Source organism: Micromonospora sp. NPDC005163 (genome assembly GCF_053599835.1).
Genome location: NZ_JBSFYP010000040.1, coordinates 1 through 56,501, shown reverse-complemented (window position 1 = coordinate 56,501; position 56,501 = coordinate 1). Strand labels below are relative to the sequence as shown.

Sequence of the window (56,501 nt, the reverse complement as noted above, 5' to 3'; positions counted from 1 at the left end):
CGAGAGCTGGGCAGCCGCAACATCACCGCGAACGTGGTGGCGCCCGGCTTCATCGACACGGACATGACCGCCGGCCTGTCCGACGACCGCAAGGCGGAGATCCGCAAGTCCATCCCGGCTGGCCGGATGGCCCACCCGGACGAGGTCGCCGCGGTGGTCACCTGGCTGGCCGGCGACCCCGCCGGGTACGTCTCCGGTGCCGTGATCCCGGTCGACGGTGGCCTGGGCATGGGCCACTGACCAGCGCTTTCTGACTACGTACGGAGGAACCCTGCATGTCCGGACTGCTCGCCGGTAAGCGGCTGCTGGTCACCGGTGTCATCACCGACGCCTCGATCGCCTTCTCGGTGGCGAAGCTCGCCCAGGAGAACGGCGCGCAGGTCGTGCTGACCGGCTTCGGACGGCTCTCCCTGGTCGAGCGGATCGCCAAGCGACTGCCCGAGCCGGCGCCGGTGATCGAGGTGGACGTGACCAACACGGAGCACCTGGCCAGCCTCGCCGACCGCGTCCGCGAGCACGTCGACGGGCTCGACGGCGTCGTGCACTCCATCGGCTTCGCCCCGCAGAGCTGCCTGGGCGGCGGCTTCCTCGACGCCCCCTGGGAGGACGTGGCGACCGCGCTGCACGTCTCCACCTACTCGTACAAGTCGCTCGCCATGGCGGCGCTGCCGCTGATGTCCGCAGGCGGCGCGGTGGTCGGCCTGACCTTCGACGCGACGAAGGCGTGGCCGGTCTATGACTGGATGGGCGTGGCCAAGGCCGGCCTGGAGTCCGCGTCCCGCTACCTGGCGATGCACCTGGGCAAGCAGGGCATCCGCAGCAACCTGGTCGCCGCCGGGCCGCTGCGCACCATCGCCGCCAAGTCGATCCCCGGCTTCGACCAGTTCGAGGACGCCTGGACCGAGCGGGCTCCGCTCGGCTGGAGCCTCACCGACCAGGAGCCCGCGGCCCGGGCCTGCCTGGCGCTGCTGTCCGACTGGTTCCCGGCCACCACCGGCGAGATCGTGCACGTCGACGGCGGCTACCACGCCATCGGCGCCTGAGGTGCAAGGAAGGGTCCCTTGTTAACGCCTGCGGTAGAGCAGGGGACCCTTCTTAACACCGTGGACCACTCCGGAGCAGGGGGCGTCGCCGGGTCGTCCCGGCCGACCGGCAAGAATGGACCCATGGCGTACGACGCGGTGGTGCTGGTGTCCTTCGGTGGGCCGGAGCGGCCCGAGGACGTGATGCCGTTCCTGCAGAACGTGACCCGGGGCCGGGGCGTGCCGCCCGAGCGGCTGGCCGAGGTCGCCGAGCACTACCAGCATTTCGGCGGGGTGTCCCCGATCAACCAGCAGTGCCGTGACCTGCTGGCCGCCGTCCGCGCCGACTTCGCCGCACACAATCTCGACCTGCCCGTCTACTGGGGCAACCGCAACTGGGACCCGCTTCTCGCGGACACCGTGACCCAGATGCGCGACGACGGCGTCACCCGGGCGCTGGCCTTCGTCACCAGCGCGTACGGCGGCTACTCGTCCTGCCGGCAGTACCAGGAGGACATCGCCGCCGCCCGGGCCGCGGTCGGCCCGGACGCCCCGGTGATCGAGAAGCTGCGCCAGTTCTGGGACCATCCCGGCTTCGTCGAGCCGCACGTCGACGCGGTCCGTGCCGCCCTGGGGCAGCTCGACCCGGCGAAGCGGGACGGCACCCGGCTGGTCTTCACCGCTCACTCCGTCCCCACCTCGATGGCGGCCAACGCCGGCCCGCACGGCGGCCGGTACGAGGCGCAGCTGCACGAGACCGCCCGGCTGGTGGCCGCGGCCGCCGCTCCCGACCTGCCGTACGACCTGGTGTGGCAGAGCCGCTCCGGGCCGCCGCAGGTGCCGTGGCTGGAGCCGGACATCAACGGCCACCTGGCGACCCTCGCGCAGGGCGGCACCACCGGCGTGGTGGTCAGCCCGATCGGGTTCGTCTCGGACCACCTGGAGGTGGTGTGGGACCTGGACACCGAGGCGCTGGAGACGGCCAAGCAGCTCGGCCTGGACTTCGTCCGGGCCGGTACCCCGGGCACCGACCCGCGCTTCGTGGCCATGGTGCGGGAGCTGGTCACCGAGCGGACCGACCCGGACGGTGCGCAGCTGCGCCGCCGCCTGGGCGAGCTGCCGATGTGGGACACCTGCCCCACCGTGTGTTGCGTGCCGACCCGCCGCCCCTGACCGTCCACCCGCCCACCGACACCCCGGGGATGACCGATGCATGACCGCAAGCCCGTCGAGAGCTGGCTGACCGACATGGACGGCGTGCTCGTGCACGAGGGCCAGCCGGTGCCCGGCGCGCCGGAGTTCATCAACCGGCTGCGCTCGTCCGGCAAGCCGTTCCTGGTGCTGACCAACAACTCGATCTACACCCCGCGCGACCTGACCGCCCGGCTGAGCCGGATGGGGCTGGACGTGCCGGAGGAGTCGATCTGGTCCTCCGCGCTGGCCACCGGCCAGTTCCTCGCCGACCAGCGGCCGGGCGGCACCGCGTACGTGATCGGGGAGGCGGGGCTGACCACGGCGCTGCACGCGGTCGGTTACGTGCTCAGCGACTTCGCCCCGGATTACGTGGTGCTCGGTGAGACCCGCACCTACAGCTTCGAGGCGATCACCAAGGCGGTCCGGTTGATCAACGACGGGGCTCGGTTCATCTGCACCAACCCCGATGTCACCGGTCCGTCGGTGGAGGGCGCGCTGCCCGCCGCCGGCTCGGTCGCCGCCATGATCTCCAAGGCGACCGGGGTGGAGCCGTACTTCGTCGGCAAGCCGAACCCGATGATGATGCGCTCGGCGCTGAACACCATCAACGCGCACTCCGAGAGCACCGCGATGATCGGCGACCGGATGGACACCGACATCCTGTGCGGGCTGGAGGCCGGGCTGGAGACCATCCTGGTGCTCACCGGGATCAGCAGCCGCACCGAGGCGGAGCGTTACCCGTACCGCCCGTCCCGGATCATCAACTCGGTGGCGGACCTGCTCGACGAGGTCTGACCAACCTCGTCAGGGGCGCAGTGGGGCGTTGCAGGCGGCCACCAGCGCCTGTCGGCAGGCCGTGGTGAGCGGGCGGAGCGCGGCGTCGCGCTGCTGCGCCTCGTAGTTGTTGATCGCGCCACCGGGCGCGGCGTGCCCGGCCAGCGCGAGCACCCGGTCGAGCACCGCGGCGCGGGCGAAGAGTCGGCGGGCCCGGGGGTCGAAGCCGGGCGGCAGGTCGGTGGCGCCATCCGGGCGGCGCAGCGCGGCCAGCGCCCCGGCCAGCTCGGGCCGCCACTGGGCGACGTCCAGGCGGGTCAGCGCGGCGGTCGTCTCGGCGAGCGCGGCAGCCAGTTCGGCCTCGGCCTCGGCGGCGCCGGGCAGCGACAGCGACGCGGCGGGCGCGTTGGCCGGCAGCGGGTAGACCCGCCAGAGCACCGTCTCGAAACAGTCCCCCGAGCCGGAGGTGTGCAGCCGGACCTGCGGGATCAACCCGAGCCCACCGGCCACCACCGCCTCGCCCGCGTCCAGCGCCGCGCCAGCGAAGTCGCCGGGGCCGGGCAGCCCCCGGGGGTCGCCCGGCGCGGGCAGCACCAGACGGATCTCGTCCGGGGAGAGCTTGGCCAGGGTGGGCAGCGCGGCGCCCAGCGGGACGTCGGTCCAGGTGCCGGGGGCGTCCGCCACGAGGTGCTCCTCGTCGCCGGCGATGGCGTCGGCGACCTCGTCGTACGGCACCAACCCGGCGCGCCACGCGCGCACCCAGGCGACGAACCGGCTCGACCGGCGCGGCGTGAGTGTGGCCGCGCCCGCTGTGGGGGTGGACATGCCGAAAGGGTACGTGGTCAGCGGTGGCCCTGTCTCGACTGCCGCTCCGGCCGCCCTGCCTGCCCCGAACTGCCCCCTTCGCCCCACTCCCGGCCCACCCACTGCTCAGGTCGATCATGGAGCCGTGGTGGGCGGTCCCTACTGATTCGTGCCGTTTCGCGGGGCACCACAACTCCATGATCGATGCAGCCGAGGGTGGGGGTGCAGGGCTCGGCGGTGTGTCGGGATGGTGGCCGGGGGTGGCGGGGTTAGCGTGATCGACATGGCGGGGCGATACGGCGAGGACGTGTTGGCGGGCGACTGGCGGCGGCGGAAGGTCACCCCCGAGGTGGACGCCGAGCCGGATCTCGTGGTGGAGGACGCCGACTCCGGGTTCTGCGGGGCGGTGGTGGGCTTCGAGGCCGGCGCGGTGGTGCTGGAGGACCGGCACGGCCGGCGGCGCAACTTCCCCCTGCTACCGGCGGCGTTCCTGCTCGACGGCAGCCCGGTCACGCTGCGCCGTCCGGCCCGCGCTTCGGTGCCGGCGGCCCGCCGGCGCACCGCGTCCGGCTCGGTGGCGGTGGACAACGTCCGCGCCCAGGTGGCCAGGGCCAGCCGGATCTGGGTGGAGGGCATCCACGACGCGGCGCTGGTCGAGCGGATCTGGGGCGACGACCTGCGGATCGAGGGCGTGGTCGTGGAACCGCTGGACGGCATCGACGCCCTGGACGCCGAGGTGCGCGACTTCGCCTCCGGCCCGACCCGCCGACTCGGCGTACTCGTCGACCACCTGGTGCCGGGCAGCAAGGAGAGCCGGATCGTGGCCCGGGTGACCTCGCCGTACGTGCTGGTGACCGGGCATCCGTACGTGGACGTCTGGCAGGCGGTCAAGCCCGCGGCGCTGGGCATCGCGGCGTGGCCGGTGGTACCGCCGGGGCGGCCGTGGAAGGAGGGGGTCTGCGCGGCCCTCGGGGTGGCCGAGCCGGCCGACATGTGGCGGCGCATCCTGTCCCGGGTGAACACCTTCGCCGACGTGGAGACCCCCCTGATCAACGCCATGGAACGCCTCATCGACTTCGTCGCCGACCCAGCCTGACCGATCCGCGCCGCATCGCGCCCACCCTGAACACCAGGCGTGGGTCAGGGCTCCTGGTCGGGGGTGCGGGTGTGGACGAAGGTGGCGATGTCCAGGGCGACCGCCCGGCCCTGCTCGTCCCGGCACACGGTGAGGATCTCGCCGTCCTGCCCGCCCGCGCGGCCTCGCCAGCGGTCCGGTCCCTCCGCGACGAAGCGCAGGTCCGGCGCGCCGACCGGGCCCGCCAGCAGCTCGCCGGCGGCGTCCACGGTCACCTCGATCTCGCTGCCCATCCACCACCAGCGGCCGGTCAGCTCGGCGAGCTCGGCGGGCGGTGCGGCTGCGGCTGGCCGCCACGGGGTGACCGGCGTCGGGTCGGCGTCCAGCACCAGCGTGAGCAGCTGCCGGCCGAGTGCCCCGAGGTGCCCGGTGCGCAGGCCGTACGAGTTGGCGAAGCCGACCACGGCGGTGCGGGTGGGCCGGTGGACGGCCAGCGAGGCGATGTAGCCGGGCATCGAACCGCCGTGCCCGACGTACACCCGGTCGCCCTCCCGGAAGAGTTCCAGCCCGAGGCCGTGCCCGTGGTTCCAGGACTCCAGGTCGCTGATCACCACGGGGAAGCACATCTCGGTCAGCGTGTCGGCGGCCAGCACCTTCGGGTCCGGGTCGGCCAGGAACGCCGCCCACCGGCCCAGGTCCTCGATCGTCGACCAGAGCTGCCCGGCCGGGGCCATCGCTCCGGTGTCGGTACGGGGCTCCTCGCGCAGCGTGTCGTGCCACGGGTGGACGACGTAGCCACGGGCGAACGGTTCGGTGGCCGCGTACGTGGTGCGGCGCATCCCCAGAGGGGCGAGGACCCGCTCGCTGAGCAGGTCCGCCCAGGACGTACCGGTGAGCCGTTCGAGCACCCCGCCGAGCAGCCCGTACGCCAGGTTGGAGTAGTGGTATGTGGCGTGCGGCGGGTACGCGATCTTGTCGGCGGTCAGCCCGGCGAGCAGGGTGGTCAGATCGGCGCCCGCGGTCCGCTCCCACCAGTCGCCCTCGGGTTCACGCTGGATGCCGCTGGCGTGCCCGAGCAGCTGGCGCAGGGTGAGCGTGCCGACGCCGGTGCCCGGCAGGTGCCGCTCCAGCGGGTCGTCCACGGCCAGCCGGCCGGCGTCGCGCAACTGCATGATCAGGGTGGCGGTCATCGTCTTGCTGATCGAGCCCAACCGGTACTGCAGGTCGATGTCCGGGCGGGGATGCTCGCCGGCGACGGCCAGGTGCGCCAGCGTGCCGTCGCGGACCACGCCCAGCACCAGCGACGGGGCCCGGCCGTCGGCCTGCGCCTGGGCCACCTGGGCGTCGACCTGTCGGGCGGTCTCGGGCAGCAGGGTCAACGGGAACTCCTCGTTCGTCGGCTCGGCCGGATCGCCATTTCTGGGGTGTTTCGGCGGGCCAGGTGGGTTCCGCCGAGCCTACTGATCATCACGGGTCGGCCGCGCGTGCATTTGCGTGTCACGATCGTGGTGTGGACGCCGTGGTGTGGATCGTGTTGGGTGTGCTGCTGGTTGTCGCCGAGGTCTTCACGACGACGCTTTTTCTGATCATGTTCGGGGTCGGCGCGTTCGCCGCCGCGGGCGCGGCCGCTCTGGGCGCGCCGGTGGCGGTGCAGGCATTGGTGTTCGCGGTGGTGTCGGCGCTGAGTCTGGTGGTGGTCCGCCCGGTCATCCGGCGGCACCAGCGCTCGGCACTGGACAGCGGCGAGCAGGCCTTCGGCGTGGAGGCGATCGAGGGCTCCATGGCGTCGGTGCTGGAGCGGGTGGACGCCGAGCGCGGCCTCGTCAAGATTGACGGGGAGCTGTGGAGCGCCCGGTCGTACGACACGACGCAGACGTACGAGCCTGGTGAACGGGTGCGAGTGATAAAGGTCCGGGGCGCGACCGCCCTGGTCTGGCAGGACGACGTTTCTTCCGCCGGCGAGCTGCCGGAAGCGAGAGGGTGAACGGGATGACGGCCATAGGCGTACTGCTGATCGCAGTGGCGTTGATCGCTGTGGTGACGCTGGCAAAGGCGGTGCGGATCGTGCCGCAGCAGCGCCAGGACGTGGTGGAACGGCTCGGAAAGTACAAGCGCACGCTCAGCCCCGGCCTCAACCTGCTGGTGCCGTTCATCGACGCGGTACGCACCAAGGTCGACATGCGGGAGCAGGTCGTCAGCTTCCCGCCGCAGCCGGTGATCACCTCGGACAACCTGGTGGTCTCGATCGACACGGTCCTCTACTTCAAGGTGGTCGACTCGGTTCGGGCGACGTACGAGATCTCCAGCTTCCTGCAGGCCATCGAGCAGCTCACCGTCACCACGCTGCGTAACGTGATCGGCTCGCTGGACCTGGAGCGCGCGCTGACCAGCCGCGACGAGATCAACCGGCACCTCTCGGGCGTGCTGGACGAGACCACCGGCCGCTGGGGCATCAAGGTGACCCGGGTGGAGATCAAGGCGATCGAGCCGCCGGCCAGCATCCGCGACTCCATGGAGAAGCAGATGCGCGCCGAGCGGGACCGTCGCGCGGCGATCCTCACCGCCGAGGGGCACAAGCAGTCGCAGATCCTCACCGCCGAGGGTGAGAAGCAGTCCGCGGTGCTGCGGGCCGACGGTGACCGGCAGGCGCGGATCCTGCAGGCCGAGGGTCAGGCGAAGGCGATCCGGACGGTCTTCGACGCGATCCACCAGGCGAACCCGAGCCAGAAGGTGCTCGCCTACCAGTACCTGCAGGCCCTGCCGCAGATCGCCCAGGGCAGCGCCAACAAGGTCTGGATCATCCCGGCCGAGCTGACCAAGGCACTGGAGGGGATGGGTGGCGCGCTCGGCGGGCTGAGCCAGATGGTGGGGGACCTACCCGCGCCGGAGGCGGCCGACCACGCGAGCCAGGTCGAGCGCGAGGCCGCGCAGGCCGCGCAGGCCGCGGCGGACGCCGCCCAGCAGATCCACGACGAGGTACGCGTCGCCGAGGCGCAGGCCACCGGTGGCAGCAAGCAGCAGGGGCTGCCCGCGCCGGAGCCGGTCTCGCCGGCCAGTCTGGTCAACGACCCGACCGACCAGCGCGAGCGCGAGTGATCGAGTTGGCCGGCCGTCCGGCCGGATAAATGCGAGAAAGACTCATGGGGCGCTCCGACGCCTGCCACGATCGGTCCTAGGACGGGTGGTGACCAGGCAATCGGGGCGCCCCGGCGCGTCCCGCACCGCTCGTGGACGAGCGAGGTGACGCATGAAGGATCCGGCGAATCGGATGTGGTCCTCGGAGCCGGTGCCCGGCGCGCACGACCCGGCCGGCCCGCTGGGCTCCCGGGCCAGCGGTGGCGGGTTCGGCGTACTGCCCTTCGTCGGCGAGCCGACCCCGGCCGGGCCGGCAACGAACGCCAGTTGGGCCTGGTCGGTGCGCCGGTTCGCGCGGGCGGCGGTGTGGCTGCTGCCCGCGTACGCCATCCTCTACGGCGCGGTGGCGATGGCCAGCGACGGCGGGGTGGGCAACGACCCGTATCCGGCCGACGGCCAGGCGGCGTACCTCATCGGCTGGGTGGCCGCGGTCTGGCTCGGCCTGCTCGCGCTGCTGGCCCTCACCGGGCTGCTGGCCGCGACCCGCAGCCGCCGGGTGGCCACCGCCGGGCTGCTGGTCAGCATCGCCGGCACCGTGCTGATGCTGCCCTTCGCCGGGCTCGCCGAGCAGACACCGGTCTTCGGCGTCACCGCGCGTTCGCTGGTCCTGGTCGGCGCCACCTTCTACAGCGTGGGCTGGGTCCTCACCGGGTGGGCGGTGGCCCGTTCGGGCACGTTCAGCCTCGGCGACGGGGTCATGCTGATCATCGCCGCGCCGTTGCTCGGCCTGGGCGGCGCCCTGATCGGCTCGTTGCAGACGTTCGGCGCGATCTTCGTGCTGATCGCCGGCATCGGCATCGGCTACCGCTCCGGCCGCCTGATGCCCCGCGAAACGGCCCGCGACGCCGCCAGCGCCAGCCTCTCCACCCCCTGACACACCCCGCTTTAACCACCCACCCCACCCGGTGATCAAGAGGTTTGCGTCAAAAAGGGCCTCCTGGTTGACGCAAACCTCTTGATCACCGGTGCCAGGGGAGCGCGCGGGGTGGGGGTGGTGGGAGTTGGCTGGTGGGGGGCCGTGAAGTTGCTGACAATCCGGGGTTGAGGGTGGTCGGTTGGCGGCTTTCGTGGCAATCCTGGGGAGCATGGCCGCCTCTCGCTCGCCGCTGTCGCGGCTGTTCACCGTGCTGCTCGCCGGCTTGCTGGCCGGGCTCGCCCTGGCAGTCGCCGCGTTGCCGGGCAACCTGCTGCTCGGGTTCGCCACCCGCTCCGCGATCGGGACGTACGCCGCGTTGCCCGACGCGCTGCGCACCCCGGCCACCCCGCAGCGCTCCTACCTCTACGCCAATGACGGCAAGACGCTGATCACGACGTTCTACGACGTGAACCGCACCGATGTGCCGCTGTCGGAGATCGCCCCGGTGATGCGGCAGGCGATCGTGGCGGCTGAGGACCGGAGGTTCTACGAGCACGGCGGCGCCGACCTGCGGGGCCTGGCCCGCGCGCTGGTGGCGAACGTCAAGGGTGGCGGCACCGAGCAGGGCGGCTCGACCCTGACCATGCAGTACGTCCGTAACGTGCTCAAGACCGACCCCACCCGCACCGCCGAGGAGCGCGCCGCCGCCACCGATCCCACCATCGGCCGCAAGATCCAGGAGATCCGGTACGCGGGCGCGCTGGAGCGGAGCCTCGGCAAGGACGAGATCCTCAACCGGTACCTGAACATCGCCTACTTCGGCTCCGGCGCGTACGGGATCGCGGCGGCCAGCCAGAAGTACTTCGGCAAGCCGCCGGCGAAGTTGACCCTCGCCGAGTCGGCGCTGCTCGCCGGTCTGGTGCAGTCCCCGGACGCGTACAGCCCGATCGGCGGGGACAAGGACGAGGCGCTGGCCCGCCGGTCGTACGTGCTGGACTCGATGGCCGAAACCGGGGCGATCACCGCAGCGCAGGCCGCGCAGGCCAAGGCCGAGCCGCTGACCCTGCACCCCACCCAGCAGCCCAACGGCTGCACCTCCGTGGCCCAGGGCCACGACGACTGGGGCTACTTCTGCGACTACCTGCGTCGCTGGTGGGTGACCCAGCCGGCGTTCGGGGCCACCGTGCCGGAGCGCGAGCAGGCTCTGCGCGCGGGCGGCTACACCGTGGTCACGTCGCTGGACCCGCAGGTCCAGGCCACCGCGCAGCAGCAGGCCACCAAGGTCTACGGGTACGACAACAAGCGCGCCCTGCCGATCGCGGCCGTGCAGCCGGGCACCGGTCAGGTGCTGGCGATGGCGGTCAACCGGCACTACAGCCTCGCCGACAACCCGAACGGGCAGGCCAACTACCCGAACACCGTCAACCCGCTGATCTCCGGCGGTGCCAGCGTCGACGGGTACCAGGCCGGTTCGACGTTCAAGCTGTTCACCATGCTCGCGGCGCTGGAGTCGGGCCGTACCCTCTCCACCGGCTTCGACGCGCCCGCCAAGCTACCCACCCGGTACGCCGCCGAGGGCCCCGGGAGCTGTGACGGCCATTGGTGCCCGGCCAACGCCAACCCGGACTGGATGGACGGGTACCGGATGATGTGGGACGGCTTCGGCCGCTCGGTGAACACCTACTTCGTCTGGCTGGCCGAGCAGGTCGGCCAGGACAAGGTGGTGGAGATGGCGCAGCGGCTCGGCATCACCTTCCGCGCTGGCCCGGACGCCGACTTCGCCAAGAACGATGCCGCCAACTGGGGTTCGTTCACCCTGGGCGTGGCCGCCACCACCCCGCTGGACCTGGCCAACGCGTACGCCACGGTGGCCGCCGAGGGCACCTACTGCACGCCGGTGCCGGTGGTCTCGGTGACCGCCGCGAACGGCGACAAGGTGCCGGTCGGGCAGCCGTCCTGCAAGCGCGTGCTCGACGCCGACGTGGCCCGTGCCGCGACCGACGCCGCCCGCTGCCCGGTCGGGCAGCAGTCGCCGTACGGGCAGTGCAACGGCGGTACGGCCACCGGCGTGAACGACATCCTCGACGGCCGCCCGGTGGCCGGCAAGACCGGCAGCTCGGAGCAGAACGCCACCGAGACGTTCGTCGGTTTCACCCCGCAGGTCGCGGTCGCCGGCATCGCCGCCAACCCGGACGACACGACCGACTCGGTGGGTTCCGCGGTGCAGGCCAAGGTGATCGACGCGGTCGCCCGGGTCATCGCCACCGCCGTCAAGGGCCAGCCGGAGAAGGCGTTCGTCGCGCCGAGCCGCGAGCTGGCCGGCGAACCCCGCCGCCCGGTCGAGCGGGCTCCCGTCGTCCCCGACCGCAGGTCCGACCAGGACGACCCGCGGTCGTTGCTCCAACGCTGGCTCGACCGTCGCGGCTGACCGCACCCCCGGCGGGGGTCGGTCAGCGGAAGCGCGGGTCGGCCCAGTCGACGAAGCGGGCGAAGAGCGCGTGCGGACGCGGCGTGTCGTAGGGGTTGAGCGTGTACAGGTCACGGGTGGCGTGAGCGAAGACGCCCGTCAGCAGGATGTAGAGCGGTACCCGGTCCGCCTCGTGCCGGGCCCGCAGCAGCAGCCGGGCCACCGCGCACGGCCACGGGTCACCGCACCCGGCGCACACCCAGAGCGGCTTCAACGGCCGGTGCGGCTCCAGCCACGCCGGTAGCTCACCCACCGCCGTCGGCCGGCACCGATCCGGGGGTACGCGGGCCGCCGCGTCGCGTGTGCCAGCGCCGTCGTTCAGGTCTGCTCCGTTCACCATGTCTCCTTCTGCCCAGGGGGAGCGGCGCCGGGGCGTACCGGGGGAATGGCCGCCGACCCGGCGCCGCGTGCTTCACAGTCTGCTGACCAGGCCACTACGCTCGGAAGCTTCCGCAGTGGGGCGGGGAGCATCGGACCGGCACCCGAGAGTGCCCGGGAACCGGCCCGGCCCGCCGTAGAGGAGGTGGAGAGCCGGTGAGCGTGTCCGCGTCGGAGTTCCTGGTTCGCGAGCTGCGCCGGCAGCGCACCCTGGCCGGGCTCACCCAGGACGAGCTGGGCGAGCGGGCGCACTTCTCCGGCAAGCAGGTCAGCGCGGTCGAGTTGGGCACCCGCCCGCCTCGCGAGGACTATCTCGCCGCCGTCGACCGGGCACTGGACACCGGCGGGCTCTTCGTGCGGCTCTGGGCCGATCTGGTGAAGGACGACGCCGCCGCGCCGGTCTGGCTGCGCGAATGGATCGAGTTCGAACGCGAAGCCGTCCTGCTCCGCTGGTACGAGCCGCTGTATGTCCCGGGGCTCCTGCAGACGCAGGACTACGCGAGGGCCACATTGGCCGGCGGGCGGTTCACCGTCGAGGAAATCGATCGGGCCGTCGCCTCGCGCCTCGACCGGCAGGCGATCTTGACGCGGGAGAAGCCAACGCAACTCGTGGCCGTGGTCGACGAGGCGGTGATCCGTCGGCCGGTCGACCGACCTGGGTTGATGGCCGCCCAACTTGCCAGACTCGTGGAGCTGGCGGAACTGGACCACGTGCAGTTGCAGGTCGTGCCAGCCGAGACGGGAATGTATCTGGGCATGGCTGGCCAGTTCATCATCGCCGAGCTGCCGGACGGCGATCGGGTCGCGCACGCCGACAATCAGCTCACCGCGCAGATCGTGGAGCAGGCCGCGGACGTTGCTAGGCTGTCGGGCACCTGGGAGATCGTGCGGAACGAGGCACTCTCCCGGCGACAGTCACTCGACTTGATCAAGGAAGTGGCGAAGACATGGACCTGACGGGTGCCCACTGGCGCAAGTCGAGCCGGTCCGGCGGCAATGGCGGCTCCTGCGTGGAGGTAGCGGACAACCTGCCGGGGGTGGTGCTGGTCCGGGACACGAAGGACCGCTCGGGCGGCACCCTCGCGTTCGCGCCGACCGCCTGGCGGGCCTTCGTCGGCTTCGCCCGCCAACGCTGACCTCGCCGGCCGGCGGTCAGCCCTGCCGGCGACGTGGGCGGTAGCTCGCGATGGTGGCGGGCAGGCCGCGGCGGATGATCCCGGCCCAGTCGGTGTCCCCGCGCAGCACCGCGGCTGCGGTCTTGCGCGCCTGCTCGGCGGTGAAGTGCGGTGGCAGCATCAGCTCGGCCGGGTCGACCAGCGCGTTGATCACCACGGGACGGTCGGCCGCGAGGGCTCGCTCCCAGACGCCGGGCACATCGTCGGGGGAGTCGACCAGCTCGCCGTGCAACCCGAGCACCTGTGCCCACTGGTGGTAGCCGATGTCCGGCAGCTGCTGGCTGTCCGGGAACATCGGCGTCCCCTCACTTGAGCGCTGCTCCCAACTGACGAACGCCAGGTCCCGGTTGTTGAGCACCAGCACCACGAACCGCGGGTCGGCCCAGCTCCGCCAGTACTTGGCCACGGTGATCAGCTCGTTGACCCCGTTCATCTGCATCGCCCCGTCGCCGATGAGCGCGACGAGGGGTCGGTCCGGGTGGGCGAACTTGGCGCTCAGCGCGTACGGCATGGCGCCGCCCATGGACAGCAGCGTGCCGGAGAGGCTGGCCAGCATCCCGGGGCGGACCTGCACGTGTCGGGCGTACCAGGCGGTGGCGGTGCCGCAGTCCACGGCGAGCATGGCGTTGTCAGGTAGCCGCTCGCTGAGCGTGCTGAACAGCAGCTGCGGGTTGACCGGGTCGGCGTCCTGCTCGGCCAGGTCGCGCTGCACCCGGCGCCACGCCGAGGTGGCCTCGGTGATCTCCGTCCGCCATTCGGTCGGCCCGGGACCGGGGCCCAGCTCGCGCAGCAGCGCCCGCAGGGTGGGGGCGGCGTCGCCGGTCAGGTTGACCTCGGTCGGATACCGCAGCCCGAGCTGGGTGCCGTCCAGGTCGATCTGCACCCCGCGGGCCTGCCCGGGTGGCGGATAGAACTCCGAGTACGGCATGTTGCTGCCCACGATCAGCAGGCGGTCGCAGCGACTCATCATCTGCCAGCTCGGCCGGGTGCCGAGAAGCCCGATCGCGCCGGTCACCCACGGCTCCCGGTGGTCGACGGCGGTGAAACCGAGCAGCGCGGTGGCCACCCCGGCGCCGAGCCGCTGGGCGATCTCGCGGACCTCGTCCTTTGCGCCGAGGGCGCCCTGCCCCACCAGCATCGCCACCCGTTCCCCGCCGCGCAGCACCTCGGCCGCCCGGCGCAGGTCCGCCTCGGGCGGCACGGTCGGCGTGCTGCTCGGCACGTTGCTGGTCTGGTAGTAGCCGTGCGCGTGCGGCGGGTCCGGGACGGCCGGCTTGTCCTGGAGGTCCGCGGGAAGCACCAGGGCGGTGACCGTACGCCGGGCCAGCGCCGTGCGGCACGCCCGGTCGACGAGGTGACGGACCTGCGCCGGGTGGTCGAGTTGGGCCAGGAACGCCGCGGCCACGTCCTTGTAGAGGGCGAGCAGGTCGACCTCCTGGTAGTAGCCGCCACCCTCGGCGGTGACCACGGTGTGCCCGACCAGGGCGATCACCGGCTGGTGGTCGAGCTTGGCGTCGTACAGGCCGTTGAGCAGGTGGATGGCTCCCGGACCGCTGGTCACCAACGCGCAGCCCAGCGGCCCGCCGCCGTACTTGACGTGCGCCGACGCGGCGAAGCCGGCGGTCTCCTCGTGCCGCACCTGGACGAACTGGGCCCGCTCGTTGGTGCGTTGCAGGGCGGAGGTGAGGCCGTTGATGCCGTCGCCGGGATAGCCGAAGTAGCGGTGCACTCCCCAGCTGAAGAGGCGGGCGACGATGTGGTCCGCGACGGTCGGCTGCTTGGGCATGGTGCCTGCTTCGCCCGGCGCGGTGTGATCTGGGCTCACCTGGCTGGTCCTTCCCGTCGGGTCCGGTACGTCGCACGCCATTCCCCTTCCTTTACGGACAAAACACCCTCAATGCCGTGGGCTCGACCGGCTTCGGAGTGCCCGGCCGGGCGTCCGGCAGAATCGTCGGGTGCCCGTCCACCAGATCACCGACCCCGACGACGACCGGATCGCCGACTACCGCGCGCTCACCGACGTCGAGCTGCGCACCCGTTGGGAGCCACCGCACGGCCTGTTCATCGCCGAGGGGGAGCTGGTGCTGCGCCGGGCGCTGCGCGCCGGCTACCCCGCCCGGTCGTACCTGATCGACGCCAAGCGCACCGACCAGCTCGCCGACCTGGACACCGGCGACGCGCCGGTCTACGCGGCGACGCAGGACGTGCTGGAGCGGGCCACCGGTTTCCACGTACACCGGGGGGTGCTGGCGTCGTTCCACCGCCGGCCGCTGCCGACAGCGGCCGAGGTGCTCGCCACCGCGCGCCGGGTGGTGATCCTGGAGGACGTCAACAACCACACCAACCTCGGCGCGATCTTCAGGGCGGTGGCCGCCCTCGGGGTGGACGCGGTGCTGCTCTCGCCGAGTTGCGCCGACCCGCTCTACCGGCGCAGCGTCCGGGTCAGCATGGGGGAGGTCTTCGCCGTCCCGTACGCGAAGCTGGATCCGTGGCCGGACGCGCTCGCCGAGGTCCGGGCGGCCGGTTTCACCGTGCTGGCCATGACCCCGGCGCCGGACGCGGTGCCGATCCAGCGCCTCGACGCCACCCAGCGGGCCCGCTCGGCGCTGCTGCTCGGCGCCGAGGGCGCCGGCCTGACCCGGGCCGCCATGGACGCCGCCGACGTCCGGGTGGTCATCCCGATGCGCCGTGGCGTCGACTCACTCAACGTGGCCGCCGCCACCGCCGTGGCCTGCTGGGAGTTGAGCCGCGACGACCCGTGGTGAGGGCGCGGACGCCCTTGTCAGCCGATTGGACGCGGAGCAGATCCGACCGGTGACCCGGCCCGTCGGCGGCGGCATGTCGAGTTCCGGTGTCACGGACGGTAGCGTGGCGGCCGTGTTCCCTACCGTCCGTGAGGTCCTCGCCCTCGACCCGGTCCGCCACGGCGCGCCGCGCGTGGTGGCCGGGGACGCCGGGCTGGACCGGCCGGTCCGTTGGGTGCACGTCGCCGAGGTGCCGGACATCGCCACCCTGCTCGGCGGCGGCGAACTCGTGCTCACCACCGGCATCGGGCTGCCCGGTGACGACGCGGGGCTGCGCGCGTTCATCGGCGACCTGGCCGACGTCGGCGTCTCCGGGCTCGTCGTCGAGCTGGGCCGCCGGTACGTCAGCGGGGTGCCCCGGGTGATGGCCGCCGCCGCCGAACGGCGCGGCCTGCCCCTGGTGGAGCTGCGCCGGGCCACCCCGTTCGTACGGATCACCGAGGCCGTGCACGCGCTGATCGTCGACGCGCAGCTCACCGAGCTGCGCGCCACCGAGGAGATCCACCAGCGGTTCACCGACCTGTCGGTCGAGGGCGCGGACGCCGCCGAGGTGATCCGGCAGGCCGCCGAGCTGTCCGGTTGCCCGGTGGTGTTGGAGAACCTGTCCCGGCAGGTGCTGGGGTACGACCCGGCGGGCGAGAGCGCCGAGCTGCTGCTGGACGGCTGGGAGCAGCACTCCCGGCGGATCCGGCCGGCCGGGCGGACCGCGTACGACCCCGACAGCGGCTGGCTGGTGACGGTCGTCGGCGCCCGGGGGCAGGACTGGGGACGGCTGCTGCTGCGCTGGCCGGCCGGCGGGGAGCTGCCCAGCCGCCGAGGCGCCGACCCGGTGGAGCCCGACGCACGCCCCGGCAGCGGGCCGCCGACCCGGCTCACCATCCTGATCGAGCGGGCCGCGTCCACCCTCGCGCTGGGCCGGCTGATCCGCCGCGACGCCGAGGGGCTGGAACGGCAGATCCACCGCACCCTGCTGACCGCGTTGCTCGACCACTCCCGGCCGGTGGATGAGGTGGCATTGCGGGCGAAGGCGCTCGGCGTGGTGCTCGAACGCCGGCACCTGGTCGGCGTGATGGTCCGCCACCGGGCCGACGACCCGGCCGGCGAGGGTGGCCCGGAAGCCGGCCCCGCCCGGCTGCGGGACCTGTCCGAGGCGGTCGGCCAGGCGTTGCGGGAGGCGAAGCTGACCGCGCTGACCAGCGCCGTCGACGACCACTCGGTGGGCGCGCTGCTGGCCCTGCCGGACCCGGCCGCCGAGGACCGCGCGCTGTCCGCGTTCGCCGCCGCGCTGCGCCGGGTACGCCTCGACGCCGGCACGGTCCGGACCGCGTCCGGCGCGGACGCGTCCCGGATGGTGTCCGCCGCCGACCCGTCCCGGGCTGCCGGCGGTGCTCCCGGCGGGGTGATCGTGGCCGCCGGGTCCGGGGTGGGCAACCTGCGGGAAGCCCGACGGTCACTGGTCGAGGCGCGCCAGATCGCCGAGGCGGCCCGCCGGGACCGGCGTGACCTGCCGATCTTCCGGCTGCCGCACGTCGGGCTGGCCGGCCTGCTGCACCTGCTGCGCGACGAGCCCCGGTTGCAGACGTTCGTGGAGCGCGAGCTCGGGGCACTGCTGGAGTACGACGCCCGGCACCCCCGGGAGCGGCTGCTCGACACCCTGCGCGCGTACCTGGAGCAGGGGCGCAACAAGTCCGCCGGCGCCGCCGCCGCCCACCTGTCCCGGCCGGCCTTCTACGAGCGCCTGGCCCGCATCGCCCGGATTCTCGACGTCGACCTCGACTCCGTCGAAGCCTCCCTCTCCCTACACGTCGCCCTACTGGCCCTGGACGCCGTCCGCACCCCCTGACCCACCCGGCCCCGCCCCGGGCCCGGGGCGGGTCAGGTGAGGGCTGTCAGGGCCTTGGCGTAGGTGGGGGGGATGTGGTTGGGGCCGCCGGGGGTGAAGACGTCCGAGGTGGCCACCGCGGACCAGGCGGTGGCTGGGACGGCGTCGACCAGGGCGCGGATCACCGGAGCGTCGCGCCACTGGTCCTGCTCGGCGAGCAGGCCCAAAGCCACCACCGACTCCTCGACCTCGCCCACGCACTCGAACGGCTTGTGCCCGTCCACGCCCAGCAGTTCCCGGTAGCCGGGGATCTGCTCGGGGTCGGCGAGCAGGTCGCCGCCGAAGATGTGGGTGACCCGCTCCCGCGGCATGAACGGCGCCATGGCCAGGAAGACGAACCGGCACTTCGGGCAGTTGCGGCACCAGCGTTCGCTCGCGTCGCGCAGCTTGAACGCCTGGTTGCAGCTGGTCACCACGTCGTCGTACCGGGTGAATTCGGCGAACAGTCGGGCGATGTGCAGCTCGGACAGCGAGCGCAGCAGCGAGAAGTACGGCTCGGTCAGGCCGGCGTGCTCGGCCAGCGCCGCGCGCAGCAGCCCTTCGGCCTCGACGCCCTTGGACCACTGGTGATTGATCTCGTGACCGTTCCAGACCAGGTTCGGGTCGGACGCCGAGCGCTCGTTGGACATCACCACCGGGCCCAGCCCGTGCAGCACCGCGGTCGCCACGGCGATCAGCGAGTTGATCGCGGTGACCGGGATGTGGCCGTTCAGCGCGCCGGCCGCGTTCAGGTCGAACAGCACCGGGTCGATCCGCCGCCGGGCGGCCAGCGGGGTCAGCCCGGACGCCTCGTTGACCGAGACGATCACGTGGTTCGGGTTGACCGAGAACGGCACCGGGTCCAGTTCGGCTCGGCGCAGCGCCTCCAGGCTGACGATGGAGTCCTTGCCGCCGCCGACCGCGGAGAGGGGACGACGGTCGGAGTCGTCGTACACGCGCGGCGACTCCGGCGAACCGGCTGGCACCTCCGGCCGCAGCTCCAGCACGTGCGGCAGCTGGTTGCGGTACGCGTACTCCGCCAGGCCCCTGGTGTAGACGGCGGTGACGTAGTCGACGGTGGCCGCGCCCAGCGGCGCCGGCAGCACCAGCCGGGGCGGCGCGGCGGCCTTGTAGTAACTGACCCCGGCGACCAGGTGCAGCACCTCCAGCACCCGGCCGAGGGTGGCCACCGTCTCGTCCGACGGCGGCTCCGCCGGCAGCGGAAGGGTGATGACCTCGGTGAACCGCTGCTCGCCGGCCGGGCCGGTCAGGGCGTAGTCGAACAACACCTCGCCGGTGGCGAAGTCGATCGAGTAGGACGGGAAGGTGAAGGCGTCCATCCGCCGGAGCTGCTCGTTGGGCACACGCCATACTAGGCCCTGGTTCGTCCGGCCGTGTCCGGCTGCGCCGGACCGAGCCCTGCCCCACCGCCGCCGCGACCACCGAGGAGAGCCCCGTGCGCCTGTCTGACCTGCGCGGACGTACCGTCGCCGTCTGGGGTACCGGCCGCGAGGGCCGGGCCGCGGTGACCGCGATCGCCGCGCACGGCCCGGCCGACCTGGTCGCCGTTGACGACAGCGCCAACTTCCTCTCGCTGCCGTGGGACGGCCCGCTGGCCGAGGCGGCCCCGCTGGTCACCGGCGAGGCGGGCTTCGAGCGGCTGGCCGCCGCCGACGTGGTGGTCCGCTCGCCGGGCGTGCCGCAGACCCACCCGTGGCTGGTCGAGCTGCGCAGGCGCGGCGTCACCGTGACCCAGGGCACCGCGCTGTGGATGGCCGACCACGCCGCGCGCACCGTCGGGGTCACCGGCAGCAAGGGCAAGAGCACCACCTCCAGCCTGATCAGCCACCTGTTCACGGCGATGGGCCGGCCGAACGTCTTCGGCGGCAACATCGGCGTGCCCACGCTCGACCTGCCGGAGGCCGAGCTGTACGTGCTGGAGCTGTCCAGCTACCAGTGCAGCGACCTCAGCGACTCGCCCCGGGTGGCCGTGGTCACCGCGCTCTTCCCCGAGCACCTGGACGCGCACGGCGGGGAGCGGGAGTACTACCGGGACAAGCTCAACCTGCTCGCCCACGGCCCGGAGACGATCGTGGTGAACGGCGCCGACCCCCGGCTCGCCGCCGAGCTGGGTGATCGCCCGGTGGTCCGTGCCGGTCGCCCCGACACCACCAACGTGGCCACCGGCGCGGACGGCACGCCCTGGTTCCACCTCGGCGACCAGCCGCTCTTCCCGCGCGCCGTGCTGCCCCTGGTCGGCCGGCACAACGAGGGCAACCTGTGCGTGGCGCTCGCCGTGCTCGACGCGCTCGGCGTGGACGTGGTGGCCGAGAAGGACAGGCTCGCCGTCGCGGTCGCCGGGTTCCAGGGGCTGGCCCACCGGCTCACCGAGATCACCGACCCGTCCGGGCTGACGTTCGTGGACGACACCCTGGCCACCAGCCCGTACGCGGCCATGCACGCCATCGACGCGTACGACGGCCGGCCGTTGACCGTGATCGTCGGGGGCACCGACCGGGGTCTGGACTACACGCCGCTGGCCGAGCACCTGGCGGAGCGGGAGTTGACCGTGATCGGCATCCCGGACAGCGGTACCCGGATCGTGGCGGCGCTCGCCAACCTGCCCAAGGTGCGTACCGAGCTGGTCGACGACCTGGTGGACGCGGTGCGGCTGTCCAGGGAGCTGACCCCGGCCGGTGGGGTGGTCCTGCTGTCCCCGGCGGCGCCGAGCTACGGCCAGTTCCGCAACTTCGAGCACCGCTCGGAGGTCTTCGCCCAGGCCGTCGCCGACACCGCCGGGGCGTGACACCGCGCCCGGCCGGGGTCAGAGCGGGTCGGGCCGGTCGTGCAGGGCGCGCATCGAGCGGATCGCCGAGCGGATCTCCTGGAGGTAGCGCCCCGGCGTGAGTGTCTGCTCGGGCAACACGGCCAGGTCGGCCAGCGTCGGGTCCACCCCGACGGTGTCGATGCCGCAGCCGTACGGCACGGCCAGGGTGCGTAGCGCGTCGCAGTGCTGGAACGGCACGTAGATCGGCGCGGTGACCATCAGCACCTCGTCGCCCGGGGCGAGCTGGACGTGCGCCGCCCAGAACCGCTGTGTGTCGGCGGTGTGCGCGCGCCGCCGGTACGGTTCGCTGGACGGCGCGGCGAGCACCCGCACCGGCGGCAGGCCGACCGGTCGGTAGGTCCGCGACGACCAGGAGTGGTGCGGGTGCCCGGCGTCGACACCCTCCTGCTCGGCCGGGGCGGCCACCCCGAACACCCGCCGGACCGCCGTGTCCAGCACATCCACCTCGGTGTCGTCGGCGGGCAGGCCCGCATCGGCCAGCGTCCGGCGTTCCCAGTCGGACAGCGGCCGGAAGCTGCCGAGCACGGCGACCTCGCCGTCCACCCGCAGTCCGGAGCGCAGCAGGTGGGCGGCGTACCCGACCCGGCGTACGCAGGCGTGCGCCAGGCCGCCGAGCACCACCAGGTGGGCGTACGCCGACCGGGCCGGCGCCACCGGCCGGATCAGGCCGAGCGCCGCCGCCGACGCGAGCACCAGCTCGACGGTGCCGGGGTCGAGGTCCGGCTCCCGGGCGTCGGGCCGTTCCCGGCCGCCGCGGAAGTCCCAGTGTCGGGCGGAGAACTCGTCCAGGAACCGGAGCACGTCGGCGAGGTCGCCGTCCGGCCAGCTGCCCCCGAAGTGCTCGACCAGTCGGCGTATCGGGTCTGCGGAGACCCACTCGGCGATGCCGGCGGCCGGTTCGCCCGGCGCCCCGGTCGGCAGCGGTACGGGCAGCTCAGGCACCGCCGGATCGTACCGGGCCGGCGGGGCGGCCTCGTTGTCGTCCCGTCGTACCCTGACGGCAGCCGGCGCCCGGGAGGTACCTCGATGGCCGATTTGCTCCACCGGCCCCGCAACGACCGGGTCGGGCCGGCGGGTGGCTTCGTCCGGCTGCTGGCGCACACCGACCCGGTCGCGCTGGTCGGCATCCTGCTGTCGGTCTCGCTGTCCGTCACGTTGGACCTGACCAACGCGGCGACCGGGGTGGAGTCGCTGCTCGCCGGGCTGATGGGCACCACCATCTCGCTGCTGGTGGACTCGCTGGCCCGCGCCGAGCGCCGCTTCCACCTGCGGACGTTGCTGGAGGGGCCGTCCTGGCTGGTGCACGCGGTGCCCGAGCTGGTCACCGGCACCCGGGAGGCGGTCGAGCGGCATCCGGGCAGCCGGGTCGCCGAGGAGGCCCGGCGCCGCTTCGAACGGTTCCGGGCGCAGACCGAGCAGTTGCGCGCCGGGCAGATCATCCGGCCGGGCGACGACTGCCAGGACCTGCTCGGCGCGACCCGGGAGTGCGTGCGGCGGCTGGACGCGGTGACCAACGTGATGCCGAGGGCCAGCGGCGAGCTGAGCTGGTGGCGTGGCGACGTCGGGCGGCACTACTGGGCGGCCAACACCGAGGCGCTGGCCCGGGGGGTACGGATCACGCGGGTCTTCCTGCACGCCGGCCTGACCGACGAGCTGAGCGAGCTGGTGCGGGCGCAGCAACGGGCCGGGGTGCGGGTGGGGCTGCTGCCGTGGGGCGTGGTGGAGGCCTCGCGGCACGTCAACCTGACCCTGTGGGACGGCACGGCGCGCTGGGAGGGTGTGATGAGCGCGCACGGCGAGATCACCGAGAACCAGTTCTCGGTCAACGCCGCGGACCTGGCCCGGCTGACCGACGTCTTCGAGGTCTGCGTCGAGGCCGCGACCTTCCTGGACTGACCGCGACCGGAGGGCGGCCCGCCGATGACCGTGAGCGCTGTGCTGCTGGTGACGGCGGTGGTGTGGGCGGTCAGCCTGATCCGGTCGGTGCGCCTGCGGGCGTTCGTCTACAGTCTCCCGCTGCCGATGTCGCTGGCCCTGGTGAGCACCGGGCACCGGGTGCAGGGCGCGCAACTGCTCGGGGTGCTCGGCCTCAACCTGTTCTTCGTCGTCGTGGCGGTCACGCATCATCGGCTGTGCTGGCCGATCCTTCTCGCCGACGCCGCCGGGATCGCCGGGTACGTGGCGTTCAGCGCCGGCCTGCTGGCCGTGCCGGTGCCGTTCGCGCTGGCGCTGTGCGCCAGCGTGGCGCTCTGGGCGCTGGCGATGCTGATGCTGCGCCGGCAGCATCCCGCCCCGCCGCCACCAACCGAGCCGCCGCAGGAGACCGAGCTGCAGGTGGAGGCGGGGCGACGCCTGCCGGCGCCGGTGAAGCTGCTGGTGATCCTGGTCGGCGCGACGCTCACCGGGCTGCTCGGCGAGCTGCTGCGCGCGATGGTGGTGACCTTCCCGTACTCCGGGGTGCTGGTGGCCGTCGAGAGCCGTCGCGACCTGGTGGCGTTCACCCGGCACTTCGCCCGCGACAGCCTGGCGCTGGTCGGCTTCCTGGCGGCGTACCACTGGTGGCAGGACACCTCGCCGGCTACCGCCCTGGCGGCCGGCTGGGTGGCCTTCGCGCTGGTGGCCGGGGCGCTGCACGCGGCCTCGCGGGTCGGCGCGGTCGGTCGCCGCGCCGCCGCCGCCGGCTGACGTCTGGCCCGCCGCCCGAGGCTGACGCACTGTCAGGAGCGGGCGCGCGCTGCGCTACACAGTGGCAGTTGCCCACACCGGCCGCCGGTGGGAGCGTGCGGTATCCACGAATGCCGCTGAAGGGTTGCCACGATGACCGACGACCTGCTGGCCCGGCACCGGGCCGTGCTTCCGTCCTGGATGCCGCTGTACTACGCCGAGCCGATCGAGTTGGTCTCCGGCTCGGGTCGCCGGGTCACCGACGCCCAGGGCCGCAGCTACCTGGACTTCTTCGGTGGCGTGCTGACCAACATGATCGGCTACGACATCCCGGAGATCCGGGAGGCGGTCGAGCGGCAGCTCACCTCCGGCATCGTGCACAGCTCGACGCTCTACCTGATCCGCCAGCAGGTGGAGCTGGCCGAGAAGATCGCGCAGCGCTCCGGCATCCCGGACGCCCGGGTGTTCTTCACCAACTCCGGCACCGAGGCGAACGAGGCTGCGTTGCTGGTCGCCACCAACCACCGCCGCTCGCACCAGATCCTGGCCGTGCGCAACAGCTACCACGGCCGGTCGTACGCGGCGATGGGCGTCACCGGCAACCGCAACTGGTCGGCCAGCGGGCTGAACCCTCTCCAGGTGGCCTGGCTGCACTCGGGTGACCGGGTGCGCGGCCTGCTCGCCCGGCTGAGCGCCGAGGAGCAGGTCGACGCGGCGGTGGAGGACCTGCGTGAGGTGCTGGCCACCCAGACCGCCGGCGACGTGGCGGCGTTGATCGCCGAGCCGATCCAGGGCGTGGGTGGCTTCGTGCACCCGCCGGACGGGCTCTTCGCCGGCTGGAAGAAGGTCCTCGACGAGCACGGCATCCTGTTCATCGCCGACGAGGTGCAGACCGGCTGGGGGCGTACCGGGGAGCACTTCTGGGGCTACCAGGCGCACGGGGTCACGCCCGACCTGCTCACCTTCGCCAAGGGCATCGGCAACGGGTTCGCGCTGGCCGGGGTGGTCGGGCGTGCCGAGGTGCTGGAGTCGGTCCCGGCGATCAGCTTCTCCACGTTCGGCGGTAACCCGATCTCCACGGCGGCCGGCAACGCGGTGCTCGACTACCTGATCGCGCACGACCTCCAGGCGAACGCGGCCCGGGTCGGCGCGATCCTCGCCGACGGCCTGCGGTCCGCCGTGGGCGGCCTCGACTGCGTCGCGGAGGTACGCGGCAAGGGGCTGATGCTCGGCGTCGAGTTCGTCCGGCCGGGCACCAGCGAACCCGACCCGGCGCTGACCAACCGGGTCTTCGAGGCGTGCCGGTCCGGTGGCCTGCTCGCCGGCAAGGGCGGCCTGTACGGCAACGTGCTGCGGATGGGTCCACCGTTGACGCTGACCGAGGAGGAGGCCCGCGAGGGCCTGGCGATCCTCGTCGACGCGATCCGGTCGGCGGCGGGGGTGGCGGCGTGAGCAGCCGAATCGGGCACTTCATCGACGGCAAGCGGGTCGGCGGCACGTCCGAGCGGCGGGGCGACGTGTTCGACCCGGCGACGGGTCGGCGTACCGCCGAGGTGGAGCTGGCCTCGGCCGCGGACGTCGACGTCGCGGTGCGGGCCGCCGCCCTCGCCGCCCGGGCCTGGCGGGACGCGTCCCTGGCGAAGCGGTCGGCGGTGCTGTTCGCCTTCCGGGAGCTGGTGCACTCCCGCCGGGACCGGCTCGCCGAGGTGATCACGGCAGAGCACGGCAAGGTGCTCGCCGACGCCGCCGGGGAGGTGCAGCGCGGCCTGGAGGTGATCGAGTACGCCTGCGGCCTGCCCTCGGCGTTGCGCGGCGCGTTCAGCGAGAACGTCTCCACCGAGGTCGACTCGTACACGATCCGCCAGCCGCTCGGGGTGGTCGCGGTGATCTCTCCGTTCAACTTCCCGGTGATGGTGCCGCTGTGGTTCGTGCCGGTCGCGGTGGCCTGCGGCAACGCGGTGGTGCTCAAGCCCAGCGAGAAGGACCCCGGCGCGGCGCTGCTGCTGGCCGAGTGGTTCGCCGAGGCGGGCCTGCCCGACGGGGTGCTGAACGTGGTCAACGGGGACAAGGAGGCGGTCGACGCGCTGCTGGACCACCCGGAGGTGCAGTCGGTGTCGTTCGTCGGCTCCACCCCGATCGCCCGGTACGTCTACCAGCGCGGCACCGCCGCCGGCAAGCGGGTGCAGGCGCTCGGCGGGGCGAAGAACCACATGGTCGTGCTCCCCGACGCCGACCTGGACCTGGCCGCCGACGCGGCGGTCAACGCCGGGTTCGGCTCGGCGGGGGAGCGGTGCATGGCCATCTCGGTGCTGGTGGCGGTGGAGCCGGTGGCCGACGCGCTGGTCGAGCGGATCGCCGCCCGGATGGCCGGGCTGCGTACCGGTGATGGCCGGCGGGGCTGCGACATGGGCCCGTTGGTCACGGCCGAGCACGCGGCGAAGGTGCGCTTCTACGTGGACGCCGGGGTGGCCGCCGGCGCGGTGCCGGTGGTGGACGGTCGGGACGTCACGCCGGACGGCGACCCGAACGGCTTCTGGCTGGGTCCGACGCTGTTCGATCGGGTGACCCCGCAGATGTCGGTCTACACGGACGAGATCTTCGGGCCGGTGCTCGCCGTGGTCCGGGTGGGCTCGTACGACGAGGCGGTGGAGCTGGTCAACGGCAGCCCGTACGGCAACGGCACGGCGATCTTCACCAACGACGGCGGCGCGGCGCGGCGCTACCAGCACGAGGTGGAGGTGGGCATGGTCGGGATCAACGTGCCGATCCCGGTGCCGATGGCGTACCACTCGTTCGGCGGCTGGAAGGCCTCGCTCTTCGGCGACCTGCACGCGCACGGCGAGGACGGGGTGCGCTTCTTCACCCGGGGCAAGGTGGTCACCAGCCGCTGGCTGGACCCACGCCACGGTGGGGTCAACCTCGGGTTCCCCACCCAGACCTGAGCAGCCGCAGCACGCCCGCCCCGGCCAGGTACGCCAGCAGGGCCGGGACGGGTGTGCCGAGCGGCTCCGGTGCCCGCGCGGGGGTCGCGCTGTTGATCAGCAGCGCGGCCACCACAGCGGCGTAGCCGGCCACGGTCAGCGCCGTCCGGGTGGTGGTGCCCCGTCCGGCCCGGCGCCCGGTGCGGTGCCGGGCGCTGCGCGCCTCCACCTGGCCGAAGATGGCGACCAGGACCGCCAGGACCACCGCGAGCAGCAGCAGCCAGGGCCCCCGCCACGCCCACCAGGCGGCCGAACCGACCGCCGGGGTGGGCAGCGTCCCGGTCGCGTCGAGCAGGCCGATCAGCAGGACGGCGGCGGTCAGGTGCCAGAGGAAAACGGTCAGCACCACCAGGTTGACCCCGATCACGAGCTGCCACGGGCCGGTGCGGCGCAGCAGGCGCTCCGCCGGGCCGTGCAGCAGCAGGACCAGGCCGAGCTGGGTGGCGGCGACGGCCAGCAACGCGAGGCTGGGCGGCGCGGCGTTGTCCAGCCGCTCTCCGGGCACGTGCAGCATGGCCACCGGCCAGGGGCCGAGCACGGTGAGCAGCAGCAGCGCGGCCAGCCCGACGGCCAGGAACACCACGCCGGCTCGGCGGGACGTGGGCAGCCGGCGTCGGCGTACCCCCGGACGGTCGGGTGCCGACGGCCCGGCAGCGCGGGTGTCGTGCCAGGCGAAGCCGAGCTGGTGTACGGCCAGCCAGCCGAACAGGTAGTTGCCGTACCCCTGCTGCTCCGGCCCGGTCATTCGGAGCAGGTCGCCGACGCCGACCAGGGCGACCAGCACGAGCGGGACGGCCAGGCCGAAGCGGCGATGCAGCGCGTACATCGGTGGGGTGAGCGCGACCACCGCCAGGTAGGCGACCAGGAACCAGAGCGGGATGGTGGCGAACCAGACCACCTCGCGGATCCGGGTCGGGTCGGCGTCGAGCAGCCGGGCCACCGCCGCCGCGGCGCTGAGCACCAGCACCAGCACGCTGGTGGGGCGCACCAGTCGGGCGCTGCGGTCGAGCAACCAGCCGGCGGCGTCGCCGTCCCGGGCCCGCAGCCGGGTCAGCGAGGCCGCGTTGGCGTAGCCGCCGACCAGGAAGAAGACCGGCATCACCTGGGCCACCCAGGTCAGCGGGTACGCCCAGGGCAGCTCGCCGAGCGCGGAGTGCCCGGTGGGCCGGCCGGCGGCGTCCCGCTCGATCACCGTGACGCCCCAGTGCCCGAGAACGACCATGGTGATGGCGAGCGCCCGGAGCAGGTCGACGTACCGCTCCCGGCCGGGCGGGGTGCGCTCTGCGAGCTGGCGCAGGCGGCGCATCGCCTCAGGCTATGCGACCCGGTGCTGGCCGGTGGTGATAACGGTTCGGCAGCCGGGGGTTGAAGTCCGCGCGTCGCTGCCGTAGAAATTCTTCAACGACTCAGTGTCATATGAAGACAAGCAACACATCCCCCTGCGCCTCGACGCGACGGACGCCACCCCCCATCACCGGCGCCCGCCCGACCCGACCCGAGGAGACATCATGAACAGGCGTGACATCCTGCGGCGCAGCGCCGCCGCCGGGCTGCTGGCCACCCCCGCCGCCGGCCTGCTGACCGGCTGCGCCACCGGCGGCGGCGACGACAAGAGCGACGCCACCGCCTACAAGGGCACCAAGTCCGAGCAGAACCCGCTCGGCGTCAAGGAGGACGCCCCGCTCGAGGTGGTGATCTTCGGCGGCGGGTTCGGCGAGGAGTACGCGAAGGCCCACGAGGCCATGTACACCGAGAAGTACCCGAAGGCGCAGATCAAGCACTCCTCCACCCAGGAGATCAGCAAGACCCTCCAGCCGCGCTTCGTCGACGGCACCCCGCCGGACGTGGTCAACAACTCCGGCACGGGTCAGATCGACTTCAACGGCCTGGTGAGCCAGAACGCCCTCGCCGACCTGGGCGAGCTGCTCGCCGCCCCGAGCCTCGACATCCCCGGCAAGACGATCAAGGACACGCTGCTGCCCGGCGCGGTCGAGATCGGTTCGTACGACGGCAAGTTCCTGGTGATGAACTACACCTACACCGCGTACGGCATCTGGTACTCCAACAAGCTGTTCACTGAACGCAAGTGGGAGTACGCCAAGACCTGGGACGAGCACATCGCGCTCTGCAAGCAGATCAAGGCCGCCGGCATCGCCCCCTGGACGTACGCCGGCATACACCCGCGCTACATGAGCTGGCCGCTGATCTCCACCGCGATCAAGTTCGGCGGCCCGTCGGTGGCCACCGCCCTCGACAACCTGGAGCCGAACGCCTGGAAGTCCGACGCGATGAAGGCCGCGGCCGACGCCTGGCACCAGATCGTCAAGGACAAGTACATCCTGGAGGGCTCGCCCGGCCTGGACCACAAGCAGTCGCAGACCGCCTGGTGCCAGGGCAAGGCCGCGTTCATCTCCTGCGGTTCCTGGCTGGAGAGCGAGCAGAAGGCCGTCACCCCGGCCGGGTTCAACATGACCATCGCGCCGACGCCGAGCCTGGGCAGCGGCGACAAGCTGCCGTTCGAGGCGATCCGGGGCACCGCCGGCGAGCCGTTCATGGTGCCGGCCAAGGCCCGCAACGTCGCCGGTGGCCTGGAGTACTTCCGGACCATGCTCTCGAAGAAGGGCGCCCAGGACTTCACCCGGAAGGTCGCCAGCCTCACCGTGGTGGCCGGCGCCAGCGAGGGCGTCGAGCTGCCGTACGGGCTGAGCACCGTGGTCAAGGCACTGGACGCGTCCGGCGCCAACGGCTTCAACTGGGTCTACAACAACTTCTACCGCAAGCTGGAGCGCAACCTCGTCGACGCCGCGTGCGGCGAGTTCTTCAGTGGCCGGATCGGCCCGGCGGACTTCCTCGACCAGTGCCAGAAGGGCGCCGACTCGATCGCCCAGGACAGCTCGATCAAGAAGTTCAAGCGGGCTGCGTGACACCCCGGCCGGTGGGGGCGGACCGCCCCCACCGGCCGCACCACGGGAAGTAGGTCCTCATCGTGAGACATGGCAAGTGGCCGCTGATCGTCACCTTCCTGGTGCCGCCGGTGCTGCTGTACATCGTCTTCGTCGTGTCGCCGTACCTGCAGGCGTTCCAGATCTCCACCACCGACTGGCTCGGCTACTCGGCCGACGCCAACTCGGTCGGTCTGGCGAACTTCAAGACCCTGTGGCGCGACGGGTACGTCTGGAACGCGTTGCAGAACAACGCGATCCTGCTGGCCCTGGTGCCGGTGCTGACCATCGTGCTCGGGATCTTCTTCGCCACCATGCTCGCCATGGGTGGGCGCAAGGGCCGTGCCGGCGTGACCGGTGTACGTGGCGGCGCGTTCTACCGCACGGTGTACTTCTTCCCGCAGGTGCTCTCCGTGGTGATCATCGCGCTGCTCTGGAAGGAGGTCTACCACCCGAATCAGGGGCTGCTCACCAGTGCCCTGCACGCGCTCGGCCTGCCCGCGCCGACCTGGCTCGGTGACCCGGCGACCGCCTTCTGGTGCGTCCTCGCGGTGATGGTGTGGAGCAACGTCGGCTTCTACGTGGTGCTGTTCGGCGCGGCGATGTCGGCCGTGCCGAAGGAGATCTACGAGGCGGTGCTGCTCGACGGCGCGTCCCGGTTCACCACGCTGCGCCGGGTCACCCTGCCGCTGCTCTGGGACACCGTCCAGGTGGCCTGGGTCTACCTGGCCATCTTCGCCCTGGACGGGTTCGTCCTCGTGCAGCTGATGACCAACGGCGGGCCGAACTTCTCCACCGACGTGATCGGCGTACGGATGTACGACACCGCCTTCGGCAGTGAGACCAAGTTCGGCTACGCCTCGGCCATCGGCGTGGTGATGTTCTTCCTGACCCTCTCGGTGGCGGTGCTGTCGCTGCGGGTCGGCCGGCGCGATCGGATCGAGTACTCGTGACCACAGTGGACAGACCCGCCCCCGCCGCCACCGCGTCGACGCCCCCCGCCGGCCGGGACCGCCCGCTCCGCCGGGACCTCGGCGTGGCCAACGTCTTCTCGCACGGCTTCCTGCTGCTCTGGGGCCTGCTCACCGTGCTGCCGCTGCTGTGGATGTTCATCAGCTCGTTCAAGACCAACGGCGAGATCCTGGCCGACCCGTGGGGGCTGCCCGGGGCGCTGAACCTGGACAACTGGGCGCGGGCCTGGACCGGCGCGCACATCGGCCGGTACTTCTTCAACAGCCTGGTGGTGGTGGCCGGCTCGGTCAGCCTCACCATGCTGATGGGCGCCACCGCCGCGTACGTCTTCGCCCGGTACGAGTTCCGCGGCCGGCAGTTCGTCTACTACCTGTTCGTCGGCGGTCTGATGTTCCCGGTGTTCCTCGCCCTGGTGCCGCTCTTCTTCGTGGTCCGCAACGCCGGCCTCTTCGGCACCTGGATCGGGTTGATCCTGGTGTACGCGGCCTACTCGCTGCCGTTCACGGTGTTCTTCCTGACCGCGTTCTTCCGGACCCTGCCGACCTCGGTGGCCGAGGCCGCGATGGTCGACGGCTGCGGTCACTTCCGACTGTTCTTCCGGGTGATGCTGCCGATGGCGCGTCCGGGACTGATCAGTGTGGCGATCTTCAACTTCCTCAGCCACTGGAACCAGTTCCTGTTACCGCAGGTGTTGATGCAGGGCGACGAGTCCAAGTGGGTGCTCGCCCAGGGGCTGTTCGCGCTGTCGGTCAGCCAGGGATACGCCGGCGACTACGCCCGGCTCTTCGCCGGGCTGAGCATCGCCGTGCTGCCGGTGCTCGCCGTGTACGTGGGCTTCCAGCGACAGGTGCAGACCGGCCTGACCGCGGGTCAGCTCAAGTAGCCGACCCGCCGATCCGGGCCGCACGTCTGACCGATCTCGATCGCCGCGCAGCTGGCGCAGACCTCCGCGTCCCCACCCCGATTCTTCGCCGTGGAGCGGCGGGCGCGCGGGGCCTCTCGGGCAGGCGTGGGGCGGGGGCTCGCGTTGATCGTGCTCGATCCAGGATGTAGTGGCCTCCGGACGCGAGGTGGGGACTATTTCCACGATCGAGCCCGCTCTGACCCAACGCGGCGGGCGGGGCGCGGGGCGGGTGTGGGTCGGGCGGTCAGGGGGTGGGGAAGAGGAGGGCGTGCAGGGTGGTCGGATCGGTCACCTCGGGCAGCTCGCGGGCGGCGAGCCAGGCCGCGGCGGCGGCCCCGTCGCCGGCGGTGCGCAGCGGCGCGTCCGGCCAGTGCCGGCCGACCTCGGCCCGGACGGCGGCGGCCAGCGGGGTGTTCCCGGTGAGCAGCCCACCGCCGAGCACGAACGGTGTCACCGCCCCGGCCGGGCGGATCCGGCCCACGCTGTCGACCAGGTGCGCGGCGGCCTCGGTGAGCAGCGCGGTGGCGACCGGTTCACCGTCGGCGGCGGCGGTGACGACCAGCGGCGCCAGCCGGGCCAGCTCGATCGGGGGTCGGCGGGTCACCGCCTGGATCGTGGCGTCCACGGTGTCCCGAGGGCGGGCGGCGATCTCGGGGCTGCCCAGCAGGTCGGTGAGCACCGCCGTGGCCAGCGCGCCGGGGGCGCGGCCGGCGTCCAGGTCGGCGAGCAACCGGCGGACCGCCTCACGGCCCAGCCAGAAGCCGGACCCGGCGTCGCCGAGCAGCCAGCCGTGTCCGTCGGCGACCCGGTCCAGCCGCAGGTCACGGACCTGAGCGGTGATCGCCCCGGTGCCGGCGATGAGCACCGTGCCATCCGGGGCGGCGGTGCCGGAGGCGTAGGCCACCAGGGCGTCGCCGTGCACCGCGTACGGGCAGCGCAGGCCGGCGTCCTGCCAGGCCCGGTCGAAGGCGGCGCGGCCGGCCGGGTCCGCGAGCAGCCGGGCCGCCCCGGCCAGCCCGATGGTGCCGGCCGCCACCCGGGTCGGGTCGACGTCGGCGAGCGCACCGCGCAGGGCCTTCAGCAGCTCCGTGGCGGCCTGTTCGGCGCCGTGGCTGGTGGGGTTGCCACCGCCGGCTCGGCCGGTGCCGAGGCGTTCGCCGGTGAGGGTCAGAGCGGTCGCCCGGGTGGACGTACCGCCGACGTCGAGACCGACCACGACGGTGTCGGACATCGGCACGGCCTCCTTGCGCTGCGCGACGTTGGGCCCCGTTCATGCTGGTCGGCGCCGTCGTGCGGGGCAAGATCTGGCCGGCGCGGCGGGCTGTGCGCCAGGTAACAGTTTGAAAACTTCGCCCACAGTCTTGACACGGAGGGGCGTTCAGTAAGAACTTTTACCACTAACAGTTAACAATCTTTTTGGAAAGGCCAGGCGTCGCATGGTTGATCACGAGGTGGACACCTCCGCGGGGACCGCGGTGGTCGACGCCGACGCGTTCGACCGGCGAGGCGCGCTCGGGTCCGCCTCCGACGGGGTGCTGGCCCGGGTCCGCAACGGGCTCGGTGAGCTGACCGGCGCGCTGCGCCGGGTCGCCGAGCACGTGCTGAGCGACCCGGAGGCGGCCGCCCGATCCACCATAGTCGAGTTGGCCGAGCGTAGCGGCACGTCACCGGCGACCATCACCCGTTTCTGCCGGGCGATGGGCTTCGAGGGGTACGCCGACCTGCGGCTGGGCATCGCCTCCGAGACAGGTCGGGCCCGTTCGGCCGGGTGGACCATCGACATCGGACGGGAAATCCAGCCGAGCGACCCGCTGGCCCGGGTGCTCGACCAGATCATGGCCGCCGACACCCGGGCCATGCACGACACCGCCGCGCTGCTCGACCTCTCCGAGGTGGAGCGGGCCGCGGTGGCAATCGCCGGCGCCAGCAGGGTGAACATCTTCGGCGCCAGCGGCAGCGCCCTGGTTGGCGAGGAAATGCAGTTCAGCCTGCACCGCATCGGGGTGGCCGCGTGGGCCTGGAACGACGTGCACGAGGGGCTGGCCAGCGCCGCGCTGCTGCGCACCGGAGACGTGGCGCTGGGCATCTCGCACACCGGCCAGACTCGGGAGACGATCGAGATGCTCGCCGAGGCGGGCAGTCGGGGCGCCACCACGATCGCCCTCACCGGCTTCCCCCGCTCACCGCTGGCCGAGCTTGCCGACATCGTGCTGCTCACCGCCAGCCAGGCGACCACCTTCCGGCCGGACGCGCTCTCCGCCCGCCACCCCCAGCTGGTGGTGCTCGACCTGCTCTACATCGCCGTCGCCCAGCGCACCCACGACCGCGCGCATGCGGCCTTCCGGCGTACCGCGCAGGCCGTCGACGGGCACAAGGCCGCGAAGGGAGCCCTCGCATGATCAGCGCCCAGGGGTATGCGGACGCAGTCCGCCCGGTGCTCGACCGGCTGCTCGACACCGAGGCCGACGGCATCACCCGGGCCGCCGACCTGATCGCCGAGAGCCTGCGCGCCGGCGGTGTGCTCCAGGCGTTCGGCGCCGGGCACTCCGAGGCGTTCGCCGCCGAACTGGTCGCCCGGGCCGGCGGGTTGGTTCCCACCAACCGGCTCTCGGTGCGTGACCTGGTGGTGCACGGCGACGCCCCGCCGGATGTGCTCGCCGACCCGAAGCTGGAACGCGACCCCTCAATCGCCCACCAGATCTACGCGCTCGCGGCGCCTCAGCCGCGCGACGTGTTCGTGGTGGCGTCCCAATCCGGCATCAACGGCTCGGTGGTCGAGCTGGCGGCGCTGGTCACCGAGCGCGGTCACCCGTTGATCGCGGTCACCTCGGTCGAGCACACCGCACGGGTGGCCCCGCGGCACCCGTCCGGTCGACGGCTCGCCGACCTCGCCGACGTCGTGCTGGACAATGGCGCGCCGTACGGCGATGCACTGCTGCCGCTCGAGGGCGGCGGCGCGGTCTGTGCGGTCTCCTCGGTCACCACTGCGCTGCTGGCGCAGCTGCTGACCGCGGAGGTCGTCCGACGGTTCCATCAGGCCGGAGAGGTGCCCCCTATCTACCTCTCGGCCAACGTCCCCGGCGGGGACGAGCACAACATCGCCCTCGAGTCGCGGTACGCCGGGCGTCTCCGGCGCACGGCCTGACCCGAATTCCACAAGGAGAGACGACGATGTCGATTACCCCCGAGCACCCGGCCGAGCTTGACCGCCGTACGGTGCTGCGCCGCGCCGCCGCCGTGGGCATGCTCGCCACTCCGGCCATCGGCCTGCTCAGCGCCTGCGCCACCAGCGGTGGCGACGAGAAGAACGAGCAGGTCTCCGGCGGCACCAAGAGCGCGACCAACCCGCTGGGTGTCAAGGAGGACGCCCCGATCGAGGTGGTCATCTTCAACGGCGGCTACGGCGAGAAGTACGCCACCGACGTGCACGAGCCGCTCTACAAGAAGGCGTTCCCCAAGGCGGAGGTCAAGCACCAGGCCACCCAGGCCGTCTCCACCGTGCTCCAGCCGCGTTTCGCCTCCGGCAACCCGCCGGAGTTCGTGAACAACTCGGGCGAGAAGCTGATGGACTTCGGCGCGCTGGTCGCCGACGGTCAGCTGCAGGACCTCACCGAGCTGTGGGACGCGCCGTCGGTCGACGACCCGGCCAAGAAGGTCCGCGACACCGTGGTGCCCGGCACCATCGAGGCGGGCTCGTTCAACGGCAAGCCGTTCGTCCTGTACTACGTCTCCACCGTCTTCGGCATCTGGTACTCCGGCAAGCTGTTCAAGGACAACGGCTGGGCGCCGGCGAAGAACTGGGACGAGTTCATGACCCTGCTCACGGCCATCAAGGCCAAGGGCATCACGCCGTACGGCTACGCCGGGGCGAACGCGGCCTACTACCAGTGGAACGTGATCCTCACCCACGCCGCCAAGATCGGCGGCACGGACGTGCTGAAGAACATCGACAACCTGGAGGACGGCGCCTGGCAGCAGGACGCGGTCAAGCAGGCTGCCACCGCGTGGGCCGAGGTCGGGGCGAAGTTCAGCGACAAGAGCTTCGAGGGGCTCAAGCACACCGACGTGCAGCTGCGGCAGAACCAGTACAAGGTGGCCATGTACCCCAGCGGTGACTGGCTGGAAGGCGAGCAGAAGAAGGACACGCCGGCCGGCTTCGAGTACCAGCTCATGCCGGTGCCGAGCATGTCCGCCTCGGACAGGCTGCCGGCCACGGCGCTGCGGGCCACCGCGGGTGAGGGCTACTTCGTCTCGGCGAAGAGCAAGAACCCCAAGGGCGGCCTGGAGTACATGCGGCGGATGCTGTCCACGGAGGGCGCGAAGGGCTTCACCGAGGTGGTCAAGGCCCCGACCGTGGTCACCGCCGGCTCGGAGGGCTTCGCCTTCCCGCCCGGTGTGGCCAGCTCGCAGGCCGCGCTCAAGGCGGCCGGCCAGGATGTGTTCAACCTGTACTTCGACGGCTGGTACAAGGAGCTCGACACGGAGGCGCGTACCGCCACCAACGAGCTGATGTTCGGCCGGATCAAGGCGGACGCCTTCGTGGAGCGGATCCAGAAGCGCGCCGACGCGATCAAGAAGGACAGCTCCGTCACCAAGTTCAAGCGCTGATCGGAGCGTAGGGGTCATGCGGCACGGCAAGTATCCGTTCGTGATCGGGTTCCTGTTCGCCCCGGTCACGCTGTACGTGGTCTTCGTCATCGCGCCGTACGCGCAGGCGTTCCAGATCTCGATGACCAACTGGAGGGGGCTCTCCGCCCCGCAGTGGGTGGGCTTCGACAACTACCGGAGGCTGCTCGACGACGGCAGCTTCTGGAAGGCGGTCCAGCACCACGGCGTACTGCTGCTTGCCCTGCCGCTGATCACCATTGCCATCGCGCTGTTCTTCTCGTTCCTGCTCAACGTGGGCGGGAAGAGCAGCGGTGGGCAACGCCAGGGGGTCTGGGGGGCGAAGTTCTACCGGGTGGTGTTCTTCTTCCCCCAGGTCCTGGCGGTGGCCATCATCGCGGTGCTGTTCCAGATGGTCTACCGGCCCAACGAGTCCGGCCTGATCAACGGCGTACTGATGAAGCTCGGCTTCGATCCGGTGCTCTTCCTGGTCCGGCCGAACCTGGCCCTCTGGTCGATCATCGGGGTGCTGGTCTGGCAGGCGGTCGGCTTCTACGTGGTGCTCTTCTCGGCCGGGATGGCCTCCATCCCGGGTGAGATCTACGAGGCCGCCGAGATGGACGGGGCGACCAAGGTGACCCTGTTCTTCCGGGTCACCCTGCCGCTGCTCTGGGACACCCTCCAGGTCGCCTGGGTCTACCTGGGCATCGCGGCGTTCGACGCGTTCGCCATCGTCGCGGTGCTCTCCGTGGACGGTGGCGGCCCGGACGGCGCCACCACGGTGCTGGCCATGGAGATCTACCGCAACGCGTTCGTCTACTCGAAATACGGCTACGCCTCCGCGATGGGTGTGGCGCTCTTCTTCCTGACCCTCACGTTCGCGGCGCTGACGCTGCGGCTCACCAAGCGGGAAAGCGTGGAGTACTGATGAACCCGCAGTCGACGCTGCCGCCGACGCCGGCGGCGCTACCGCCGAAGACCGGCGACCCGGGCGCCCCCGGTGGACGAGGGTCGAAGGGCCCCCGCTCGGAGGCACGGCTCTTCGCCGGCCTGGGGCACATCGCGCTCGCCGTGTGGGCGGTGATCGTGATCGTGCCGATCCTCTGGACGTTCCTCGCCGCGTTCAAGAACACGACCGAGATCTTCAGCAGCCCGTGGACGCTCCCGGCGGAACTGCGCTGGGAGAACTTCGGCCGGGCCTGGACCAAGGCGCACGTCGGCCGGTACTTCCTCAACAGCGTCATTGTGGTCACGTGCAGCACCTTCGGCACCATGCTGCTGGGCTCGATGGCGGCGTACGTGCTGGCCCGGTACAAGTTCTGGGGCAACCGGGCGATCTACTACCTCTTCGTCTCCGGGTTGGCCTTCCCGGTCTTCCTGGCCCTGGTGCCGCTCTTCTTCGTGGTGAAGAACCTGGGCCTGCTGGACACCCACACCGGGGTGGTGCTGGTCTACATCGCGTACTCGCTGCCGTTCACGATCTTCTTCCTGGCCGCGTTCTTCAAGACGCTGCCGTCGTCGGTGGCGGAGGCGGGGCTGATCGACGGCTGCGGGCACACCCGGCTGTTCTTCCAGGTCATGATGCCGATGGCGAAGCCGGGTCTGATCAGCGTGGCGATCTTCAACATCATCGGTCAGTGGGCGCAGTACCAACTTCCCCTGGTGCTGCTCTCGAACGCGAAGGACAAGTGGGTGCTCACCCAGGGCATCGCGGACATCTCGGTCAACGCCGGCTACGAGGCGGACTGGTCCGGGTTGTTCGCCGCGCTGACCATCGCGATCCTCCCGATGATCATCGTGTACGCGATCTTTCAGCGTCAGATCCAGGCCGGCCTCACCTCCGGCGCCGTGAAGTAAGGAAGGGCACCTTCTTAACGCCTGGTGCATAGGAAGGGCCCCCTATTAACAACACCTCCTCGGCCGGTGCCGACTCCAGCGCCTGCGCGTGCTGCGGGGGTTTGTTAATAGGGGGCCCTTCCTCTACCGGAGGCGTTAAAAAGGTGCCCTTCCTTTCACCTCGGGTGGTCGTCGGCGTGGGCGTGCCAGGAGTGCCACAGCGCGGCGTACGCCCCGTCGGCCGCCACCAGCTCGTCGTGGCTGCCGATCTCGGTGATCCTGCCGTCGGCCAGGACGGCGACCCGGTCGGCGTCGTGCGCGGTGTTGAGCCGGTGCGCGATGGCGATGACGGTCCGCCCGACGAGCAAGGCGGCCAGCGCCCGCTCGGTACGCCGGGCGGTCGTCGGGTCGAGCGCGGCGGTCGCCTCGTCCAGGATCAGCGTGTGCGGGTCGGCGAGCACCAACCGGGCCAGCGCCAGTTGCTGCGCCTCGGCGGCGCCGAGCTGCCGGGCCCCGTCCCCGAGCGCGGTGTCCAGGCCGTCGGGCAGGTCGGCGTGCCAGTCGGCGCCCACCGTGACCAGCGCGGCGCGCATCTGCTCGTCGGAGGCGTCCGGGGCGGCGAAGGCGAGGTTGTCGCGTAGCGAGCCGATGAAGACGTGGTGTTCCTGGGTGACCAGGGCGATCCGGCGACGACGCTCGGCCGGGTCGAGGTCGGTCACCGGGCAGCCACCGATGCTGACGACGCCGCGGCGCGGCGCGTCGATCCCGGCGAGCAGCCGGGCCAGGGTGGACTTGCCGGCCCCCGACGGGCCGACGACGGCCAGCCGCTCCCCGGGCCGCACCTCCAGGTCGATGCCGTGCAGCACGTCGCGCCCCCCGCCGTACGAGAACCGCGCCTCGCGCACGACGAGTCGCTCTCCCCGTGACGTGGCGACCGTGCCGGGCGGCTCCGGTGGGACCAGGCCGACGCCGAGCACCCGGGCGAACGACGCGAAGCCGCGCTGCGCCTGCTCGGTCCACTGCAGCAGCCGGTCCAGCGGATCGATCGCCTGCTGAAGATAGAGCGCGGCGGCGACCACCGCGCCGAGCGACACCATCTCCTCGGCGAGCAGATACCCGCCGACGAGCAGGACCATGGCGATCGGCAGCGGATAGCTGGCCTCCACCACGCTGAAGAACACCGTACGCAGCGCGAGGGTCGCCCGCCGGGCCCGCCACAGCCGGGTGATGCGGGTGGTGCCGTGCCGGATACGGTCGTCGGCCAGCCGCAGCGCCTCGACCGTGCGGGCGCCCTCGGCGGTGGTGGTCAGCGTCTCGGTCAGCTCCGCGGCCGCCGCGCCCTCGGTGAGGTACGCGGAGCTGGCCCGCCGGAGGTACCAGCGGGTCACCGCCCAGATCGACGGCAGCCCGGCCAGCGCCGCCAGCCCGAGCAGCGGGTGCAGCAGGAAGACCGCCCCGAACAGCAGCGTCAGCTGCACCGAGGCGATGACCATGGTGGGCACCACGTCCCGGACCGTGGTGCCGACCGTCGACACGTCGACGGAACTGCGGGTCGCCAGGTCCCCGGAACCTGCCCGCTCGACGACCGAGACGGGCAGCCCGAGCGTCCTGTCGACGAACTCCTCGCGCAACTCGGCGACGGCCCGCTCCCCGAACCGGTGGCCGGCGTACTGCGCGTACCGGGAGAGCAGCGCGCTCACCAGGACGCACCCGCCGATCGCCAGGGCCAGGCGATCCACCGTGGTCACGCTCGCACCCGCGCTGACCCGGTCGACGATGGTGCCCAGCAGCCACGGCGGGGCCAGCCCGGCGACCGCGGCGGCGCCGTGCAGCGCCAGCACGACGCCGACCGAGCGCCGGTGCCGGCCGATCAGGTCCCGCAGCGCCCGGCGTACCGTCCTGCGGTCCGCCACCGGCAGTCGGCTCACGGATAGGCCCCCTCGACGTCGGCGGGTCGGTCCACGTCGGGATCGGCGCTGTCCCGGGCCACCAGGTGCCGGTAGCCGGGGTCCTGGTGGAGCAGGTCGGTGTGGGTGCCGGTGGCGACGATCCGGCCCGCACGCAGGTGAGCGACGAGGTCGGTCCGGCTGAGCAGCAGCGGCGAGGTGGCGAGCACGACCGTCGTGCGGCCGGCTCGCGCGGCACGTAGCCGTTCGGCGATCCGCGCCTCGGTGTGCGCGTCCACGGCCGACGTGGGGTCGACGAGGATCAGCACCTCCGGCTCGGCGAGCAGCGCCCGGGCCAGGCGTACCCGTTGGCGCTGGCCGCCGGAGAGCGTCCGGGCCCGGGCGTCGATCACGGTGTCCAGCCCGGCCGGCAGCGCATCGACGATGTCCTCGGCCGACGCGGCCCGCAGAGCCGCGCTGATCCGACCGTCGTCGACCCTCAGCCGGTCGTCGTCGTTCAGCCGGTCGTCGTCGGACTCGGTTCGGGAGAGCAGGACCTCCCGCAGCGTGCCGGGGAACAGGTACGAGTCGTGATCAGCGACCACGATGCGCGCGCGGATCTCGTCCAGGGCGATCCCGGTCAGCGGCACGCCGCCCCAGGTGGATTCGCTGGCCACGTACCGGCCGAGCCGGTCGGCCAGGGCCAGCGCCGCCGAAGGATCGTCGGCGGCCACGCCGGTCAGCCGGCCGACGGGAACGGTCAGCCCGGTCACCGGGTCGTGCAGGTCCGCGGGGTGCTCCGGCGCGGAGACGACGTCCCGGCGGCGTCGATCCGGAACGCCACCCCGCCGATCCGGTGCGCTGCGCGGGCCGCCGACGTCGTCCGGGGTCAGCTTGAGCAGGGCGACGATCCGCCGGGCGGCGACCCGCCCGCGGATCAGTTGGTGGCTGCCTTCGAGCAGGAACCAGACCGGCACGATCAGGGTCGCCACGTAGCCGTAGATGGCGACCAGCTCACCGATCGTGACATCACCGGCCACCGCCATCCGGGCCGTCAGCCACACCACCGCCGCCAGGAACAACCCGGGGATGGCGACGGTCGCCGCGTCGATCCAGCTGTTGACCGCGCCGACCCGGTAGCCCTCGGCGAGCAGGTCGCGGGATCTGGCCGCGTACCGGCGGGCGAACAGGTCCCGACCGCCCACCCCGGCGAGCACCCGTAGCCCGGCCACGATGTCGCCGGATCGGGCGGTGAGCGCGCCCTGCTGCTTCCGGTAGACCGATTCGGCCCGCTCCAGGCGGCGTAGCAGCGGACCGACGACCAGCCCGACGGCGGGCACTCCCACCAGGATGCAGAGCGCGAGCACCGGGGAGATCGACCAGAGCACCACGGCGATGACCGCGTACGCGACGATCGCGCCGACCCCCGGCCCGGTCAGCGTGAGCACCTGCGCCGACCAGTCGATGTCGGAGCCGCCGATGGTGGCCACCTCGCCGGCGGCGACCCGGCGCGGCAGCACCGCGCCGATCCGGGACAGCTGCCGCAGTACGACGGCGGCCGAGCGGGCCTTGGCGTCCTCCCGGATGAAGGTCATGGTGCGGTGCCGCATGATGCCCAGGTACGACAGCCCCGCACCCGCGACGAGGATCGCCGCCACCCAGAACGCCAGGGCCTGGGTGTCGCCCGCGCGCAGCCCGTCGTCGACGGCGCGGGCGATCAGGTAGGGCCGGACCGACAGCCCGATCATCCAGGCCGTCCCGAGCAGGCTGCCGCGCAGCACCCGCCAGGGCTGGCGGCGGACCAGCCACCAGAGGTACCGCATCGGACCCCCGGTGTCCGGAGTGCCAGGATCGGAATGCGGAATCTGCGGGGGCACCCGGCCACGCTACCGAGCCCTTTCACGACCCATCGACCCGTTTGCCGGCACGCGCCGAGATGTAAGGAAGGGCACCTTTCCATTCCTGTCACAGGGGCGAGGCAGAATCGCATCTGTGCTGGTGGCGGTGGTGGCGGATGAGCGGGGTGGGGGAGAGCTGCGCCCGCTGGACGCCGCCGGCCACCCCACCGGTCCGACCGAGGTCGTCACCGACCTGGCCGCGGCGGTGGCGGCGCGGGAGGCCGCCGAGCGTCCGCGCTGGGTCTGGCCGACCGCCGGCGCGGTCTATCCGGCGTTGCTGCGGGCCGGGGTGCGCGTCGAGCGTTGCCATGACGTGGAGCTGACCGAGGCTCTGCTGCTCGGCCACGCCGGCCGCTGGGGTGAGCCGCGTTCGTTCGCCGCCGCCTGGGCCCGGCTCAGCGGTGCGCCGGTGCCACCCGACCCGCCGCCGCGCCCGGTCGCGCCGCCGGGGCACGGGCAGGGGGCGCTCTTCGACGCGCTGCCCGGCCCGCCGGGCCCGGGGGTCGACGCCCTGACCCGGGTGTACGCCGACCAGGTCGCCCGGGTCGCCGTCACCGAGCATCCGGGTCGGTTCCGGCTGCTGGTGGCCGCCGAGTCGGCCGGCGCGCTGATCGCGGTGGAGATGGGTGTCGTCGGGCTGCCGTGGCGGGCCGAGGTGCACGACGCGATCCTCGCCGAGCTGCTCGGTGAGCCGTCACCAGTCGGCGGCCCGCCGCGCCGGCTGGCCGAGCTGGCCGCCCGGATCGCCGACGCGTTCGGCGTCCGCCAGCTGCACGCCGACTCCCCGGCGGAGCTGCTGAAGGCGTTCGCCCGGGTTGGGGTGGAGCTGCCCAACACCCGGGCCTGGGTGCTGCGCGGGGTGGACCATCCGGCGGTGCCGCTGGTGCTGGAATACAAGGAGCTCTACCGGATCTGGACGGCGCACGGCTGGTCCTGGCGCGAGCAGTGGGTTCGCGACGGGCGGTTCCAGTCGGAGTACGTCCCGGGCGGGGTGGTCTCGGGCCGCTGGGCCACCCGGGGCGGTGGCGCGTTGCAGATCCCGAAGGTGATCCGCCGGGCGGTGGTGGCCGACCCGGGCCGGCGGTTGGTGGTGGCCGACGCCGGCCAGTTGGAGCCCCGGGTGCTGGCGGCGGTGTCCGGTGACGTCCGATTGGCGGCGGCGGGTGGGGCCGGTGACCTGTACGCCGCCCTCGCCCGGGACGCCTTCGCCGGTGATCGGGCCCGGGCCAAGGTGGCCCTGCTCGGTGCGATGTACGGGCAGACCGGCGGGGCGGCGGTGCCCGCGCTGGCGGTGCTGAAGCGCAGCTACCCGACGGCGTTCGGCTACGTCGAGGCGGCGGCGCGCACGGGTGAGGCGGGCGGGCTGGTGCGCTCGTGGCTGGGGCGCACCTGCCCGCCCGGCTCGGCCGGGTTCGGCGACCCGGACGGGGCGACCGACCCCGATGGCGTGGCCGACCCGCAGAGTCCCCGGGCCCGCGCCGCCCGGTCGCGGGGGCGCTTCACCCGCAACTTCGTCATCCAGGCCACCGCCGCGGAGTGGGCCTCGACGCTGCTGGCCACGCTGCGCACCGAGCTGGCCGGCACCGACGCCGAGTTGGTCTTCTTTCAGCACGACGAGGTGGTCGTGCACTGTCCGGCGGCACAGGCCGAGGCGGTGGCGGAGGCGGTCGGTCGCAGCGGTGAGCGGGCCACCGCGCTGCTGTTCGGCGACACTCCGGTGCGATTTCCGCTGGATCTGTCCATCGTCGACTGCTACGCCGACGCGGCATAGCGGACGATTTTCCTATTTGCCCCGCTACCCGAGGCCTGCCGCACTCGTTGCATCCGGTGTCCGTAGGACGGGACGGACCGGGTGCCGCCGTGCCCGGTCCGCTCCACGGTGGAGGGGGCCCAGCTGAACCGGATCGCAGGAATGATCATCGCCGCGGGCGGGGGGCGCCGCATCGGTGGTCCCGAGGCGCTGCTGCACCAGGGGGAGAAGCCCCTGCTCAACCAGATGATCGACACGATGACCGAGGCGGGCTGCGAGCAGATCGTGGTCGTACTGGGTGCCGCCGCCGACCAGGTCCGGGAAACCGCCGACCTGGGCAGGGCCACGGTGGTCATCAACAAAGCGTGGGGCACCGGGGTCGGCTCGTCCATCCGCGCCGGCCTGGCCGCCATGGAGGACGAGGGAATCGAGGCAGTGGTGGTGGTCCCGGTCGACATGCCGGGCCTGACCGCCGCCGCTGTCCGGCGAGTGGCCGCACTGCCGTACCCGGACGTGCTGGTCTGCGCCACCTACGACGGGCTGCGCGGCTACCCGATGCTCTTCGGTCGCCGGCACTGGCCCGGCATCGCCACGCTGGCCAGCGCCGACGTGGGCGCCCGACCGTACCTGCTGGCGCACAAGGACCAGATCGTCGACATCGGCTGCGACTCGGTGGCCGACGGCAGCCGGGTCGACACCCCGGAGCTGATGGCGCTCTACGGCCTGACCGTCCCGCCGCAGCGGGTCGGGGTCTAGGGGGTCGGTGACCGGCAGGTCACCGCGCCACTCTGGCCGCGCTGTCGTACGCCGCCGCCCGTGCGACCACCTCGGGGGTCGCGCGGGAGGGGTGGCCGCTGTCGAACGGCGGTTGTGGGTCGTACTCCATCCAGAGCTGGACGGCCTCCGCGGTCGTCCGGTCGGTGAGGAGTTCGACGAGTCTCAGCCCCATGTCGATGCCGCTGGACACTCCGGCGGCCGTGATGATGTGTGCGTCCGGTTCCTCGACGATCCGCTGGTCTGCCGGTTCGGCGCCGAAGCGGATCAGCTCCTGCGCCGCGAGGTAGTGGCTGGTGCTCCGTCGTCCCCGCAGCAGGCCGGCGGCCCCCAGGAGGATCGAGCCGGAGCACACGGACGTCGTCCACGTCGTCGTGTCGTGGATCCGCCTGATCCAGGCCGGCAGGGGCCCGGTGAGAGCCGGAATGGTCCCCGGCCCGCCCGGGACGATGAGAACGTCGGTCGCTTCGACGTCGTCAAGCGCGGACTCGGCCACGAGGGAGACCATCCCGCAGTCGTCCCGGACGGGACCGGGGCGTTCGGCGACCAGGACCACGTCAATGCCCGGGGTGAGGGCCAGTGGCTGGTAGACGCCGATGACGTCCAACGCGGTGAAACGCTCGTAGAGCGGAATGACGACATGGGTCATCGGAGGTCCTTCCGGTCGAGACGGATGAGCAAGGTGTCCGCGGTCAGAGGGTCGAGAAGCGCGCGCGAAATGCGCCCGGGGTCGTGCCGAGTCGTTCACCGAACACGCGTCGGAGCGACTCGGCGGATCCGAGTCCCGCCTTGGCCGCCACCGTGTCGAGGCCGAGGTCGGACTGCACCAGCAGGCGTTTGGCGGTCTCCAGGCGAAGCTCGGTGAGGTAACGACCGACGGTGAGGCCCGTCTCACATGCGAACAGGCGCTGGAAGTGCCGGGGCGACATGGCGAACTGCGCGGCAAGGTCGTCGACCCGGTGTGTCGCGGCCGGATCGGCGTCGATGGCCCGTTGGGCGGCGGCTATCCGCTTCTCGGTGGCGCGTTCCAACCACACCGGGCCGGAGAACTGAGCCTGGTGTCCGGGGCGGTGCAGAAACATCACGAGCCAGCGGGCGATTTCCTGGGCGACTCGTGCTCCATGATCGGCGGCCACGACGGCCAGTGCCAGGTCGATTCCTGATGTGACCCCACCGGAGGTCCACACCGGGCCGTCGTGCACGTAGAGGGCGTCGTGGTCGACGGTGACGTCGGGAAACCGCCGACCGAGGTCCCGGGACACGGACCAGTGGGTGGCCACCCTGCGACCACTGAGCAACCCGGCCCGCGCGCACAGGAACGCCCCGGAGCAGACGGACAACAACCGCGTGGGGCGGCATGCTGCCAACCAGGCGACGAGATCGGCGTGCGCATCCTCGGCCGCCGCCGTGCGGCCACCGGGCACGACGAGGGTGCCGGCCCGGACCGGTTCTCCGAGCGCGTCGGCCGCCAGGACGAGGCCGCTCTCGGACGCCACCTCGGCCTCCGCACCCACCAGCCTCAGGTCGTACGCGGGACGCCCTCCGCGTGCCGCCCGGTGCTGATTCGCCCCCGCCAGGACCTCCCACGGACCGGTGACATCGAGGGACTGCACGCCCGGAAAGGCGACGACGGTGACGGGCTCGGCCATGGTCCCAGTCTGCAGGCGGGACCACCGTGGCGCCATGACGTCATACCCACGGATAGTGACACCTCGGCCGTGGTCAGTCCGCCGGCTGGTCCGGCGTCCCGGTCTCGACCAGACGCCGGTACCAGTGCGCGCTGTCCTTCCAGGTGCGCTCCTGGGTGTCGTAGTCGACCCGGATGACCCCGAACCGCCGGTCGTAGCCGTAGCCCCACTCGAAGTTGTCCAGCAGCGACCAGACGAAGTAGCCCCGGACGTCCGCGCCCTGCTCGCGGGCATCGGCCACGGCGGCGATGTGCCGGCGCAGGTAGTCGACGCGCCGCTCGTCGTGCACCGTGCCGTCGGCCGACACGACGTCGTCGAACGCCGCGCCGTTCTCGGTGATCATCAACGGCTGACCGGGGTACTCGTGGCGCAGCCGCAGCAGCAGCCCGGTCAGCGCGGCGGGGTCGATGTTCCAGCCCATCGCCGTGTACGGGCCGGGCTGAGGCAGGAAGTCGACGTCGTCGGCGCCGACCCACGGTGAGTGCGCCGAAGCGCCGTGACCGTCGGCGTCCGAGCGGGCCGAGTGCCCGTCCCAGGCCCGGACCAGGGTGCTGGAGTAGTAGTTGACGCCGAGCATGTCCAACGGGACGGCGGCCACCTTCTCGTCGCCGTCGCGGACGAACGACCAGTCGGTGACGCTCGCCGTGTCGGCCAGCAGGTCCGCCGGGTACGCCCCGCCGAGCATCGGCCCGAGGAACGACCGGTTGGCCAGCGCGTCGATGCGCCGCACCGCGTCGGCGTCCGCCGGCGAGTCCGACTCCGGCCGGATCACGTGCAGGTTCAGCGTCACCGAGAGCTCGGCCGCCGGCGCCAGCTCGCGGACCACCCGCCCGGCCAGGCCGTGCGCCAGGTTGAGGTGGTGCACCGCGGCCAGCGCCGCCGCCGGTTCGCTACGCCCCGGCGCGTGCACGCCGGAGGCGTAGCCCAGGTACGCCGAGCACCACGGCTCGTTCAGCGTGGTCCAGGTGTGCACCCGGTCGCCGAGCGCGGCGACGACGCCGGCGGCGTACTCCTCGAAGCGCAGCGCGGTCTCCCGCACCGGCCATCCGCCGGCGTCCTCCAGCTCCTGCGGCAGGTCCCAGTGGTACATCGTGGCGACCGGGCGAACCCCGCGCTCCAGCAGCCCGTCCACCAGCCGGGAGTAGAAGTCCAGGCCGGCCTGGTTGAAGCGGCCAGAGCCACCCGGCTGCACGCGCGGCCACGAGATGGAGAACCGGTACGCGCCCAGGCCCAGCTCGGCGATGTGGTCCAGGTCCTGCTGCCAGCGGTGGTAGTGGTCGGCCGCCACGTCGCCGGTGTCGCCGTTGAAGGTCCGGCCGGGGGTGTGGCTGTAGGTGTCCCAGATGGACGGCCCGCGCCCGTCCTCGGTGGCCGCGCCCTCGATCTGGTACGCCGCCGTGGCCGAGCCCCAGACGAAGCTCTCCGGGAAGGTACGTGACATCATCGCGCCGCCACCTCCGTGCCGGCCACCACGCAGTGGTACGCCGACGAGGCGCCCGCCACCAGCTCGGCGGTGGCCACCCCGTCGCGGAAGCTCACCTCGAACTCCGCGCCGGGCCCGCCCCCGGGCGCCGGTACGCGTACCCGTTGGCGTTGACCCTCGGCCGGTGTGTAGAGCCGCAGCTGCACGCCGTCGGCCCAGTCGTAGTCGGGCCGGTCCGAGCGCGCCCCGAACGGGATGATCGCACCCGGCCGGGCGAGCACCGGCACGCTGTCGAACTCGTGCTTCTCGGTGACCCACGCCGGCCCGGTGAGCTGCGCGCCGGTCACCAGGTGCGTCCAGGTGCCGGCGGGCACGTAGAAGGTGACCTCCCCGTCGGCGCTGAGCACGGGCGCGACCAGCACGTCGGAGCCGAGCATGTACTGCCGGTCCAGGTGCGCGGCGGTCGGGTCGTCCGGGAACTCCAGGATCATCGGCCGCATCATCGGGATGCCGTCGCGGTGCGCCTCCTGTGCGGCGGCCGCCAGGTACGGCATCAGGCTGAGCTTGAGCCGGGTGAAGTGCCGCAGCACGTCGACGGCCTCCTCGTCGTACGCCCACGGCACCCGGTACGAGCCGGAACCGTGCAGCCGGGAGTGCGAGGACAGCAGCCCGAAGGCGATCCACCGCTTGAACACGGCCGGGTCGGGGGTGCCCTCGAAGCCGCCGATGTCGTGGCTCCAGTAGCCGAAGCCGGACGCCGCCAGGGACAGCCCGCCGCGCAGCGACTCGGCCATCGCCACGAACGTCGACTCGCAGTCGCCGCCCCAGTGCACCGGGAACTGCTGCCCCCCGGTGGTGGCCGAGCGGGCGAACAGCACCGCCTCACCCTCCCCACGCTCGGCCTCCAGTAGCTCGAAGACCGCCTTGTTGTAGAGGTACGAGTAGTAGTTGTGCATCCGCTGCGGGTCCGAGCCGTCGTGCCACACCACCTCGGTCGGGATGCGCTCACCGAAGTCCGTCTTGAAGCAGTCGACGCCCATGTCCAGCAGCACCTTGAGCTTTCCGGTGAACCAGCGGACCGCGTCCGGGTTGGTGAAGTCGACCAGCGCCATGCCGGCCTGCCACTTGTCCCACTGCCAGACCGACCCGTCCGGGTTGCGCACCAGGTAGCCGGCCTGCCGGCCCTCCTCGAACAGGTACGAACGCTGCGCGATGTACGGGTTGATCCAGACGCACACCTTCAGGTCACGCTCGTGCAGCCGGCGCAGCATCCCCTCTGGGTCCGGGAAGGTCGCCGGGTCCCAGACGAAGTCGACCCAGTGGAACTGGCGCATCCAGAAGCAGTCGAAGTGGAACACCGACAGCGGCAGGTCCCGCTCGGCCATCCCGTCGACGAACTCCGTCACCGTCTTCTCGTCGTACGAGGTGGTGAACGACGTGGACAGCCACAGCCCGTATGACCAGGCGGGGACCCGGGCCGGACGGCCGGTCAGCGCGGTGTAGCGGCGCAGCACGTCCTTCGGGGTGGGCCCGTCGATGACGTAGTAGGTGAGCGACTGCCCCTCGACGCTGAACTGGGCCTGCGTGACGACCTCCGAGCCGACCTCGAACGACACGTGCTCCGGGTGGTCCACGAACACCCCGTAGCCGGCGCTGCTGAGGTAGAAAGGCACGTTCTTGTACGCCTGCTCGCTGGCGGTGCCCCCGTCGGCGTTCCAGATGTCCACGGTCTGGCCGTTCTTCACGAACGGGCCGAACCGCTCGCCCAGCCCGTACACCGTCTCGCCGACGCCGAGGGCGAGCCGTTCGTGCACGTGCCGGCGGCCCTCGCCGTCGGTGACGACGCCGACGCTGCGCCCGGTGGACGCGGTGACCAGCCGGTCGCCGTGCAGGAAGTCGACCCGCCACCCGTCGATGAGCGCGACCCGGGCGGTCAACTCGCCGGTGGTCAGCGACGCGCTGATCCCGGTGATGTCGACGGTCACCGGATGCTCGTCGTCGGTGGCCAGCCCGAAGTGGGGCTCGCGGGGCAGACCGCCGCTGTGGTGGCCGATGGTCACGCCGACGACACCCGGGGCGGGGGAGAAGAACCGGACGGTGACCACGGGCCGGTTGAGGGTGTCGCCGCGCCCGGTGAGCTGGCCGGCCGGCGCGAAGACGGTGAAGCCGCGCTCGTCCGGCTCGACCGATTCCACTGTGCCGGGGCGCAGCACGCTGACGCCGGGGCGCAGTTGCCAGTACCCGTCGGTGAATTTCACTTCTCGGCTCCTGCCGTGATGCCGCGCGCCAGAGTGCGCTGGAAGATGAGGAAGAAGATGATGGCCGGCACCAGGCTGATCAGCGAGCCGGCGTTGGTGGTCGGGGCGTCCATCAGGCGGTCGCCCTGCAACGACGCGAGCGCGACCGGGATGGTCTGCGTCTGGTTGTCGATCAGCATGACCAGCGGGATCAGGAACTCGTTCCAGGTCCAGATGAAGAAGAAGATGAGCAGCACCGCGAGGGTGGGCCGCAGGTTGGGAAAGACCACCCGCCACAGCACCGTCCACTTGCCGGCCCCGTCCAGCGAGGCGGCCTCCAGCAGCGAGCGCGGGAACGTGCTCAGCACCGAGGCGAGCAGGTAGGTGCCGAACGCGCTCTGGATCACGGTGAAGATGATGATCACCGAGAGTCGGGTGTTGTAGAGGCCGATCTCCTTTGCCACGTAGTAGAGCGGATAGATCAGCGCTTCCTGCGGCAGCATGTTGGCCAGCAGGAAGAGCCCGACGATCCAGAGCCGGCCGCGGACCCGGCCGATGCCCAGGGCGTACGCGTTGAGCAGCGAGACGACGACGCCGAGCACCGCCACCGAACCGGCGATGAGCGCCGAGTTCCACAGCTTCAGCGGGAAGTTCACCGTGGTCCAGTACGTCCGCAGACCTTTGGTGTAGAACTCCGTCGGCCAGCTCAGCGGACCGCCCGAGGAGTAGTCGGTCGGCGACTTGAACGCGTTGAGCAGCATGAACGCGAACGGCACCAGCATGGCGAGCGCGGCGATCGTGACCACGGCGAGCACCACCCAGCGGGCGGCGCCGCGGCGGTGCCGGTCACGGCCCGGCCTGCTCTGGCGCGGTGCCAGCACCGAGCCCTCGGCCGGGATGAGCGTGACGGCCATCTCAGAACCCCCGATCCCGGCGCTCGCTGCGGGCCTGCATCCAGATGAAGACCACGGCCACCACGATGATGATCAGTGTGAGCACCGTGGAGATCGCGGAGCCGTAGCCGACCTGGAGCTTCTTGAAGAACGTGTAGTACGCGAAGTAGGACGGCACGTTGGTGGCGTTCTCCGGGCCGCCCCGGGTCAGGGCGAAGATCGGCCCGAACACCTTCAACGCCGCGATGGTGCAGGTCAGGGCCACCACGAAGGTCTCCGGCCGGATCTGCGGAAGAGTGATCGCCCGGAACCGGTGGGCCCAGTTCGCGCCGTCGACCTCGGCCGCCTCGTACAGCTCCGGGTCGACCCGTTGCAGCGCCGCCATGAAGACGACCACCGGGTAGCCGATCTGCACCCAGATCATCACCGCCATCACAGCGGGCAGCGCGGTGTCCGGGTCGCCGAGCCAGTCGTGCCGGAGCGCGCCGAGACCCACCGCGTCGAGGAGGCTGTTGAACGCGCCGTCGGGGCGCAGGATCCAGCCCCAGACGATGCCGGCCACCACGACGGGCAGCACCTGCGGGAGGTAGAACGCGGCCCGCAGCGCGGCGGCGGTGCGCGGCCGGAACCGCCGGCCGATGACGTCGAAGAGCACCGAGGCGAGCACCAGCCCGAGCAGGGTCGGCACCACCACCATCGCGACGAGCATCGCGACGGTGTTCCGGAACGACGCCCAGAACACCTCGTCGTGCAGCAACTGCTGGTAGTTGTCCAGGCCGACCCAGGTGGGGTCGCCCACCCCGGACCACTTGGTCAGCGACAGGTAGCCGGTGCCGACCAGCGGTGCGCCGATGACCAGGATGAAGAGCACCGCTCCGGGGAGCAGATAGAGCCAGTACGCCGCGTTGCGGCCGCGACGCCCGCGGTCGGGCCGGGGCTGGGTCGGGGTCGCCGGCGGGTGCGGGGCGGCGACGGTCTCGGAGGCTGCCATCGAAGATCCTTCCCGGTGGAGCGGGCGGGCGCTCCGGTCGTGCCGGTCACGCCCGCCACTCGCCGTGTCACTTGCCGGTGATCTCCTTGACGCCGTCGGCGTACGGCCCGGCGATCGAGTCGAGGACCTGGTCGGGCGACTTGGAGCCGTTGATCAGGCCCTGGAAGCCGGAGACCAGCACGTCGTAGTAGCCGGGAACCGGCCAGTCCGGGTAGAAGGCCAGGCCGTCCTGCTTGCTGACCGTGTTGAAGTCCTCGATCAACTTCCGGTCCTTGGGGTCGCTGATCTTCGCCGGGTCACCGGCCACCGGGACGCCACCGTTGTTGCCGATCAGGTCCTGGATCTCCGGACGCAGGGTGATGTCGATGAAGTCGTACGCCAGGCCCTTGGCCTTGCTGGATTCCGGGACCACCCAGAGGTTGCCGGACGAGCCGGCGTGCAGGGTGTTGCCGGGGAAGAGGAAGGTGTCCCAGTTGGCCTTCATCTCGGCCTTGAACCGGCCGTACCACCAGCTACCGGAGACGATCATGGGGGTTTTGCCGCCGATGAACGCGGTGCCCATGTCCTCGGCCTTCAGGCTCGCCGAGTCCTTTGCGACGTAACCCTTCCCCACCCAGTCGGCGAAGGTGTCCGCGCCGTACTTCAGCGGGTCGGCCTTGAAGTCCACCGGGTTCTTGTAGAGCTGGTAGTTGTCGACGAACTGCCGGTCCGCCTTGGCCAGCGCCAGCTGGTAGAAGAGCTGACCGGCCGGGTACTCAGCGCCGGCCATGCCCAGCGGGGCGACGCCCTTGCCGACAAAGGTGTCCATCGCGGCGGTCATCTCCGCCATGCTGGTCGGCACCTTCACGCCGTACCTGTCGAAGAGGTCCTTGTTGTAGTAGACCGTGACGTACTCGCCGTAGTTCGGCACGCCGAACCAGTTGCCCGAGCCCATCACGCCCTTGTCGCTGTAGCGGGCGGTGGTCTGCAGGCTGGGGCTGAGCTTGCCGGCCCAGCCGCGCTTGTCGGCCTCGGCGCTCAGGTCGGTGAGCAGGCCCTGGGAGGAGAGCAGGCCGGCGGTCGCGTTGCCCTTGTTGTACTCCATGATGTCCGGGCCTTCGGACGAGTTGATGATCATCCCGGCGTTCTGCTGGATCTGCTCGAACGCCTTGCGCTCGAAGCGCACCTCGACGCCCGGGTGCTCGGCCTTGAAGATCTCGATCGCCCGGTCCCAGGCGACCCCCATGGCACTGTTGGCGCTCTCGTAGTGCCAGAGCTTGAGGGTCTTGGCCCCGCTGTCGTCCCCGCTGTCACCACCGCCGCACGCGGCCACGGTGGTCGTCGCGGTCGCCGCCAGGGCGATCGCGGCGACGATCCGGCGGAATCGCTGCATTGCTATCCTCCTCGTTGAGTATCTAGCCGGTACTTCACTGGGCCCGTCGTCGCGTTGCCGCGCGGCGGCGGGCCGTTTTCGCTGGTCAGCCCCCGCCGATCGGCGACCGCCGAGGTGCGTCCGGTGCGGGCCGTCGTGGCACGGAGGTCGATCCCCGGATCTCCAACGCGCATGGCAGCAGTTGCTGGTGGCGCTCGTCGCCGGGACCGTCCAGGTGGCGCAGCAGCGCCTCGATCGCGATCCGCCCCAGGGCCGAGCCGGGCGAGGTCATCGCGGTCAGCGCCGGGGTGGCCAGCTCGGCGACCTGCGGCGAGGTGACCATCGAGACGACCGAGACGTCCTCGGGCACCGAGAGGCCCCGACCGGTCAGCTCGCCGAGGATGCCGAAGATCGCGGTCTCGTTCATGGCCAGCACGGCGGTCAGCTCCGGAGCCTGCGCGAACGCGGCGGCCAGAGCCGCCCGCCCACCGGCGGCGCTGTCCTCGGCCGGGATCATCAACGGCTCCAGGCCGTGGCCGGTCATCGCCGCGACGAAGGCGTGCCGGGTACGCAAGGCTGGGCCGTAGCCGCTGGCCAGCGTGGCGGCCGAGTGGTTGACGTAGACGATGCTCCGATGGCCCAGGCCGACCAGGTGGGCGACGGCCTCCCGCACGGTCTGCTCGAAGTCGATGTCGACGTAGGAGAGCCCGCTGGTGTCGCCGGTGCGGCCGATCAACACCAGCGGGACGCCGGCGTCCCGCAGGACGGTGACCCGCTCGTCGGCGAGCTGCACCTCCATCAGCACGACCCCGTCGAGCATCCGCTGGCTGGCCAGCCGCCGCAGGTCGTCGAGGTCGCCGCCGCCGACGGGGGAGAGCACCAGGTGGTAGCCGGCCGCGCTGGCCGCGGCGGCGGCGCCGGTGACGAAGGCCGTTTCGGTCGCGCCCAGGCCCCGCTCGTCCATCGGCATCAGCAGACCGAGGATCCGGCTGCGCCGGCTGGCCAGGCCACGGGCCATCGCGTTGGGCTGGTAGTCGAGCTCGGCCATCGCCGCGAGCACCTTGTCCCGGGTGGCCTGGGAGATCGGTCGGGTGCCGGTGAGCACGTACGACACGGTGCTGACCGAGACCCGGGCGAGGCGGGCGACGTCGTGCATGGTGGCCACCGCGCACCTCCTCCGGCCCGGCGTGGGATCGCTCCCGAATGATCGTCGAAGCGTTTCGACGAAGCGTTTCGACAGACGCTAGGCCACCTGTTACGGCGACGTCAATAGCCGATGTCGAAAAGACGCCGCTGCCCCGCGGGCCCTCCTCGGCAGCCCGCACCTGGCCCGCCCGTGCCCTGCACCTGGCCCGCTAGCCGGGCCCGTCGCCGCGCATCCCGCGTCCTGCCCGGCGTCCTGCGGCGTCCTGTGCCCGGCGGCCTCGTAGCTTCGGCCCCGGCCCCCGGGCCCCCGGCCCCGGCCCCGGCCCCGGCCCCGGCCCCGGCCCCGGCCCCGGCCCCGGCCCACGGGTGGTCTGTGGCCGCCTTTGCTCTGCTTCACTCCACGCAACACCTGCCGTCCGGTATCCGGACAGTGGGTGTTGCGGTCGTTGAAGCAGAGCAAAGGCAATCGAGGGACCCCGCCCGGCCCGCCGGATCGCGCAACATCCCGAGGGATCCAGCACAATCCCGGGAGCCGGGAGCCGGGAGCCGGGAGCCGGGAGCCGGGAGCCGGGAGCCGGGAGCCGGGAGCCGGGAGCCGGGAGCCGGGAGCCGGGAGCCGGGAGCGCGTGGGGCTCGGGCGGGTGGCGCGTCAGCGCAGGTCGAACAGGGTGGCGGCGCTGTCCCAGCAGACCGCACGCAGCCAGTCGTCGCCGAGGTCCAGCCGGGCCAGCCCGGTCAACTGGTCGGCGTACGGGTAGGGGATGTTCGGGAAGTCGCTGCCCAGCAACACCTTGCCGGCCAGCCCCAAATCGCGCAGCCGGGGCAGCTCGTCGGCGGGGAACGGCACGAACCGGTCGAAGAACGGGGTGAATGCCATCGTGGTATCCAACCGGACCCGCTCGTACGCCTCGGCCAGATCAAGGAAGGCCCGGTAGTCGGGGGCGCCGAGATGCGCCACCACGGCGGTCAGCCGGGGGTGGCGGGCGAGCAGGGCGGCGAACAGGTCCGGCCCGGTGTGCGTGGTCCCCACCGGGGCGTGCCCGGCGTGCACCACCACCGGCACACGCGCGTCGGCCAGCAGCCCCCACACCCGGTCCAGCGCCGGGTCGGTCGGCGCGAACCCGCCGACCTGCACGTGCACCTTGAACAGCCGGGCCCCGCCGGTCAGCGCCTCCTCGACGTAGCCGGGAGCGTCCGGCTCGGGGAAGAAGGTGGCCGAGGGCAGGCAGCCCGGGGTGGCGCGGGCGAACTCCAACGTCCAGCGGTTCAGGTCCGCCGCCATGCCCGGCCGGTGCGGGTACGCCAACGCGCTGAACGCGCGTACCCCGAGCCGGCGCAGGTGCGCCACCCGGTCGGCGTCGCTCCACCGGTAACGGATCGGCCACTCGGTGCCGACCAGCGGGCCGGCCGCGTCGAAGTACGCCCACACCCGGCGCAGCAGTCGCGGCGGCAGGAAGTGCACGTGCACGTCGGCCAGCCCTGGCAGCCCCAGTGCGCGCCAGAAATCCGGCACCCGCTCGTCAGCCTCCGGAGGTGACTGCGCGCCCGGGTCGGTCATATCTCGATGTTGAACCGTTGCAACACCGACGGCGCGACCAGGCCCGCCATGGCGAGCGCCGCCACGACGGTCAGCACGGCACGCAGCACGACCACCTCGGCCTTGCTGCCGGTACGCAGGGCGATGCCGTTCGGCAGGCCGATCATCGTCCACATGCGCCGCTTGATCGGGATCGGCCAGAGGATCGGCACGCCGGCTCGGGTGATCATGTCACCGAGAATGTGGACGAAGCAGCCCACGCCGACGGCGGTACCGATCAGCGGATAGCCGCGCCCACCCGGCAGGTTCGCGAAGGTGAACCAGGCCGCTCCGGCCGACGCGAGGGTGATGATCACCCACCCCGCCCGCTCGGCCCACTTGTCGAACAGCCCGCGCAGGGCCAGGCCGAACATGAAGAACAGGATGGTGATCACCGCCCACTTGCCGTACGCGGCGCAGAGCGCGGTGGTGCCCCACCCGATCAGAACCGTGAACGGAAGCGTGTGGGTCAGCGTCCGGTGCCCGTTGTTGCGGCGCGGGTCCTTGCTGAGCTTTGTGGCGTAGTAGACCCCGAGGGAGATCTTCTCCATCACCTCGGCGGCGAAGAGCGAGAAGACCCCGAAGGTGCGGGCCACGGTCGCGCCACCCTGGTTGCGGGTCACCTTGCCCGACATGTCGAGGTCGGGAAAGAGCGCGCCACCCGCGCACACCGCGGTGCCCACCGCCAACGCGAGTGGCGACTGGTGGTAGTCGGCGAACTGGTCCAGTGCCCAGGACCCGGCCAACCACACCGCCGCGCCGGACAGCGCGTGCGACGGTCCCATCATCTCGGCTCACCCTCCCCAGGGATCTTGAGCGCCAAAACTACGCCACTGTAGTTAGCGGCGGCGCCGCAGGGGCATCCTCCGGTCGGTCCACGGTGGACAACGTCAGAGTGCGGGGGTGAAGCTCTGCCGGATCATCGGCAAGTATGTCGCGTTGACCTGCCAGTCGAACTCTTTTGTCAACCACGAGACGGTGAAGGCGCGCCCGGCCGAGGTGTTGGCCAGCAGCCGGAAACTGTGCACCCGCTCGCCGGCGGCGTTCTTCCAGCCGCACTCCCAGATCGCGCCGCCCTCGAAGATGTCCAGCGCCGAGATGTCCACCTTGCGGTAGCCCGGTAGCGCCTCGCCGCCGGTGAGCCGGGCCTCCTCCGCCTTCCAGTACGCCACCGGGTCGGGTCGGGCCGGCCCCGCCTCGACGCTGAGGATCCGAGGCCCGCCGGACTCCCGGAAGCAGGTCGTCGACTCCTCGGTCCAGCGCAGCCAGCCCACCGGCGCGGCGATCCGGAACCCGGCCGGGTCGTCGTGCCACGTCCAGCCCTTCACCAGCCGGTACCGCGCGTCGGCCGGTTGCGGCACCGACGGCACCGGGGTGGCCGTCGGTGGCGGGGGCGTCGCGCAGGCGAATGCGGCCGGGCGGGGGGTGGCCTCGCCGCCCCCGGCGCCGGACGGTGGCGTCCGGCCGTCGTTGCGGTTGACCAGCGCCAACGCGACACCGCTGGCGGCGAGCAGCGCGGTCGCCGCGCCGCCCAGGGTGAGCATCCGCCGACGCCAGCGGCCGGGTCGGGTCGCCGGCCGGTCGGTCGACG

Annotated in this window: 48 protein-coding genes and 1 pseudogene (1 of these 49 running past the window's edge); 28 read left to right on the top strand and 21 right to left on the bottom strand. The window is 72.0% G+C overall.

Annotated elements, in window-relative coordinates:
* The 4 genes from fabG to ACWD6N_RS24785 all read left to right on the top strand — a co-directional run.
* Window positions 1-240 carry the 3' end of a 3-oxoacyl-ACP reductase FabG gene (gene fabG / locus ACWD6N_RS24800; RefSeq protein ID WP_354967504.1) on the top strand. 465 nt of this gene lie to the left of the window's left edge, so 240 of the gene's 705 nt are visible here — the last part of the coding sequence; its start codon lies beyond the left edge, outside the window; it ends in the stop codon at window positions 238-240.
* Window positions 241-275: 35 nt separating this feature from the next.
* Window positions 276-1,043, top strand: a complete 768-nt coding sequence (gene fabI / locus ACWD6N_RS24795) for an enoyl-ACP reductase FabI (protein WP_387328664.1) — start codon at window positions 276-278, stop codon at window positions 1,041-1,043.
* 123 nt (window positions 1,044-1,166) lie between these two features.
* Window positions 1,167-2,195, top strand: coding sequence for a ferrochelatase (locus ACWD6N_RS24790; protein WP_387328661.1), 1,029 nt, complete (start codon window positions 1,167-1,169; stop codon window positions 2,193-2,195).
* A 36-nt stretch (window positions 2,196-2,231) separates the two neighbouring features.
* Window positions 2,232-3,011 (top strand): HAD-IIA family hydrolase, encoded by a 780-nt coding sequence (locus ACWD6N_RS24785; protein ID WP_354967507.1) that lies wholly within the window; start codon window positions 2,232-2,234, stop codon window positions 3,009-3,011.
* Window positions 3,012-3,020: 9 nt separating this feature from the next.
* On the opposite strand, the gene ACWD6N_RS24780 is transcribed toward ACWD6N_RS24785, so the two are convergent.
* On the bottom strand, window positions 3,021-3,815 hold the full coding sequence (locus tag ACWD6N_RS24780) for a hypothetical protein (protein ID WP_354967508.1): 795 nt from the start codon (window positions 3,813-3,815) through the stop codon (window positions 3,021-3,023).
* Between the two features lie 262 nt (window positions 3,816-4,077).
* Between ACWD6N_RS24780 and ACWD6N_RS24775 the strand changes: the two genes are divergently transcribed.
* Entirely contained in the window at window positions 4,078-4,890 is an 813-nt protein-coding gene (locus ACWD6N_RS24775; protein WP_387328656.1) for a DUF3097 domain-containing protein, read from the top strand.
* A gap of 44 nt (window positions 4,891-4,934) precedes the next feature.
* Here ACWD6N_RS24775 and ACWD6N_RS24770 read toward each other — a convergent pair whose 3' ends face one another.
* Complete coding sequence (locus ACWD6N_RS24770; protein ID WP_387328653.1) at window positions 4,935-6,248, bottom strand: serine hydrolase domain-containing protein; 1,314 nt, start codon at window positions 6,246-6,248, stop codon at window positions 4,935-4,937.
* A gap of 131 nt (window positions 6,249-6,379) precedes the next feature.
* Between ACWD6N_RS24770 and ACWD6N_RS24765 the strand changes: the two genes are divergently transcribed.
* The 4 genes from ACWD6N_RS24765 to ACWD6N_RS24750 all read left to right on the top strand — a co-directional run bounded on the left by ACWD6N_RS24765 (window position 6,380) and on the right by ACWD6N_RS24750 (window position 11,288).
* Window positions 6,380-6,853 carry an NfeD family protein gene (locus ACWD6N_RS24765; RefSeq protein ID WP_354967511.1) on the top strand — a complete coding sequence of 158 codons (474 nt, stop codon included), beginning with the start codon at window positions 6,380-6,382 and terminating at the stop codon, window positions 6,851-6,853.
* 5 nt (window positions 6,854-6,858) lie between these two features.
* Window positions 6,859-7,965, top strand: a complete 1,107-nt coding sequence (locus ACWD6N_RS24760; protein WP_354967512.1) for an SPFH domain-containing protein — start codon at window positions 6,859-6,861, stop codon at window positions 7,963-7,965.
* Window positions 7,966-8,116: 151 nt separating this feature from the next.
* On the top strand, window positions 8,117-8,878 hold the full coding sequence (locus ACWD6N_RS24755) for a hypothetical protein (protein ID WP_354967513.1): 762 nt from the start codon (window positions 8,117-8,119) through the stop codon (window positions 8,876-8,878).
* 211 nt (window positions 8,879-9,089) lie between these two features.
* Window positions 9,090-11,288, top strand: coding sequence for a transglycosylase domain-containing protein (locus tag ACWD6N_RS24750; protein WP_387328650.1), 2,199 nt, complete (start codon window positions 9,090-9,092; stop codon window positions 11,286-11,288).
* A gap of 22 nt (window positions 11,289-11,310) precedes the next feature.
* Here the strand turns inward: ACWD6N_RS24750 and ACWD6N_RS24745 are convergent, their stop codons facing one another.
* Window positions 11,311-11,667 carry a hypothetical protein gene (locus tag ACWD6N_RS24745; protein WP_387328647.1) on the bottom strand — a complete coding sequence of 119 codons (357 nt, stop codon included), beginning with the start codon at window positions 11,665-11,667 and terminating at the stop codon, window positions 11,311-11,313.
* 194 nt (window positions 11,668-11,861) lie between these two features.
* Here ACWD6N_RS24745 and ACWD6N_RS24740 point away from each other — a divergent pair, with 194 nt between their 5' ends.
* Both ACWD6N_RS24740 and ACWD6N_RS24735 read left to right on the top strand, forming a co-directional pair.
* A complete protein-coding gene (locus ACWD6N_RS24740; protein WP_387328644.1) occupies window positions 11,862-12,662 on the top strand; it encodes a helix-turn-helix domain-containing protein in 801 nt (266 codons plus the stop codon).
* Window positions 12,653-12,841 (top strand): DUF397 domain-containing protein, encoded by a 189-nt coding sequence (locus tag ACWD6N_RS24735; RefSeq protein ID WP_354967516.1) that lies wholly within the window; start codon window positions 12,653-12,655, stop codon window positions 12,839-12,841. The genes ACWD6N_RS24740 and ACWD6N_RS24735 overlap by 10 nt, the downstream gene beginning before the upstream one ends.
* Window positions 12,842-12,857: 16 nt before the next feature.
* On the opposite strand, the gene ACWD6N_RS24730 is transcribed toward ACWD6N_RS24735, so the two are convergent.
* Window positions 12,858-14,666, bottom strand: a complete 1,809-nt coding sequence (locus tag ACWD6N_RS24730) for a thiamine pyrophosphate-requiring protein (protein ID WP_354967517.1) — start codon at window positions 14,664-14,666, stop codon at window positions 12,858-12,860.
* Window positions 14,667-14,745: 79 nt separating this feature from the next.
* Between ACWD6N_RS24730 and ACWD6N_RS24725 the strand changes: the two genes are divergently transcribed.
* Both ACWD6N_RS24725 and ACWD6N_RS24720 read left to right on the top strand, forming a co-directional pair.
* Window positions 14,746-15,645: a TrmH family RNA methyltransferase gene (locus ACWD6N_RS24725; protein WP_387328704.1), complete on the top strand. Its 900-nt coding sequence runs from the start codon at window positions 14,746-14,748 to the stop codon at window positions 15,643-15,645.
* 112 nt (window positions 15,646-15,757) lie between these two features.
* Window positions 15,758-17,527, top strand: coding sequence for a PucR family transcriptional regulator (locus tag ACWD6N_RS24720; protein ID WP_449936047.1), 1,770 nt, complete (start codon window positions 15,758-15,760; stop codon window positions 17,525-17,527).
* Window positions 17,528-17,559: 32 nt separating this feature from the next.
* Here the strand turns inward: ACWD6N_RS24720 and ACWD6N_RS24715 are convergent, their stop codons facing one another.
* Entirely contained in the window at window positions 17,560-18,909 is a 1,350-nt protein-coding gene (locus ACWD6N_RS24715) for a hypothetical protein (RefSeq protein ID WP_354967519.1), read from the bottom strand.
* 92 nt (window positions 18,910-19,001) lie between these two features.
* On the opposite strand from ACWD6N_RS24715, the gene murD reads away from it, so the two are divergent.
* A complete protein-coding gene (gene murD, locus ACWD6N_RS24710) occupies window positions 19,002-20,351 on the top strand; it encodes a UDP-N-acetylmuramoyl-L-alanine--D-glutamate ligase (RefSeq protein WP_354967520.1) in 1,350 nt (449 codons plus the stop codon).
* A gap of 18 nt (window positions 20,352-20,369) precedes the next feature.
* Here the strand turns inward: murD and ACWD6N_RS24705 are convergent, their stop codons facing one another.
* Window positions 20,370-21,335, bottom strand: coding sequence for a hypothetical protein (locus ACWD6N_RS24705; protein WP_354967521.1), 966 nt, complete (start codon window positions 21,333-21,335; stop codon window positions 20,370-20,372).
* An 84-nt stretch (window positions 21,336-21,419) separates the two neighbouring features.
* On the opposite strand from ACWD6N_RS24705, the gene ACWD6N_RS24700 reads away from it, so the two are divergent.
* The 4 genes from ACWD6N_RS24700 (at window position 21,420) to ACWD6N_RS24685 (ending at window position 25,999) form a co-directional block, all read left to right on the top strand.
* On the top strand, window positions 21,420-22,289 hold the full coding sequence (locus ACWD6N_RS24700) for a hypothetical protein (protein ID WP_354967522.1): 870 nt from the start codon (window positions 21,420-21,422) through the stop codon (window positions 22,287-22,289).
* 24 nt (window positions 22,290-22,313) lie between these two features.
* Entirely contained in the window at window positions 22,314-23,078 is a 765-nt protein-coding gene (locus ACWD6N_RS24695; RefSeq protein WP_354967523.1) for a hypothetical protein, read from the top strand.
* Between the two features lie 132 nt (window positions 23,079-23,210).
* Window positions 23,211-24,509, top strand: a complete 1,299-nt coding sequence (locus tag ACWD6N_RS24690) for an aspartate aminotransferase family protein (RefSeq protein ID WP_354967524.1) — start codon at window positions 23,211-23,213, stop codon at window positions 24,507-24,509.
* Window positions 24,506-25,999, top strand: coding sequence for a CoA-acylating methylmalonate-semialdehyde dehydrogenase (locus tag ACWD6N_RS24685; protein WP_354967525.1), 1,494 nt, complete (start codon window positions 24,506-24,508; stop codon window positions 25,997-25,999). The genes ACWD6N_RS24690 and ACWD6N_RS24685 overlap by 4 nt, the downstream gene beginning before the upstream one ends.
* On the opposite strand, the gene ACWD6N_RS24680 is transcribed toward ACWD6N_RS24685, so the two are convergent.
* On the bottom strand, window positions 25,971-27,344 hold the full coding sequence (locus tag ACWD6N_RS24680; protein ID WP_387328637.1) for an acyltransferase family protein: 1,374 nt from the start codon (window positions 27,342-27,344) through the stop codon (window positions 25,971-25,973). The genes ACWD6N_RS24685 and ACWD6N_RS24680 overlap by 29 nt on opposite strands.
* A 202-nt stretch (window positions 27,345-27,546) precedes the next feature.
* On the opposite strand from ACWD6N_RS24680, the gene ngcE (ACWD6N_RS24675) reads away from it, so the two are divergent.
* The 3 genes from ngcE (ACWD6N_RS24675) to ACWD6N_RS24665 all read left to right on the top strand — a co-directional run bounded on the left by ngcE (ACWD6N_RS24675) (window position 27,547) and on the right by ACWD6N_RS24665 (window position 30,835).
* Window positions 27,547-28,962, top strand: coding sequence for an N-acetylglucosamine/diacetylchitobiose ABC transporter substrate-binding protein (gene ngcE, locus ACWD6N_RS24675; protein WP_354967527.1), 1,416 nt, complete (start codon window positions 27,547-27,549; stop codon window positions 28,960-28,962).
* A 62-nt stretch (window positions 28,963-29,024) separates the two neighbouring features.
* The gene (locus tag ACWD6N_RS24670) at window positions 29,025-29,933 is read left to right on the top strand and encodes a carbohydrate ABC transporter permease (RefSeq protein WP_387328633.1); all 909 of its coding nucleotides are present in this window, start codon (window positions 29,025-29,027) and stop codon (window positions 29,931-29,933) included.
* On the top strand, window positions 29,930-30,835 hold the full coding sequence (locus ACWD6N_RS24665) for a carbohydrate ABC transporter permease (RefSeq protein WP_387328631.1): 906 nt from the start codon (window positions 29,930-29,932) through the stop codon (window positions 30,833-30,835). Before ACWD6N_RS24670 ends, ACWD6N_RS24665 begins: the two co-directional genes overlap by 4 nt.
* Window positions 30,836-31,100: 265 nt before the next feature.
* On the opposite strand, the gene ACWD6N_RS24660 is transcribed toward ACWD6N_RS24665, so the two are convergent.
* A complete protein-coding gene (locus ACWD6N_RS24660; protein ID WP_354967530.1) occupies window positions 31,101-32,087 on the bottom strand; it encodes an N-acetylglucosamine kinase in 987 nt (328 codons plus the stop codon).
* A gap of 205 nt (window positions 32,088-32,292) precedes the next feature.
* Here ACWD6N_RS24660 and ACWD6N_RS24655 point away from each other — a divergent pair, with 205 nt between their 5' ends.
* Genes ACWD6N_RS24655 through ACWD6N_RS24635 form a run of 5 tightly spaced genes read left to right on the top strand, consistent with a single transcriptional unit; the run spans window position 32,293 to window position 37,318 of the window.
* Window positions 32,293-33,255 carry a MurR/RpiR family transcriptional regulator gene (locus ACWD6N_RS24655; protein WP_354967531.1) on the top strand — a complete coding sequence of 321 codons (963 nt, stop codon included), beginning with the start codon at window positions 32,293-32,295 and terminating at the stop codon, window positions 33,253-33,255.
* Entirely contained in the window at window positions 33,252-34,001 is a 750-nt protein-coding gene (locus ACWD6N_RS24650; RefSeq protein WP_354967532.1) for an SIS domain-containing protein, read from the top strand. Before ACWD6N_RS24655 ends, ACWD6N_RS24650 begins: the two co-directional genes overlap by 4 nt.
* A 26-nt stretch (window positions 34,002-34,027) precedes the next feature.
* Window positions 34,028-35,464 carry an N-acetylglucosamine/diacetylchitobiose ABC transporter substrate-binding protein gene (gene ngcE, locus ACWD6N_RS24645; RefSeq protein WP_387328624.1) on the top strand — a complete coding sequence of 479 codons (1,437 nt, stop codon included), beginning with the start codon at window positions 34,028-34,030 and terminating at the stop codon, window positions 35,462-35,464.
* Between the two features lie 16 nt (window positions 35,465-35,480).
* The gene (locus ACWD6N_RS24640) at window positions 35,481-36,389 is read left to right on the top strand and encodes a carbohydrate ABC transporter permease (RefSeq protein ID WP_354967534.1); all 909 of its coding nucleotides are present in this window, start codon (window positions 35,481-35,483) and stop codon (window positions 36,387-36,389) included.
* Window positions 36,389-37,318 carry a carbohydrate ABC transporter permease gene (locus ACWD6N_RS24635; RefSeq protein WP_387328621.1) on the top strand — a complete coding sequence of 310 codons (930 nt, stop codon included), beginning with the start codon at window positions 36,389-36,391 and terminating at the stop codon, window positions 37,316-37,318. Before ACWD6N_RS24640 ends, ACWD6N_RS24635 begins: the two co-directional genes overlap by 1 nt.
* Before the next feature lie 155 nt (window positions 37,319-37,473).
* Here ACWD6N_RS24635 and ACWD6N_RS24630 read toward each other — a convergent pair whose 3' ends face one another.
* Both ACWD6N_RS24630 and ACWD6N_RS24625 read right to left on the bottom strand, forming a co-directional pair.
* Window positions 37,474-39,225 (bottom strand): ABC transporter ATP-binding protein, encoded by a 1,752-nt coding sequence (locus tag ACWD6N_RS24630; protein ID WP_387328618.1) that lies wholly within the window; start codon window positions 39,223-39,225, stop codon window positions 37,474-37,476.
* Complete coding sequence (locus ACWD6N_RS24625) at window positions 39,222-41,006, bottom strand: ABC transporter ATP-binding protein (protein ID WP_387328615.1); 1,785 nt, start codon at window positions 41,004-41,006, stop codon at window positions 39,222-39,224. Before ACWD6N_RS24625 ends, ACWD6N_RS24630 begins: the two co-directional genes overlap by 4 nt.
* A gap of 139 nt (window positions 41,007-41,145) precedes the next feature.
* On the opposite strand from ACWD6N_RS24625, the gene ACWD6N_RS24620 reads away from it, so the two are divergent.
* Complete coding sequence (locus tag ACWD6N_RS24620) at window positions 41,146-42,852, top strand: bifunctional 3'-5' exonuclease/DNA polymerase (protein WP_387328701.1); 1,707 nt, start codon at window positions 41,146-41,148, stop codon at window positions 42,850-42,852.
* Between the two features lie 141 nt (window positions 42,853-42,993).
* Window positions 42,994-43,587: a nucleotidyltransferase family protein gene (locus tag ACWD6N_RS24615; RefSeq protein WP_450005185.1), complete on the top strand. Its 594-nt coding sequence runs from the start codon at window positions 42,994-42,996 to the stop codon at window positions 43,585-43,587.
* A 19-nt stretch (window positions 43,588-43,606) separates the two neighbouring features.
* Here ACWD6N_RS24615 and ACWD6N_RS24610 read toward each other — a convergent pair whose 3' ends face one another.
* The 11 genes and pseudogenes from ACWD6N_RS24610 to ACWD6N_RS24560 form a co-directional block, all read right to left on the bottom strand.
* On the bottom strand, window positions 43,607-44,254 hold the full coding sequence (locus tag ACWD6N_RS24610; protein WP_354967539.1) for a DJ-1/PfpI family protein: 648 nt from the start codon (window positions 44,252-44,254) through the stop codon (window positions 43,607-43,609).
* A 43-nt stretch (window positions 44,255-44,297) separates the two neighbouring features.
* Entirely contained in the window at window positions 44,298-45,254 is a 957-nt protein-coding gene (locus ACWD6N_RS24605) for a GlxA family transcriptional regulator (RefSeq protein WP_387328612.1), read from the bottom strand.
* 73 nt (window positions 45,255-45,327) lie between these two features.
* Entirely contained in the window at window positions 45,328-46,737 is a 1,410-nt protein-coding gene (locus ACWD6N_RS24600) for a GH1 family beta-glucosidase (RefSeq protein WP_387328609.1), read from the bottom strand.
* A complete protein-coding gene (gene yicI, locus ACWD6N_RS24595) occupies window positions 46,734-48,974 on the bottom strand; it encodes an alpha-xylosidase (RefSeq protein ID WP_387328606.1) in 2,241 nt (746 codons plus the stop codon). The genes ACWD6N_RS24600 and yicI overlap by 4 nt, the downstream gene beginning before the upstream one ends.
* On the bottom strand, window positions 48,971-49,867 hold the full coding sequence (locus ACWD6N_RS24590) for a carbohydrate ABC transporter permease (protein WP_354967543.1): 897 nt from the start codon (window positions 49,865-49,867) through the stop codon (window positions 48,971-48,973). Before ACWD6N_RS24590 ends, yicI begins: the two co-directional genes overlap by 4 nt.
* Before the next feature lies 1 nt (window position 49,868).
* Window positions 49,869-50,837, bottom strand: a complete 969-nt coding sequence (locus ACWD6N_RS24585; protein ID WP_354967544.1) for a carbohydrate ABC transporter permease — start codon at window positions 50,835-50,837, stop codon at window positions 49,869-49,871.
* Window positions 50,838-50,904: 67 nt separating this feature from the next.
* On the bottom strand, window positions 50,905-52,209 hold the full coding sequence (locus ACWD6N_RS24580; RefSeq protein ID WP_354967545.1) for an ABC transporter substrate-binding protein: 1,305 nt from the start codon (window positions 52,207-52,209) through the stop codon (window positions 50,905-50,907).
* Window positions 52,210-52,294: 85 nt separating this feature from the next.
* Window positions 52,295-53,344, bottom strand: coding sequence for a LacI family DNA-binding transcriptional regulator (locus ACWD6N_RS24575; RefSeq protein ID WP_354967585.1), 1,050 nt, complete (start codon window positions 53,342-53,344; stop codon window positions 52,295-52,297).
* Between the two features lie 639 nt (window positions 53,345-53,983).
* On the bottom strand, window positions 53,984-54,892 hold the full coding sequence (locus ACWD6N_RS24570) for an amidohydrolase family protein (RefSeq protein WP_354967546.1): 909 nt from the start codon (window positions 54,890-54,892) through the stop codon (window positions 53,984-53,986).
* Window positions 54,889-55,698, bottom strand: a complete 810-nt coding sequence (locus ACWD6N_RS24565; protein WP_354967547.1) for a metal-dependent hydrolase — start codon at window positions 55,696-55,698, stop codon at window positions 54,889-54,891. The genes ACWD6N_RS24570 and ACWD6N_RS24565 overlap by 4 nt, the downstream gene beginning before the upstream one ends.
* A 102-nt stretch (window positions 55,699-55,800) precedes the next feature.
* Window positions 55,801-56,501, bottom strand: a pseudogene (locus ACWD6N_RS24560) (hypothetical protein); the annotation flags it as partial.

Bases quoted from the DNA above. Each gene is read 5' to 3' on its own strand.
- ACWD6N_RS24695 (WP_354967523.1), top strand. From the start codon at position 22,314: ATGACCGTGAGCGCTGTGCTGCTGGTGACGGCGGTGGTGTGGGCGGTC.
- ACWD6N_RS24690 (WP_354967524.1), top strand. From the start codon at position 23,211: ATGACCGACGACCTGCTGGCCCGGCACCGGGCCGTGCTTCCGTCCTGG.
- ACWD6N_RS24615 (WP_450005185.1), top strand. From the start codon at position 42,994: ATGATCATCGCCGCGGGCGGGGGGCGCCGCATCGGTGGTCCCGAGGCG.
- ngcE (WP_387328624.1), top strand. From the start codon at position 34,028: ATGTCGATTACCCCCGAGCACCCGGCCGAGCTTGACCGCCGTACGGTG.
- ACWD6N_RS24780 (WP_354967508.1), bottom strand. From the start codon at position 3,815: ATGTCCACCCCCACAGCGGGCGCGGCCACACTCACGCCGCGCCGGTCG.
- ACWD6N_RS24640 (WP_354967534.1), top strand. From the start codon at position 35,481: ATGCGGCACGGCAAGTATCCGTTCGTGATCGGGTTCCTGTTCGCCCCG.
- ACWD6N_RS24660 (WP_354967530.1), bottom strand. From the start codon at position 32,087: ATGTCCGACACCGTCGTGGTCGGTCTCGACGTCGGCGGTACGTCCACC.
- ACWD6N_RS24600 (WP_387328609.1), bottom strand. From the start codon at position 46,737: ATGATGTCACGTACCTTCCCGGAGAGCTTCGTCTGGGGCTCGGCCACG.
- ACWD6N_RS24775 (WP_387328656.1), top strand. From the start codon at position 4,078: ATGGCGGGGCGATACGGCGAGGACGTGTTGGCGGGCGACTGGCGGCGG.
- ACWD6N_RS24760 (WP_354967512.1), top strand. From the start codon at position 6,859: ATGACGGCCATAGGCGTACTGCTGATCGCAGTGGCGTTGATCGCTGTG.
- ACWD6N_RS24790 (WP_387328661.1), top strand. From the start codon at position 1,167: ATGGCGTACGACGCGGTGGTGCTGGTGTCCTTCGGTGGGCCGGAGCGG.
- ngcE (WP_354967527.1), top strand. From the start codon at position 27,547: ATGAACAGGCGTGACATCCTGCGGCGCAGCGCCGCCGCCGGGCTGCTG.
- ACWD6N_RS24605 (WP_387328612.1), bottom strand. From the start codon at position 45,254: ATGGCCGAGCCCGTCACCGTCGTCGCCTTTCCGGGCGTGCAGTCCCTC.
- ACWD6N_RS24655 (WP_354967531.1), top strand. From the start codon at position 32,293: ATGGTTGATCACGAGGTGGACACCTCCGCGGGGACCGCGGTGGTCGAC.
- ACWD6N_RS24735 (WP_354967516.1), top strand. From the start codon at position 12,653: ATGGACCTGACGGGTGCCCACTGGCGCAAGTCGAGCCGGTCCGGCGGC.
- ACWD6N_RS24575 (WP_354967585.1), bottom strand. From the start codon at position 53,344: ATGCACGACGTCGCCCGCCTCGCCCGGGTCTCGGTCAGCACCGTGTCG.
- ACWD6N_RS24650 (WP_354967532.1), top strand. From the start codon at position 33,252: ATGATCAGCGCCCAGGGGTATGCGGACGCAGTCCGCCCGGTGCTCGAC.
- ACWD6N_RS24700 (WP_354967522.1), top strand. From the start codon at position 21,420: ATGGCCGATTTGCTCCACCGGCCCCGCAACGACCGGGTCGGGCCGGCG.
- ACWD6N_RS24730 (WP_354967517.1), bottom strand. From the start codon at position 14,666: ATGCCCAAGCAGCCGACCGTCGCGGACCACATCGTCGCCCGCCTCTTC.
- fabI (WP_387328664.1), top strand. From the start codon at position 276: ATGTCCGGACTGCTCGCCGGTAAGCGGCTGCTGGTCACCGGTGTCATC.
- ACWD6N_RS24570 (WP_354967546.1), bottom strand. From the start codon at position 54,892: ATGACCGACCCGGGCGCGCAGTCACCTCCGGAGGCTGACGAGCGGGTG.
- ACWD6N_RS24585 (WP_354967544.1), bottom strand. From the start codon at position 50,837: ATGGCAGCCTCCGAGACCGTCGCCGCCCCGCACCCGCCGGCGACCCCG.
- ACWD6N_RS24755 (WP_354967513.1), top strand. From the start codon at position 8,117: ATGAAGGATCCGGCGAATCGGATGTGGTCCTCGGAGCCGGTGCCCGGC.
- ACWD6N_RS24680 (WP_387328637.1), bottom strand. From the start codon at position 27,344: ATGCGCCGCCTGCGCCAGCTCGCAGAGCGCACCCCGCCCGGCCGGGAG.
- ACWD6N_RS24565 (WP_354967547.1), bottom strand. From the start codon at position 55,698: ATGATGGGACCGTCGCACGCGCTGTCCGGCGCGGCGGTGTGGTTGGCC.
- ACWD6N_RS24745 (WP_387328647.1), bottom strand. From the start codon at position 11,667: ATGGTGAACGGAGCAGACCTGAACGACGGCGCTGGCACACGCGACGCG.
- ACWD6N_RS24625 (WP_387328615.1), bottom strand. From the start codon at position 41,006: ATGCGGTACCTCTGGTGGCTGGTCCGCCGCCAGCCCTGGCGGGTGCTG.
- ACWD6N_RS24580 (WP_354967545.1), bottom strand. From the start codon at position 52,209: ATGCAGCGATTCCGCCGGATCGTCGCCGCGATCGCCCTGGCGGCGACC.
- ACWD6N_RS24785 (WP_354967507.1), top strand. From the start codon at position 2,232: ATGCATGACCGCAAGCCCGTCGAGAGCTGGCTGACCGACATGGACGGC.
- ACWD6N_RS24610 (WP_354967539.1), bottom strand. From the start codon at position 44,254: ATGACCCATGTCGTCATTCCGCTCTACGAGCGTTTCACCGCGTTGGAC.
- ACWD6N_RS24635 (WP_387328621.1), top strand. From the start codon at position 36,389: ATGAACCCGCAGTCGACGCTGCCGCCGACGCCGGCGGCGCTACCGCCG.
- ACWD6N_RS24750 (WP_387328650.1), top strand. From the start codon at position 9,090: ATGGCCGCCTCTCGCTCGCCGCTGTCGCGGCTGTTCACCGTGCTGCTC.
- ACWD6N_RS24590 (WP_354967543.1), bottom strand. From the start codon at position 49,867: ATGGCCGTCACGCTCATCCCGGCCGAGGGCTCGGTGCTGGCACCGCGC.